General features: G+C 71.0%; 34 protein-coding genes and 3 pseudogenes. 13 read left to right on the top strand and 24 right to left on the bottom strand.

The window, feature by feature from the left end:
- Window positions 1-69: 69 nt before the first annotated feature.
- From ACFWP7_RS37280 to ACFWP7_RS37265, 4 genes are read right to left on the bottom strand one after another with little or no spacing between them, the layout of a single operon-like run.
- Complete coding sequence (locus tag ACFWP7_RS37280; protein ID WP_384391245.1) at window positions 70-819, bottom strand: glycosyltransferase; 750 nt, start codon at window positions 817-819, stop codon at window positions 70-72.
- Window positions 816-1430 (bottom strand): SAM-dependent methyltransferase, encoded by a 615-nt coding sequence (locus ACFWP7_RS37275; RefSeq protein WP_384391243.1) that lies wholly within the window; start codon window positions 1428-1430, stop codon window positions 816-818. Before ACFWP7_RS37275 ends, ACFWP7_RS37280 begins: the two co-directional genes overlap by 4 nt.
- Complete coding sequence (locus tag ACFWP7_RS37270) at window positions 1427-2206, bottom strand: PIG-L deacetylase family protein (RefSeq protein WP_384391240.1); 780 nt, start codon at window positions 2204-2206, stop codon at window positions 1427-1429. The genes ACFWP7_RS37275 and ACFWP7_RS37270 overlap by 4 nt, the downstream gene beginning before the upstream one ends.
- On the bottom strand, window positions 2203-3207 hold the full coding sequence (locus ACFWP7_RS37265) for an acyl-CoA dehydrogenase (protein WP_384391237.1): 1005 nt from the start codon (window positions 3205-3207) through the stop codon (window positions 2203-2205). Before ACFWP7_RS37265 ends, ACFWP7_RS37270 begins: the two co-directional genes overlap by 4 nt.
- A 247-nt stretch (window positions 3208-3454) precedes the next feature.
- Here ACFWP7_RS37265 and ACFWP7_RS37260 point away from each other — a divergent pair, with 247 nt between their 5' ends.
- Both ACFWP7_RS37260 and ACFWP7_RS37255 read left to right on the top strand, forming a co-directional pair.
- Window positions 3455-4753, top strand: a complete 1299-nt coding sequence (locus tag ACFWP7_RS37260) for an acetyl-CoA carboxylase biotin carboxylase subunit family protein (RefSeq protein WP_384391234.1) — start codon at window positions 3455-3457, stop codon at window positions 4751-4753.
- 7 nt (window positions 4754-4760) lie between these two features.
- Window positions 4761-6782, top strand: coding sequence for a CocE/NonD family hydrolase (locus ACFWP7_RS37255; protein ID WP_384391232.1), 2022 nt, complete (start codon window positions 4761-4763; stop codon window positions 6780-6782).
- Window positions 6783-7002: 220 nt separating this feature from the next.
- On the opposite strand, the gene ACFWP7_RS37250 is transcribed toward ACFWP7_RS37255, so the two are convergent.
- A complete protein-coding gene (locus ACFWP7_RS37250; protein WP_384391229.1) occupies window positions 7003-7830 on the bottom strand; it encodes a Rieske 2Fe-2S domain-containing protein in 828 nt (275 codons plus the stop codon).
- Between the two features lie 133 nt (window positions 7831-7963).
- Here ACFWP7_RS37250 and ACFWP7_RS37245 point away from each other — a divergent pair.
- A pseudogene (locus tag ACFWP7_RS37245) lies at window positions 7964-8558 on the top strand (isochorismatase family cysteine hydrolase).
- 86 nt (window positions 8559-8644) lie between these two features.
- Window positions 8645-8758: pseudogene (locus ACFWP7_RS37240) on the top strand (protease); the annotation flags it as partial.
- Here the strand turns inward: ACFWP7_RS37240 and ACFWP7_RS37235 are convergent.
- The 7 genes from ACFWP7_RS37235 to ACFWP7_RS37205 all read right to left on the bottom strand — a co-directional run bounded on the left by ACFWP7_RS37235 (window position 8759) and on the right by ACFWP7_RS37205 (window position 16809).
- Window positions 8759-9235 carry a hypothetical protein gene (locus ACFWP7_RS37235; protein WP_384391226.1) on the bottom strand — a complete coding sequence of 159 codons (477 nt, stop codon included), beginning with the start codon at window positions 9233-9235 and terminating at the stop codon, window positions 8759-8761.
- A 235-nt stretch (window positions 9236-9470) separates the two neighbouring features.
- Complete coding sequence (locus ACFWP7_RS37230; protein WP_384391223.1) at window positions 9471-10598, bottom strand: enolase C-terminal domain-like protein; 1128 nt, start codon at window positions 10596-10598, stop codon at window positions 9471-9473.
- Window positions 10598-12442: a thiamine pyrophosphate-requiring protein gene (locus ACFWP7_RS37225; RefSeq protein ID WP_384391220.1), complete on the bottom strand. Its 1845-nt coding sequence runs from the start codon at window positions 12440-12442 to the stop codon at window positions 10598-10600. Before ACFWP7_RS37225 ends, ACFWP7_RS37230 begins: the two co-directional genes overlap by 1 nt.
- A complete protein-coding gene (locus tag ACFWP7_RS37220; protein WP_384391218.1) occupies window positions 12439-15516 on the bottom strand; it encodes an FAD-binding and (Fe-S)-binding domain-containing protein in 3078 nt (1025 codons plus the stop codon). Before ACFWP7_RS37220 ends, ACFWP7_RS37225 begins: the two co-directional genes overlap by 4 nt.
- Before the next feature lie 108 nt (window positions 15517-15624).
- Window positions 15625-16176, bottom strand: coding sequence for a type 1 glutamine amidotransferase domain-containing protein (locus ACFWP7_RS37215; protein WP_384391215.1), 552 nt, complete (start codon window positions 16174-16176; stop codon window positions 15625-15627).
- Between the two features lie 250 nt (window positions 16177-16426).
- The gene (locus ACFWP7_RS37210; RefSeq protein ID WP_384391213.1) at window positions 16427-16639 is read right to left on the bottom strand and encodes a hypothetical protein; all 213 of its coding nucleotides are present in this window, start codon (window positions 16637-16639) and stop codon (window positions 16427-16429) included.
- Window positions 16636-16809, bottom strand: a complete 174-nt coding sequence (locus ACFWP7_RS37205) for a hypothetical protein (RefSeq protein ID WP_384391210.1) — start codon at window positions 16807-16809, stop codon at window positions 16636-16638. The genes ACFWP7_RS37210 and ACFWP7_RS37205 overlap by 4 nt, the downstream gene beginning before the upstream one ends.
- Before the next feature lie 436 nt (window positions 16810-17245).
- Here ACFWP7_RS37205 and ACFWP7_RS37200 point away from each other — a divergent pair.
- From ACFWP7_RS37200 to ACFWP7_RS37160, 9 genes and pseudogenes are all read left to right on the top strand, one after another.
- Window positions 17246-17377, top strand: a pseudogene (locus ACFWP7_RS37200) (sigma factor-like helix-turn-helix DNA-binding protein); the annotation flags it as partial.
- Between the two features lie 172 nt (window positions 17378-17549).
- Window positions 17550-17732, top strand: coding sequence for a hypothetical protein (locus ACFWP7_RS37195; protein ID WP_384391207.1), 183 nt, complete (start codon window positions 17550-17552; stop codon window positions 17730-17732).
- Window positions 17729-18181, top strand: coding sequence for an MrpF/PhaF family protein (locus ACFWP7_RS37190; protein WP_384391204.1), 453 nt, complete (start codon window positions 17729-17731; stop codon window positions 18179-18181). Before ACFWP7_RS37195 ends, ACFWP7_RS37190 begins: the two co-directional genes overlap by 4 nt.
- A complete protein-coding gene (locus tag ACFWP7_RS37185; RefSeq protein WP_384391201.1) occupies window positions 18174-18434 on the top strand; it encodes a Na(+)/H(+) antiporter subunit B in 261 nt (86 codons plus the stop codon). Before ACFWP7_RS37190 ends, ACFWP7_RS37185 begins: the two co-directional genes overlap by 8 nt.
- Window positions 18431-19168, top strand: coding sequence for an MnhB domain-containing protein (locus ACFWP7_RS37180; RefSeq protein WP_384391198.1), 738 nt, complete (start codon window positions 18431-18433; stop codon window positions 19166-19168). The genes ACFWP7_RS37185 and ACFWP7_RS37180 overlap by 4 nt, the downstream gene beginning before the upstream one ends.
- Window positions 19168-19515, top strand: coding sequence for a sodium:proton antiporter (locus tag ACFWP7_RS37175; RefSeq protein ID WP_384391195.1), 348 nt, complete (start codon window positions 19168-19170; stop codon window positions 19513-19515). The genes ACFWP7_RS37180 and ACFWP7_RS37175 overlap by 1 nt, the downstream gene beginning before the upstream one ends.
- Entirely contained in the window at window positions 19515-21263 is a 1749-nt protein-coding gene (locus ACFWP7_RS37170; protein WP_384391253.1) for a complex I subunit 5 family protein, read from the top strand. Before ACFWP7_RS37175 ends, ACFWP7_RS37170 begins: the two co-directional genes overlap by 1 nt.
- A gap of 151 nt (window positions 21264-21414) precedes the next feature.
- Window positions 21415-21546, top strand: a complete 132-nt coding sequence (locus tag ACFWP7_RS37165) for a hypothetical protein (protein WP_384391193.1) — start codon at window positions 21415-21417, stop codon at window positions 21544-21546.
- A gap of 16 nt (window positions 21547-21562) precedes the next feature.
- Entirely contained in the window at window positions 21563-21802 is a 240-nt protein-coding gene (locus ACFWP7_RS37160; protein ID WP_384391190.1) for a hypothetical protein, read from the top strand.
- 516 nt (window positions 21803-22318) lie between these two features.
- On the opposite strand, the gene ACFWP7_RS37155 is transcribed toward ACFWP7_RS37160, so the two are convergent.
- From ACFWP7_RS37155 to ACFWP7_RS37100, 12 genes are all read right to left on the bottom strand, one after another.
- The gene (locus ACFWP7_RS37155; RefSeq protein WP_384391187.1) at window positions 22319-22540 is read right to left on the bottom strand and encodes an integrase core domain-containing protein; all 222 of its coding nucleotides are present in this window, start codon (window positions 22538-22540) and stop codon (window positions 22319-22321) included.
- 330 nt (window positions 22541-22870) lie between these two features.
- Window positions 22871-23212, bottom strand: coding sequence for a transposase (locus ACFWP7_RS37150; RefSeq protein WP_384391184.1), 342 nt, complete (start codon window positions 23210-23212; stop codon window positions 22871-22873).
- A 41-nt stretch (window positions 23213-23253) separates the two neighbouring features.
- Window positions 23254-24348: a branched-chain amino acid aminotransferase gene (locus ACFWP7_RS37145; RefSeq protein ID WP_384391250.1), complete on the bottom strand. Its 1095-nt coding sequence runs from the start codon at window positions 24346-24348 to the stop codon at window positions 23254-23256.
- Window positions 24345-24698, bottom strand: a complete 354-nt coding sequence (locus ACFWP7_RS37140) for a nuclear transport factor 2 family protein (protein ID WP_384391181.1) — start codon at window positions 24696-24698, stop codon at window positions 24345-24347. Before ACFWP7_RS37140 ends, ACFWP7_RS37145 begins: the two co-directional genes overlap by 4 nt.
- An 86-nt stretch (window positions 24699-24784) precedes the next feature.
- Window positions 24785-25948, bottom strand: a complete 1164-nt coding sequence (gene ispG / locus ACFWP7_RS37135; RefSeq protein WP_384391178.1) for a flavodoxin-dependent (E)-4-hydroxy-3-methylbut-2-enyl-diphosphate synthase — start codon at window positions 25946-25948, stop codon at window positions 24785-24787.
- A gap of 48 nt (window positions 25949-25996) precedes the next feature.
- Entirely contained in the window at window positions 25997-27823 is a 1827-nt protein-coding gene (locus ACFWP7_RS37130) for a 1-deoxy-D-xylulose-5-phosphate synthase (RefSeq protein WP_384391175.1), read from the bottom strand.
- Between the two features lie 17 nt (window positions 27824-27840).
- Window positions 27841-28875: a 4-hydroxy-3-methylbut-2-enyl diphosphate reductase gene (gene ispH / locus ACFWP7_RS37125; protein ID WP_384391172.1), complete on the bottom strand. Its 1035-nt coding sequence runs from the start codon at window positions 28873-28875 to the stop codon at window positions 27841-27843.
- On the bottom strand, window positions 28872-32588 hold the full coding sequence (locus tag ACFWP7_RS37120) for an ABC transporter ATP-binding protein (protein ID WP_384391170.1): 3717 nt from the start codon (window positions 32586-32588) through the stop codon (window positions 28872-28874). The genes ispH and ACFWP7_RS37120 overlap by 4 nt, the downstream gene beginning before the upstream one ends.
- A 44-nt stretch (window positions 32589-32632) precedes the next feature.
- Window positions 32633-33259, bottom strand: a complete 627-nt coding sequence (locus ACFWP7_RS37115) for a 4'-phosphopantetheinyl transferase family protein (RefSeq protein WP_384391167.1) — start codon at window positions 33257-33259, stop codon at window positions 32633-32635.
- A gap of 5 nt (window positions 33260-33264) precedes the next feature.
- The gene (locus ACFWP7_RS37110; protein ID WP_384391164.1) at window positions 33265-33474 is read right to left on the bottom strand and encodes an MbtH family protein; all 210 of its coding nucleotides are present in this window, start codon (window positions 33472-33474) and stop codon (window positions 33265-33267) included.
- 82 nt (window positions 33475-33556) lie between these two features.
- The gene (gene ccrA, locus ACFWP7_RS37105; protein ID WP_384391161.1) at window positions 33557-34801 is read right to left on the bottom strand and encodes a crotonyl-CoA carboxylase/reductase; all 1245 of its coding nucleotides are present in this window, start codon (window positions 34799-34801) and stop codon (window positions 33557-33559) included.
- The gene (locus ACFWP7_RS37100) at window positions 34801-41835 is read right to left on the bottom strand and encodes an amino acid adenylation domain-containing protein (RefSeq protein WP_384391248.1); all 7035 of its coding nucleotides are present in this window, start codon (window positions 41833-41835) and stop codon (window positions 34801-34803) included. The genes ccrA and ACFWP7_RS37100 overlap by 1 nt, the downstream gene beginning before the upstream one ends.
- Between the last annotated feature and the right edge of the window lie 10 nt (window positions 41836-41845).

Raw genomic sequence — 41845 nt, 5'->3', positions numbered from 1 at the left:
GTCCTGTCGTCACATTCCCGTCTGCCTCGCGACGCCATCCGGGCGACGACGGGAAGGTGAGGACAGGACCTAGGGAAGCTGAGCCGGCGCGGAACCAGGCGTCGCGGCGGGCCTGTTCCGTGCGGAGGAACGGAGGGCGGCGAGCAGGTCCGCGAGGCCACCGGGTGCCCGTCCGCGCAGTCGCGCCGCGGTACGGACGGGGTGCCGATCGGTACGGGCGATGCGATGGCCCTGCGAAGTCAGCCGGGCTACGAGGTCACGGTCCTCACCAGTGGGTAGCGCGGCGAAACCGCCCGCCCGCAGGTAGGCGGCGGCCGAGAGCCCCAGGTTCGCCCCGTGGACGTGCGGGTGGTCCCACGGCTCCCCCGCCTCGGCGGGCCGGGTTCGGAAGTAGTCGGCGTCATGCAGGGCGGCCAGTCGTCGCGATGCCCTGGCCAGCAGGATGATGCCCAGCACAACGTCGTACCCTTGCCGCGCCCAACTGATCTGGTCGGTGAGCCAGGTGTCGGGCACGGTCGTGTCGGCGTCCGTCATCGCCAGCCAGACACGCGGGCCGCTGTCCGCAAGAAGGTGCAGTGCGTAGGCGGTTGCGGCGGCGCGCGCGGCTCCGACGCTGCGGCTTTCGATCTGCACCACATGGGCTCCGGCACGCGCGGCGATGACCGCTGTGGCGTCCGTGCAGGCGTCCGCTGCCACCACCGTCACGACGGGGAGTGGCGCTGCTTGTGCCGCCGCGCGCCGCACGCTACGCAGACAGGCGCCGATACGGTGCTCTTCGTTGTGCGCGGGCACGACGACGGCGACTGCCGCGGGAATCACGCCAGGCCCTCCGCCCGGGCCGGGGAGAGAACAGGGCCGCCTTCCCGACTGTGCTCGTGGACGGTGAGAGTGAAGTCGGGGTCGTCGTAGCGGGCCAGTCGGTTCAGGTCCGCCAGGGCGTCGAGGTGGTCCGCGATGTCCCGGCCCGTGCAGGTGTGTTCGGCAACGGGATGGTTCCAGTGCACCGTGACCAGATGGCCACCCGCACTCAAGGTCTCGATGCTCCGGCGCAGCAGCCGCGTACGCGTGCTTTCGTCGAAGTAGTAGAGCAGTTCCGAGAGGACAACGAGCTCGAACCGCTCCTCGGGCCACTGCTCGGGAACGGCCATCTGCCGGACTGTGACATGGTCCATCCCGCGCGTGCGCCGGGCGGTCGTCGCCACGGCCGAGGCGATGCGGTCGGTGGAGAGCAACTGGTCGCAGCGTGTGGCCAGCAGGTTGGTCAGCACGCCCACCGAGCAGCCCGGTTCGAAGGCCTGCTGATAGCGCGGACGAGGCAGAGCGGCGACGGTCAGGTCGTACTTCCGGCGGTCGTACCAGCGATCCGCCAGGTGCCAGGGGTCGGCGGCGTCGGCGTACTGGCCCTCGAAGTAGGTGGCGGGTGTGTTCAACGGATCACCGTTTCGAATGTGCGGGTGTGGTGGGCCATCTCCCCTGGCGGCAGGACGGGCGCGATTCCGGGGCCGCGCGCTTCGAGCTGGCTGGCGAATCGCGCCAGAGCCGCCTTCTTGCGTTCCAGTGCCGCTGGGGAGAGCGGCAGGACGCCGACCCGCCGCCAGGGCACCCGAGGGTCTTGAGGGCGCGCCCAGTGCCACATCCACACCGGGAAGGACCACAGCGCGGTGTTCGTCGTTCGGCAGGCGCGGCGAGCCGCGCGTCCGGCGGCCTCGTGGTCGCTGTGCAGGTCGCCGTCCCACGGCGCCAAGCACACGTTCGCCTCCACCTCGGACAGGAGGTCGGCGATCGCTGTGGCCGCTGCGTCCTCGTGCTGGTCCAGCGCCGTGTCCGGCAGGCCGGTGTGCAGGGGTGCGCGGAGCGAACCGAGTTCGCTCAGCGCCGCGGCGAGTTCGCAGCGGCGCAGAGCGGCCAACGCGTCGCGCGCCGACGCGTCGTTGTCGCCGTGCGAGGCCTCCCCATCGGTCAGGCAGACCGTATGCACAGCGGCACCTGTGCTCACGAGGGCTGCCATGGTGCCTCCGAAGCCCAGGACCTCATCGTCGGGATGGGCCGCCACGACCACGACGGGTCCCACGGGAAGATCCAGATGAGGAAGGCGTTCGGGCAGCCGTGCTGCGAGCCAGCGTTCCTCCGCGGTGCCCGGTGCGTCGATCTCCGCAGCGGCGGCGTCCCGCTCCTCCGCGGAGAGGGAACCGCGCGACGACCTCATCGCGCGGTCTCCTGGGCACCCTTACGGATCGCGTGCCCCAGCTCCGCGAGGTTGCCCTCGGCATGGTGCTGCCGGATGTAGACGGTCAGATCCGCCACCGCGCGAGCATGTCGTTCGTCATGGCAGAGTGGGCCGGCACCCATGGCCCGCCCGGTGTGGCCGAGGACCTCGGTACACACCTTCTCGACCAATGCCCTGACCCGCAGACCACGCACCCGGGCCTGCGTGTGCTTGTCGAGGGGATCGGCGTCGATGTCCTCGGCAGCCTGGCGCACCACCGTGTCCGCGGTGCTGAGCAGCACGTCCACCGCACCCAGGTGGGCGGCCGCATGGTCGTTCAGGCGCCCCGCGTCGGAGCGCTCGTACAGCGGTGCGGCGACCGCGTGGGCGCCGCCGAGCCAGCATGCCGCCACCCCCACCCCGCCGTGCAGAAAACCGGGCCGCTCCACATAGGCCCCGGGCTCGCCCACGGCGCGGGCGGGCACATCGGTGAAGGACACGTCCAGGCTGTCGCTGTCGGCCATGCCGACCGCCGGCCATGTCCCGGGCACCGGCGCCACGCCGGGGTGGTCCAGTGCCACAGCGAAGAGGCGATACCCGTCGTCCGCCTCCGCGGTCACGAGAGCGTGGGTACAACTGCGGGCTCCGGAGCAGTACGGCTTGACGCCGCTCAGCCTCCATCCTTCCCCGGTGCGCGTTGCGTTCACGACAGGGCTCGGCGGCCGTGCCGCCCACACTCCCCAGCGCGCGCCCCGCTCAGGCGGGGAGCCGTCGACTTCGTGGAGGATCGCAACGGCGTCCAGATGTCCCTCGGCCAGACGCGCGAGCGACAGGTCGCGGCGTCCCAGAGCTGCGAGAACGGCGAATCTGCGGCTCGTCGACCGGCCCGGCAGAGGTACGGCGGGGGCCTCCCGTTCGACGAATCCGGCGAACAGCTCGGACGTTCTCCCTGCACCGTCGGACGAGACGCCTGAATCGGCGACATCGGTAGACGTGATCACCTCTGGCTCCTTCGGCTGCGACAGATCCAAACACGCGCCCGTGTGTCCCATGACGGCCACCGCAAACTCTGCGCACGCGGTATCCAGCGTCACCCGGGCAGTCTCTGCGCGCATCTTCGTCCCCAGGGCTGCTGTCACCACGCTCTGCGTCCCGCACGCACAGGTGACGCCGTTGCGTCACTCGTCGTGTGCCTCATCGTCTTGTGGGTACACGCCCGGCTCCACACACCGAACCCAGGAGCCGCCCGTGAGCCCGCGCCCCCGCAACGTTTTCGTCGTCGGTCTCGACGAGGCCAATCTGCGGACCCTGCAGGCTGTCCCCCGCGCCGAAGAGCTGCGTTTCCATCGCCTCCTGACCATCCAGCAACTCCAGCACGGCGAGGTGGCCGTACCGGACCTGATCGACCGGGCCCGGCGCGTACTGGACGGCTTCGACGGACCGATCGACGCGATCGTCGGCTACTGGGACTTCCCGGTGAGCACGCTCGTCGCGCTGCTCGGAAAGGAATACGGGACGCGTGCCACCAGTCTGGAGTCGGTGGTCAAGTGCGAACACAAGTACTGGAGCCGTCTCGTGCAGCAGGAGGTCGCCACGGAGCATCCACGCTTCGGCCGGGTGGATCTCGACGCGGCCGACCCGCGGCCGCCGGAGGGTGTGCGCTTCCCGATGTGGCTCAAGCCCGCGCTGTCGTACTCCTCCGAACTCGCCTACGGGGTGGGGGACATGGAGGAGTTCCACACGGCCGTGGAGCACATCGGCCAAGGCATCCAGCGCGTCGGCCGCCCCTTCGAGTTCATCCTGAACCAGCTCGACCTGCCGCAGGAGATGGCCGGGGTCGGCGGCCAGGTCTGCCTCGCCGAAGAGACGCTCAACGGTGTCCAGGTCGCGGTCGAAGGGTACGAGCACGACGGCGAGATCACCGTGTACGGCGTCCTCGACTCGATCAACTACCCGGATTCCACCAGCTTCCTGCGCCACCAGTACCCCTCGGCCCTGCCGGATCCGGTGCAGCAGCGCCTGCGCGAGGTGTCGAGCCGGGTCATGCGACGCATCGGCTGGCGGCAGGCGACCTTCAGCATCGAGTTCTTCTACGATCCGGCCACCGACGCGATCGCGATCCTGGAGATCAACCCCCGCCACTCCCAGGCGCACGCGGAACTCTTCGCCTACGTCGACGGCGTGCCCAACCACCACTGCATGCTCGCCCTCGCCCTGGGCCAGGATCCGGCCATGCCGTTCCGGCAGGGCCCGTACGCCCTGGCCGCCAAGTGGTACTACCGCTGGTTCACCGACGGGGTCGTGCGCGAGGTGCCGCCGCCCGAGGAACTGGCCCGCATCGAGAAGGAGATACCCGGCGTCCGGATCGATGTCGTGCCCGACGAGGGACAACGCCTGTCGGACATCGACCAGCAGGACAGTTACAGCTACGAGGTGGCGCACATCTTCACCGGCGGTGCCGACGAGCAGGAACTGCGCGAGAAGTACGACCGCTGCGTCGCCGCACTACGACTCGCCTTCGACCACACGACCGACCGTACGGCCTGAGAGACGCATGCGATACATCGAGAACCTCCCCCACACCATCAAGCAGGAGGACCACGTCAGGATCCCGATGCCGGACGGCGTCCACCTCTCGGCACGCATCTGGCGCCCGGTGTCCTGCGACGACTCCCCCGTCCCGGCGATCCTGGAATACATCCCCTACCGCAAGGGCGATCTGAGTTCGGTCCGCGACTCCATCCACCACCCCTACATCGCCGGGCACGGCTACGCGTGTGTCCGCGTCGACCTGCGCGGTACCGGTGACTCCGAGGGCGTACTCACCGACGAGTATCTGGAAATCGAGCAGAGCGACGCCGAGGCGGTACTCGACTGGCTGGCCGCGCAGCCCTGGTGCGACGGCACGACCGGGATGATGGGCATTTCCTGGGGCGCGTTCGCGGCGCTGCAGGTGGCCGCTCGGCACCCCGCGAGTCTGCGGGCCATCGTCATCTCCTCGTTCACCGACGACCGCTACGCCGACGACATGCACTACATGGGTGGCGCGATGCTGTCCGACAACCTCGCCGAAGCGGGCACCATGTTCGCCTACGCCACGTGCCCGCCGGACCCGTCCGCCGTCGGCGACCGCTGGCGCGAGATGTGGCACGAGCGTCTGGACGCCGTCGAACCGTGGGTCCTGAACTGGCTGCGCCACCAGCGCCGCGACAGCTACTGGCGGCGCGCGTCGGTGTGCGAGGACTACACCGCCCTGCGTTGCCCCGTCCTTGCCTCCAGCGGCTGGGCCGACGGCTACTCCAACGCGGTGACCCGCCTGCTCGCCCACCTGGACGTGCCGCGCAAGGGGCTGATCGGCCCCTGGTCCCACAAGTACCCGCACCTGGGCGAGCCCGGACCCGCCATCGGCTATCTCCAAGAGGTGGTGCGCTGGTGGGACCACTGGCTGAAGGGCGCGGACAACGGGGCGATGGAGGGTCCGATGCTCCGGGCCTGGATGCAGGAGAGCGTGCCGCCCTCCACCTCGTACGAGGATCGCCCCGGCCGCTGGGTCGGCGAGCTCACGTGGCCCTCGCGGCACGTTCACGACACCGCGTACGCGCTGCGCTCCCGCCACCTCACCGCCGAGAACGGGGCCTCCTACGACGCGGGGAGCCAGACGGTACGGTCGCCGCTGTCCGTGGGCCAGTTCGCCGGAAAGTGGGCCTCCTACAACGCCCCGCCGGACCTGCCCTATGACCAGCGTGAGGAGGACGGCGGCTCCCTGGTCTACGAGACCGAGCCGCTGACGGACCGGCTGGAGATCCTCGGGGCCCCGCGCGTGGAACTGGAGGTGAGCGCTGACCAGCCCGTGGCCATGGTGGCTGCCCGTCTGTCGGACGTGGCCCCGGACGGCAGCGCCACCCGGGTCACGTACGGCGTCCTCAACCTCACCCGCCGGGACAGCACGGACGAGCCCGCCCCCTTGGAACCGGGCCGTCGCCACCGGGCCACGCTCCACCTGAACGGCGTGGCGCAGGCCTTCCCGCCGGGCCACCGCATAAGGCTTTCCCTGTCCACGTCGTATTGGCCGTTGGCCTGGCCACCTCCGCGGCCCACGCTCCTGACCGTGCACGAACAGCCGTGCCGCCTCCTCCTGCCGGTCCGCCCTGCGGCCGAGCCGGACACCTCGGCCCCCTTCGAGGCTCCCGAGGGCACAGCCCCCATCACCACGACACAAATGACGCCGCCCGAGCAGCGCTGGGAGGTCACCCGCGACCTGATCGACTACGGCGCGGCGTTGAACATCGTCAAGGACCGCGGCACGGTCCACTTCGACGCGATGGACCTGGACGTCGGCTGCCGCGCCCACGAGCGGTACACCTCGGTCGCCGACGACTTCACCTCACCGGCCGGTGAGGTGACGTGGACCATGGGTTTTCGGCGCAAGGACTGGGACGTACAGGTCCGTACGAGCACGACGTTGACCTGCGACGCCGAGGAATTCCACGTCAACGCCACCCTGGACGCCTACGAGGGCGGTCAACGCGTCGCCTCCCGCACCTGGAACGAGTCGATCCCCAGGGACGCGCTGTAGACCGTGCATGCGCAGCCGCTCGGACACGACGCAGCTCGCTCAAGGGAACAGCGCCACCGAGCCTGATCGGGCAACGCGGCCGACATCGCCAGCGGGTGAGCCGACGACGCGGGGGCTTCGACGGCGGGCCGCCCGCGGAGCCGCCTCGGCCGAGGGACGGCAGGCTGCCCGCGGAGCTCTCTCGGCCGAGGGACGGCGGCCTCCCGCCGGGGACGCCGTCTCAGCCCGCGCCCGGCAGCCGGACGGCGAGGATGCCGTCCGCGTCGGTCCTGGTTTCGAAGCATGGCTGCGGCGCGATCGCGGGACCGCGCACCACGGTGCCGTCGGACAGCCGGAACACACTGCCGTGCCAGGGGCACGACACACAGCCGTCGGCGATGTCGCCCTCGGACAGCGGTCCCGACAGGTGGCTGCACCGGTCGGCGAGCACGTTGACCGTACCGTCCTCATCGCGAACCAACAGCAGGGGCACTTCCCCGAGCAGGTGCCGCTCGGGCTTTCCGGGCTTCAGGTCGCTCACCGGACCCAGCCGGTGCCAGCCGGGCTCCACCAAGTGAGGAACGGGCTCCGTCTTGTTGGCTCCCGCGGCTTGCCGGTAGGCGAGATGGCCACCGACGAACCCGCCGACGCCCGCACAGGCCAAACCGCCGAGCCCAAGCACCCGGCCGGCCATCGGGCGTCGCCCGCGCACGGCGAACGACGCGCCGAACAGCGAAACGGCTCCGGCGTTGGCAGCGGCGTGCACAAGGCCGGTGCGCAGCTGCTGTTCATGCTGCTCTGCCCAATCCGTCCAGCCGGCCAACGCGGCGGGAAGCGCCGTCAGCGTGCCCAGGCCGACAAGGACACGAGCCGGCCGGCCCGCGCCGGGCACGAAATCCAGGACGGCAGACGACAGCCAGGCGCCCATCGGCACCTGCACCAGTGCCGGATGGAGCGGATGGCCGAGCTGGCGGCCATGGAGCACATCGCGAAGCGAGGCGAGTGGGAGGGCCCGCACGGCCTTCTGCAGGGGCGTCACGACACGGTCGAGGGCCTCGGCGTTCTCCACCCGCTCAAGCGCACCGAGGCAGGAACGCAACAGACGGGGTACGAAAGCGGCCGCGCGGGTGGTCGGCGTCGGGGAGCTCGGGCCAGTTGTCATGGCTGACGATTCTCCCGGTCCGCGCGCGGCAAACCCGAACATCTCGGGTACGGGAGCCGGCGGGTTCCCCACAACGGCCCGCACGCCTTCGGCCTACCGCCACTTCGGCACTGCCGCGCGGCCTCCTTGCGCGACACGGACCTGCGCGGCGTGCACCCGCGTTCCCGGACCCCCGCGATGCCGTACGCCCCTGACCGGTTCACGCGGGCTCGACCGCGCGCGCCGGCTCGACATTCCGGTCATCTACGTCAACGACAACTTCGGGCAGTGGCGGTCCCATCACGGCGAGATCCTGGAGACCGCCCTGCAGGGACCGCACGCCGACCTCGTACGGTCCTTCGCACCCGACGACGCCTCGCTCTTCGTCGTCAAGGCACGGCACTCCGCCCTTCTACGAGACTCCGCTCAGCTATCTGCTGGCCCAGCAGGGTGTCGAACACGTCGTGCTGTGCGGGCAGGTCACCGAGCAGTGTGTGCTGTACTCGGCCCTCGACGCGCACATCCGCCATCTGAGGGTGCCGGTGGCCCGCGACGCAGTGGCCCACATCCATCCGGACCTGGCCGAGGCCGCCCTGCGGATGAGGGAACGCAACATGGGAGCGCGTATCTCGACCGCGGACGACGTTCGGTTCTGAGCACCGGCGCCTCGTCCCGGGCTTACCCGTCGGCGGTCGTCGGCTCCGGCACGGGTGCGATCCGGGCGGTGAACCCGCCCTCGTGCGAGGCAGACGTCCGCTCCGGCCGGGTGCTCACCTCGTGGCCGGGCCTGCGCACCGACATCCGCAACGCGGGCGGCACCCGGGTCGACGAGCAGGTACAGGTCTGCGACCACGGCCTACAACCCTGACCGGCGGCCGCAAGCCGAGCGTTCGGTGCGGGACCATGGGTCGGACGGCGCGCAGAGACCGGCGGCCGACACTTGACGCTCACCGAGTTCGAGCACCAGGTCGTGCCGCTGTCCCGCGTCCAGCACAAGGTCGAAGGTGAACTGCGCTCCCGTGGAGCCGACCTCGGAGCACGAGACGTCGCCGCCGCCAGTCCAGCGCGGGTGCAGGTCGCCCACTCGCGCGGTCCACACGCCGCAATCGTCGCGTCGTGCCTCGCGCAGGGACTGCGTGCCGTACGCGCCAAGTGGGGGGAGGACCACGCGGACCCGGGCCGGTCCCTCCGCCGCCCGCCCGCGCCGCAGCAGGACGGCCCGGCCCCGATCCCCCGGAAAGGCCGGTGCTTCCCGGCTCTCCACGATCCCGTCCTCTGTGGCCCAGCGGCTGCGCCGGATCAGGGAGCCCTCCTCGTCGTGTCCGCCGGGCACGAAGCGGCCCCTCGGTGTGACGGCGCAGAGGCCGGCTCCGGCGATGAGGGGGTGGAAAAGACCGCGTCACCGTGCCGGCGGGGTGCGCGCGGCCGGCAGGTCTCTCCGCGCGGGCCGGCCAGTGCCCCGCGCTCGCCGTCCGCGAGGAAGGCGTAGTCGTGCAGCGCCTGCGGCGGGCAGGCGTCGTGCTCGGCGGTTTCCGGCGTGTTCATCCTGGCTCCGTTGCTGTCCGTGCCTACCCGGTCCGGTACTTCTCCGCCTGTTCGGCGCGGAGGGTCAAACCGTGGCCGGGTTCGCCGTCGGCACCTGGGCGGATGCTGCCGCCCTGCGGGGCGAGGGTTCCATCGAAGAAGAGGTCCTCGATGCGCACGTGATCGTGGAACCACTCCAGATGGCGCAGGTTGGGGATCGCGGCCGCCGCGTGCGCGTGAACGTGCGGGGCGCAGTGGCCGGAGAGTTCCAGTCCGGCGGCTTCCGCGAGGGCTGCCGCGCGCAGCCAGACGGTGATTCCGCCGCAGCGGGTGGCGTCGGCCTGCAGACAGTCCACCGCTCCGGCGCCGAGCATGTGCCCGAAGTAGGCGAGGGTGTAGCCGTACTCTCCGGCGGTCACCTCTGGTGCGACGGCTGCCCGGATCTGTGCCAGCCCGGCCACATCGTCCGAGGAAACGGGCTCCTCGAACCACGTCACACCGTGCGCGTCGAGGTGTCGGCCCATCCGGATCGCCTGTTTGCGGGTGTATGCGCCGTTGGCGTCGACGTAGAGGTCCGACACGTCGCCGATGCTCCGGCGGGCCTGGGTGATCCGTTCGCGATCTCGCTGCTCGGCCCGGCCCCAGGACTCCCCGATCTTGATCTTCACCCGGGGAATGCCCTGTTCTTCGGCCCAGCGGCGTAGTTGACGATCCAGCTGGTGCTCGTCGTACGTCGTGAAGCCGCCGCTTCCGTACACGGGCACGTGGGTGCGGCTCGCGCCGAACAGCCGTGTCAGGGGCAGGTCGAGCAAGCGGGCCTTCAGGTCCCACAGGGCGATGTCGACGGCCGAGACGGCGCCGGCGACCAGTCCGGGCCGGCCGACGTTGCGGACCGCCCTGTTCATCGCCTCGTTGGCGGCGGGGACGTCCCAGGCGCACCGGCCGGTCACGACGTCGGCAAGTTGCTGCTCGACGACATGGGCGGTCGCCGCCGCGCCGTAGTTGTACCCGAGTCCTGTGGCGCCGCCCCCGCGGACCTGGACCACGATCATGGTGGTCGAGTCCCAGGCCAGCGTGCCGTCGCCCTCAGGTGCGTCGGTGGGGACCGTGTACACGGCGGTCTCGATCCCGTCGACGAGCGGTTCGCTTCCCCGTGCGGTGCGCGGGGCCATCAGTTCTCCCGGCTCTCCTCGGTACCGGGCTTGTCCTGGCGCTGCTTGCTCCCGGGGAGCATTTCCTGCACCTTTGCCTTCAGTCCCTGCCGGATCATGCCGACCCGGTCGCTGTCGCCCTTGGCGACGGCGGAGGCCGCGGCCTCGATCTGGTCGAGACTGGCGTGCGGCGGGATCGGCGGCACGGCGGGGTCGGTCCGGAAGTCGATGACGAACGGCCGGTCGGCGCCGAGCGCCCGCTGCCACGCGTCCTCCACCTCTCCCGGCTTCTCCACCCGCACCCCGCCGAGGCCGATCGAGCGGGCGAAGTCGGCGTACGGCACGTCCGGGAGCGCCTGGGAGGGCAGGAACTGCGGCGCGCCGGACATGGCGCGCATCTCCCAGGTGACCTGGTTGAGGTCCTGGTTGTTCAGGACGGCGATGACCAGCCGCGGGTCCTGCCACTCGGGCCAGTACTTCGCGGCGGTGATGAGTTCGGCCATGCCGTTCATCTGCATGGCTCCGTCGCCGACGATCGCGAGAGCCGGCCGGTCGGGGTGGGCGAACTTGGCGCCGATGACGTACGGCACGCCGGGACCCATGGTGGCGAGCGTGCCGGAGAGGGAGCCGCGCATGTTTCCGCGCATGCGCAGGTGCCGTGCATACCAGTTGGCCGCGGAGCCGGAGTCGGCGGCCAGGATCACGTCGTCCGGCAGGAGAGCGTCCAGGCTGTGTACGACGTACTCGGGGTTGACCGGGTCCGCGTCAACGGCCGCACGGCGCTCCATGACCTCCCACCAGCGAGCCGTGTCCTTCTCGATCTTCTTGCGCCACTTGCCGTGCTTCTTCCGCTTCAGCTGCGGCAGCAGGGCCCTGAGCGTCTCCTGCGCGTCACCGACGAGGTTGACCTCGAAGGGGTAACGCAGCCCGACCATGAAGGGGTCGATGTCGATCTGCACGGCGCGGGCCTGGCCGAACTCCGGCAGAAACTGCGTGTACGGGAAGCTTGAGCCGATGACGAGCAGGGTGTCGCAGTCCTGCATCAGCTCGTAGGAGGGACGGGTGCCGAGCAGGCCGATCGAACCGGTCACGTACGGCAGATCGTCCGACAGGGCGTCCTTGCCCAGCAGGGCCTTGGCCACCCCGGCGCCGAGCACGTCGGCGATCTCCTCCACCTCGGCCCGTGCACCGCGCGCGCCCTGTCCGATCAGGATCGCGACCTTCTCGCCCGCATCCAGCACCTCGGCGGCGCGCGCGAGGTCCACCCCGGCCGGGACCGGCGCGGAGTGTGTCAGGCCGAGGCTGGACGGCACCATCTTGAAGGCGTGGGTCGGCGCGGAGTAGTCCAGTTCCTGCACGTCGGCGGGGATGATGACCGCGGTCACCGTGCGCTTGGCGTACGCGGTGCGCATGGCGCGGTCGATGACGTTGGGCAGCTGTTCAGGGACGGTCACCATCTCGCAGTACTCGGAGGCGACGTCCTTGTACAGGCTCAGCAGGTCGACTTCCTGCTGGTAGGAGCCGCCCATGGCGCTGCGGTTGGTCTGTCCGACGATCGCGACGACCGGAACGTGGTCGAGCTTCGCGTCGTAGAGACCGTTGAGGAGGTGGATCGCCCCGGGGCCCGAAGTCGCGGCGCAGACGCCGACCTTGCCGGAGAACTTCGCGTATCCGACGGCCTCGAATGCGGACATCTCCTCGTGCCGCGACTGGACGAACTTCGGCTTGTTGTCGGATCGCCCCCAGGCGGCGAGGAGGCCGTTGATGCCGTCGCCGGCGTAGGCGAAGACGTGGTCGACGTCCCATTCACGGAGCCGCTGGAGAACGTAGTCGGACACCTTGATGGACACGGGAATTCCTTTCATCGCGCTGATTGTCGATTGCGGAGCCGAGAGGCCCCGGCCGCCACCGCTCCGAGGAGAGCGGCTGCTGCGCCCGCGGCCAGCAGGCGACCGTCACGGGCGGAACCCTCGGGCCGGTCCGCGAGCTTCTCGGGGTGGTCGGCGGGCAGGTGTTGTTCGTCCGTGGCGAGTGCCAGGGCCTCGGCCAGGTGCAGCGCGCGTCGGCCGACGTCGCCCTGTTCGATCTGGGTGCGGCAGCTGAAACCGTCCGCGAGGACCAGCGCACTGGGGGCGGTCTCCCGCACGGCGGGCAGCACCCCTTGCTCCGCCACCGCCATGGACAGGCCGTAATGGCCCCGTTCGAAGCCGAAGTTGCCGGCCAGGCCGCAGCAGCCGGCGTCCAGAACGCGGGCGTCGATCCCGGCGCGCCGCATCAGTTCGCGGTCGGCGTCGTCCTTCGTCACCGCGTGCTGGTGGCAGTGGGTCTGCACGGTCGCCGACCTGGTGAGCGACGGGGGCCGCCAGCCTTCCGGAGCGTGGTTGAGGAGTTGCTCGGCGAAAGTCCGAAACTGCCCGGCCAGTCGTTGGACGTCCTGGTCGTCGGGCATCAACTCGGGTGCGTCGGCGCGGAAGACGGCCGTACAGGACGGTTCGAGGCCCACGACGGGTGTGCCGGCCTCCAGCCAGGGCCGCAGCACGTCGAGCGCACGGCGCAACACCCGTTCGGCTGTGGCGAGTTGGCCGGTAGAGATCCAGGTGAGACCGCAGCACACGGCCCGGGTCGGCACGGCGACATTGAATCCGGCGGACTCCAGGACCCGGACCGCGGACTTGGCGACGTTGGGGTGGAAGTAGGTACTGAAGGTGTCCGGCCACAGCAGGACGGTGCGCGGGTCCGCCGGATCGGGTTCCGCGCTCCTCCGCGCCTGCCACCACTGAATGAAGGACTCCTCGGCGAAGACCGGCGCATCGCGCTCCGCGGCCACGCCGGCGAGGCGCTTGCCCAGGCCGGCGACGCCTGGAGCGGCGAGCGCGGCGTTGACCAGTCGTGGTACCGGCCGGGACAGCCGCGCCCACACCGGCAGCCAGCCCATGGAGTAGTGCGCCGCCGGCCGCAGCCGTCCCTCGTAGTGGTGGGAGAGGAACTCGGCCTTGTAGGTCGCCATGTCCACGCCGACGGGGCAGTCGGACTTGCAGCCCTTGCAGGCCAGGCAGAGGTCCAGGGCGTCGCGGACCTCGGTGGAGCGCCAGCCGTCGGTGATGGCGGAGTCCGCGTGCCCGTCGAGCATCTCGAACAGCAGGCGGGCCCGCCCGCGGGTGGAGTGTTCCTCCTCGCCGGTCGCCCGGTAGGAGGGACACATCACGCCACCCTCGTGCGTACGGCAGTTGCCGATGCCGACGCAGCGCAGCACCGCCCGGTCGAAGGAGTGGTCGTCGTCCGGATAACTGAAGTGCGTGTCGTGGCTGTGCGGGCGCCACAGGGGTCCCAGGCGCAGGTTCTCGTCCACGCGGTAGGGGGCCACGACCTTGCCGGGATTCATCCGGTTGTCCGGGTCGAACAGGGCTTTCACCTGCCCGAAGGCGGCCACCACGTCCTCCCCGAACATCCGGGGCAGCAGCTCGCCGCGTGCCTGCCCGTCGCCGTGCTCACCGGAGAGCGAACCTCCGTAGGAGGCCACCAGGTCCGCGGCCCGGAAGAGGAACTCCCGGAAGTTCGCGACGCCTTCGGCGGTGGTGAGTTCGAAGGGGATACGGGTGTGTACGCAGCCCTGTCCGAAGTGCCCGTACAGGGAGGGGTGTTCGTAGCCGAAGGCGGCGAAGAGCTTCTTCAGGTCGCGCAGATAGTCGCCGAGCACCTCGGGCGCAACGGCCGAGTCCTCCCAACCTTCCCAGGTCTCCCGGCCGTCGGGCGGCCGTGCGGTGACCCCGAGGCCGGCCTCGCGGGCCTTGAGCATCTGGTGTTCGCGCGCCGGGTCCTCGGAGAACGCCACAGTCGGATCGTCTTCGCCGCGTCCGAGCGCCCGGATCAACTGGTGTCCCTGCTCGTCGACTTCGTCCTGGCTGTCCCCGGTGAACTGGACCAGGAGCCAGCTCTCGCCTTCCGGGAGCTCGTGCAGCGAGTCGAGATAGGCGCCTTCCTCGCGCATCAACTGGGCCATCCGCCCGTCGAGGGCCTCCAGTTGCGTCGGGCTGCTGTGTTTCAGCAGCCGTGGCACGTCGTCGGCGGCCGTGCAGATGTCGTCGTAGCCGAGGACGAGGAGGGCTTCGTGCGGCGGGAGCGGCACCACGTCCAGTTCGGCGCGCAGGACGGTCACGAGGGTGCCCTCGCTGCCCACGAGTGCCCGGGCGACGTCGAATCCGTTCTCGGGCAGCAGCGAGTCCAGGTTGTATCCGGAGACCCTCCGCGGGATACGGGGGAACCCGCGCCGTACGTCTGCCATGGTGCGGTCGATGATCTGCCGCAGCCCCTGATGGATCTCGGCCCGCCGGCCGCCGTCGGCGAGGATCTCGTCGTACTCGTCGTCGGAGGTGGGACCGACCCAGCACCTCGTGCCGTCGTAGGTCAGGATCTCCAGGCGCCGGACGTTGTCCACGGTCTTGCCGTACGCCTGGGCTGATCCGCCGCACGAGTTGTTGCCGATCATGCCGCCGAGGGAGCAGTGGCTGTGGGTGGACGGTTTGGGTCCGAACTGGAGCCCATGGTCGGACAGTTGGCGGTTGAGTTCGTCCAGCACGATGCCCGGTTCCACCACGCACGTGCGCTGGGCGGCGTCGATCGACAGCACCTTGTTGCAGTATTTCGTCCAGTCGATGACCACAGCGGTGTTGGTGCACTGGCCGCCCAGGCTCGTCCCGCCCCCTCGGGAGAGCACCGGCGCCCCGAAATCGGCGCACACCGCCACCGCGTCGGCGCCGGCCTCGATCGTGCGCGGGACCACCACCCCGATCGGCACCTGCCGGTAGTTCGAGCCGTCCGTCGCATAGGCGCCCCGGCTGCCCGCGTCGAACCGCACCTCGGCGTCGGCCCGCGCGCGGAGCGCCTTCTCCAGGGCACGCGTGTCCAGCACCGTCTCCGATCCATGTGCCTCGACCACCATCGACTCCCCTCTACGGACGCCCCGACGCCGCTCGGATGCCGTGCGACGGGTTCCCGGTGATCGTGGGGGCTAACGTGCGGTCGCGGTGGATCGGATGGGTTGCACGAGTCACCGCGCCGGCTTCCTGGCCTTGGCGAACTCGATGAGGAAGGCTTCGCAGAACGCCTTCAGGTCGTCGGGCCTGCGACTGGTGATCAGCGTGTTGGGACCGTGGCCGCAGATACGTACCTGTTCGTCGACCCAGGTCCCGCCCGCGTTGCGGATGTCCGTGCGCAGACTCGGCCACGAGGTCAGCGTGCGGCCCGAGACCACGTCCGCCTCGACCAGCGTCCACGGAGCGTGGCAGATCGCGGCGACCGGACGGCCCAGGTCGAAGAAGGCACGTACGAACGACACGGCGTCCTCGTCGGTGCGCAGCAGGTCGGGATTGGCGACCCCGCCCGGGAGGACAAGGCCGTCGAACGTCTCGGCCGACGCCTCGCGCACCACCAGCTGCACGGGAAACACGTCTGCCTTGTCCAGATGGTCGAACGCCTGGATCTGCCCCGGCTCCGTCGACACGAGGACCGGCTCGTGTCCCTGTTCGGTGGCCGCCTGCCACGGCTCGGTCAGTTCGATCTGCTCGACGCCTTCGGGCGCCATCAGGAATGCGATGCGCATGGTGATCGATCTCCTTGTGCGGTTTGCCCTGTGGTCTGGTCCTGGGCCGGTTTTCCACCTGTTCCGGCCGCCCGGCGGCAGCGCAGCAGCTCCTCCCCGTACGGCAGCAGCACACACACGCCGATCCCGGCGGCGATGACCGCGAGATGTCCGCGCGACAGTGGTCGTCGGCGCGGCACGAACCGCCAGCCACTCGGGTCCGAACGCCCGCCGTTCAGAAGGCACTCGACCTGATCGCTGTGCGGGCACATCAGGGTGGTGAGCGCGCGAAGGGCAGGGATTCGAGAAAGCTGTGGATGTGCTGCTCGATCCGGGTGCGCCGGTGCATCACCCCGTCGGCCAGGCCCGGCATGAACCAGCCGGGAAGGGGCCCGTACAGGAGGTAGTGGGTCGTCGCGTCGCCGACGTCGGTTCCCGAACGCGGGACGGCGATCCCTGCGACCCGGCTGCGTTGGCCACTCATGCCTTCGCCTCCCAGTAGAGGATCTGTTCGGCCGGTCCCGTGAAGGTGTGGAGCGAGGTCACACGGTTCTCCCCGGCGTTCGAGCGTTCGAACGTGCGAGTCGGGCGAAGGCTGGACGGCGCGGCGATCTCGATCTCCCGCACCACGTCCACGTGAGTACCCAAGGTCACCAGGCCGTCACCGCCAGCAGCGGCGGCACCAGCCCGCGGCGCTTGGCCCGGATCTTCAGGCATGGCTATCGCGTACCCGAGGACGGGACGCCGACACAGAGGTTTGTCCCCTCACGCCGAGGACACCCGTATTCCGCCACCGTGCACCTTTCCGGAGAAGGACATGCCATGGCAGTGCTCGCCGTGCTCATCCCGCCCCTGATGCTCGGCCTGCTGCTGGCACTGGGCAGATACGAGGAACTGCTGCTCCCGGAGCAGGACACCGCCCGACCGGCACCGGCCGTCGCCCCGACCGAGCCCGTCCCGACAGGGAGTCCCGCACCCTCACCCCGAATCCCTGCCCCGTCGATCGCACACGGCTCTCCCCAGCTTCTCGACGCCAGCTCCCCCCAGCTTCTCGACACCGGCTCTCCCCAGCTTCTCGACACCGGCCCGCCTCAGGTTCTTCGGCGACATGACACAGAGCAGCACCGCCGAGCAGCCCGGCATCTCGCAGAGGCGCGTCGCCCGTCCGATCAGCCGCTGCTGCGACCGACTGCGTGATCAGGTGATGCAGAGCGCGACCTGAGACCCCCTGCGCGCCACCCGCCATCTCGTGACCGGTTTCCTTTCGCCCTCTCAGGGCACTTCGGATGCCAGGTCATCGCGCGCCGCCACCCGGTGGAGGAGTAGCGATGCTTGGATGACGAAACGGAAATAACCAGCCAAATGCGGTGAGTTGGTCTCGGCGGAGGTGCCATGTGAACCGGCGTAAGGCACTCTTCGGCGCGGGCGAGATCCTGGCATGGTGGGCCGTCCTCGCCCTGCTGTGGCTGGTCTTCATCAGCGCGGTGGACACACTGGAGCTCGTGGTGGGCGCGTCCGCCGCGCTGGTCGGCGCGTTCGCCGCGTGGGGTGCGCGTCGGGCGGTGAGCCAGTGGTGAACGGCTGGACCGTCGCCGCGACGGCCGCGCTCGCCGCGGGAGTCGGGGCCACGGTCTGGGGCGTCGCCACGGGCCCACTGCGGCGCCGGGTCGTGGCCCAGAACCTGTCCACATCGCTGGCCTGCCCCGCCCTGCTACTCCTGTCCCAGGGCTACGACCGTCCGTCGTACGTCGATGTCGCCCTGCTCCTGGCCCTGCTGGGCCCCGTCGGCACCCTCGTCTTCGCGCGGCTGCTCGCGGAGGATCTGGCGAAGGATCCCCCGCAGGCGTGGGGGCTCACGTACACGGTCGCGGCATTCGGTGCCGCCGTCGTGGTCGCCGTGTGCGTAGCCACGGGCCCGGGCCGTGCGCTGGTGAAACTCCTGGTCGTCGGCGCCCTGTTGATCGGCGGGAACCTCACCGCGTCCCGTGCCCTGTCCGGCGGCTTCGCGGGGAGCCGACGTGAATGATCCGCTGATCGTCGTGGCGCTGCTGCTGGTCGCCGCGTCCGCGACCGGCGCCGTGGCTACCCGCGACCCCTCGCGGCAGGCCCTCGTCCTGGCCGTCCTCGGAACGGTCCTGGCCGTTCTGTTCACCGTGCTCCAGGCCCCCGACGTGGCACTCTCCCAGCTGGCCGTGGGCTCCGCTCTCACTCCCCTGCTGCTGATGCTGTCCGTACGCAAGGTCCGACGGCCGAAACGGCGGAAGGAAACGCAGCGATGACCCGGCAGGTGCGGCTGATCGTCATGGCCATCGGCGGTACGGGCCTCGCAGCGCTGCTGGTCGCCGCCTGCTTCGATCTGCCGGGCTTCGGCGGGGACCGACACCCGTACGGGGACCGGGTGGTACGTGCCTCCCTCGCCCGGCACACCGCGAACACGATCGCCTCCGTCAACTTCGACCAGCGCGCCTTCGACACCCTCGGCGAGATGAGCATCCTCTTCGCGTCCGTCCTCGGCACCGTCGTCCTGCTGCGCCAGACCCGCGACGAACACCGCGCCGCGCCCGAACCCGAGGAGGTCGCGCTCCCCGTACGCCGGTACGCGCTCCTCGTCCTCCCCGTCGCCGTCCTCACCGGCCTGTACGTGATCGCGCACGGCCAGCTCAGCCCGGGCGGCGGCTTCCAGGGCGGCGTCGTCGTGGCGACCGCCCTGCACCTGCTCTACCTGGGCGCCGACTACCGCGCCCTGGAGCGCATCCGACCGGTCGGCTCCTACCAGGTCGTCGACGCCCTGGCGGCCTCCGCCTACCTCGTGCTGGGCCTCTCCGGACTCGTCGCCGGCACCGCCTTCCTCGCCAACTTCCTCCCGTACGGCACCTTCAACACCCTGTCCTCGGGCGGCACCGTCCCGCTGCTGAACGCGGCCATCGGCATGGAGGTCACCTGCGCGGTCGTCGTACTGCTCGCCCGTTTCCTGGATCAGGCCGTGGAAATCGAGAAGGGAGACGGGAACTGATGCCGGTGCTGCCGTACCTCGTCGCCGCCTGGGTGTTCCTCGTCGGCTGCTACGGGCTGGTGACCAGCCGGAACCTCATCCACGCCGTGGGCTGCCTGGCGGTCTGCCAGTCCGCCACCTATGTCCTGCTGCTGGCCGTCGGCTACCGCGACGGCGGCACCGCACCCGTCTTCTCCGACCTGAAGCCCGGCTCCCGCCCTGTGGTCGACCCGGTGGTCCAAGCTCTCGCCCTCACCGACGTGGTCGTGGGCGCCACGGTGACCGCCGTGCTGCTCGCCCTCGTCCTGCAGATCGCCAAACTCCACGGCACGGTCGACCCCGACGAACTCTCGGAGCTGTGCGGCTGATGCACCACGTCCTGCCGGTACTCGTCACCGCCCCTCTACTCGGAGCCACTCTCCTCGTCGCCGGCGGGCGCCATCTGTCCCGCGTCGCCGCCGAGACGGTGGGCTGTGTCTTCGCCGGGGGCACGGCAGGACTCGCGATCCTGCTGCTCCTCAACTCCTCGCCGCCCATGACCGAATGGGTGGGCGGCTGGACTCCCGAAGGCGGCGAGAGCGTCGGGATCGTTCTCGTCGGGGACGGACCGGGGCTGGGCATGGCCACGCTCGCCTCGCTGCTGACCGTAGCGGCGCTGGCGTACTCCTGGCACTACTTCGACGAACCACCCCGTCGCCACGCGGGCTCCTTCCCCGCCCTGATGCTGCTCTTCCAGGGCGGCATGTGCGGTTTCTCGATCGCGGGGGACCTGTTCGACGCCTTCGTGTTCTTCGAGTTGATGAGCGTGGTGGCGTACGCACTGACCGGTCATCGCGTCGAGGAAGCGAAGGCCGTACAGGGCGCGTTGTCCTTCGGGGTCCTCAACTCCCTTGGCGCGTATGCCATGTTGATGGGCATCGGCCTGCTGTACGCGCGTACCGGCGAACTCGCCATGGTGAGGATCGGCCAGGGACTCGACCGGCACGGCGGTCCCGACGCCCTCACCCTCGCCGCCTTTGTACTGGTCCTGACCGGCCTGCTGGTGAAGGCCGCGGCCGTGCCGTTCCACTTCTGGCTACCAGACGCACACGCGGTCGCGCCCACACCCGTATGCATGCTGCTGTCCGGGGTCATGGTCGAACTCGGCGCCTACGGCGTCTGGCGGGTCTACCGGACCGTCTTCTCCGGTCCGGGTGGCATCCCGGCGTCCGACCTGGAGCGTGGCCTCGTCGTCCTCGGTGTGCTGACCGCCGTGGTCGGCGCGGTCATGTGCTGGCACCAGCGGCACATCAAACGGCTGCTGGCGTACTCCACCGTCGCCCACACGGGGCTCTTCCTCATCGGGATCGGTAGCCTCAGCCCCGAGGCCGACGACGGGGTCGCGCTGTACATCCTGGGCCACGCAAGCGTGAAGGCCGCCCTCTTCGCCTGCACCGGCGTCCTCCTCGACCGGTACGGCTCGGTGGACGAACACACCCTGCACGGGCGCGCCCACAAGCTGCGCGGAGTCGCCGTGCTCTACGTCGTCGGCGCACTGAGCCTCGCCGGCCTGCCGCCCCTCGGCATCGGGCTCGGGAAAGCCGTGATCGAGGAGACACTCAGCGGCCCGATGACCGCGCTGTTCGTCGCCGTGTCGGCGGTGACCGCGGGCGCGGTGCTCCGGGTCGCCGCGCGGGTGTTCTTCGGACTCGGCCCCCAGGCCGACGACGATTCCTCGGACGAGACCACCGGCACGGGGGAGGAACCGGAGACCCGGCACCGGCTGAACCGGGTGCCGGACACCATGACCGCGGTCCCCGCCGTGCTGCTCGTCGCGTCCCTCGCCGTGGGAGCGGTACCCGGCTTCGCCGCCGAGGTCGGACACGCGGTATCCGGCGGGGCCGCCCCCTCGCCGCACTGGACCCCCGCCGGGACACTCCTCGGCCTCACCTCGACGCTGCTGGCCCTCGGCCTTGCCACGCTCGCCGTGACACGCCCGAAGCTGCGCGGCGCCCGGTCATGGACGGCTCCGCTACGACGCCTGCAGTCCGGCCACATCGGCGACTACGTGGCCTGGCTGCTGGTGGGCACGACCCTCCTGGCATCGCTGACCCTGCCGGGCATCCTCAACGGCTGAACGGATCGCGGAAGCGGTAGGGGCGTTGCCGACGCATGGCCGAGCCGGGTCGTGTTACCCCAGTGGTATCGCCCGGACATCGAAATCCGATCACCAAGGCGATGGACCATCGGCGTCCGGGCCACTGCGCACACCGGGACCGGGTGAGCAGGTGGAGCGCCGGACGCCGGACCGGCCCTGCAAACTGCCGAAGCTGTCCTGGTGGGCGGTACCCAAGGACACGAGGGGCACGATCAAGGAGTTCCAGGACGACGAGCTCGCCGACCGGGCCGCGGGGCACTGACGTACTGCGTGGTGCTGTGCTGTTCCCGGCACGGCTGCTCCTGGTCTCGCTGCTCGGTATCGCCGACAGTTCGGCGACACAGCAGGTCCTGGACAACATCGAGAAACTGACGCCGAGTTCGACCCAGGACATCATCAGCGACGCGGTGCAGCAGCTTCGGGCACCCTGCGGCATCGTCCAGCACCGCCCGGCCGGCGCGCGCAGCAGGTCGCCAGCCGCGTCCAGCGCCGGCAGCCGGTCGAAGTACGTGGCGTAGAAGGCGTGGTGGGCCGCGACGAACTACTCGTCGGCCTCAGGATCACGGTCCTCGCCGAGCAGGTGCTCGATCAGGTCGCCGCTGCCTGGCCGGCTCGAAACACCGCCCACTTGATAGCCGCGGGGCTACCGAACAACCCGATCTCCTCACCCGATGGGACGGCCAGGTCGGCTGGACCGGCACCGACTTCCACGACCAGGACTCGACCATGATCTCCTTCACGTACTGGCCGGGCCTTCCCCGGCAGGAGAAGCGGCACGTCTCCGGGCACGTCACGGCAGGTCACTTTCCCGTCCGGGGCAGGATGCCAAAACCGCAGTTGGCTGGCGGCCTCGGCCATCGGACCGGTCAGGATGCGTCCTTGTTGCTCTCCTCTGCTGCCTCGGTCTCGAAGCCGACACCGCGGTACTCAGGGTGGTTGAGGTTGAACCGCCCCGGATCGAATGGAGGCTCCGGACTGTCCCGAGTTGGGCGGAGTCGAGTTGCTTGGTTTCAGGCTGGCGGGGTGCGGAGTTCCTACTCCACCGGGCTGAGCATGTCCAGCGCGGAGTGCCTGCGCTGTCGGTTATGGAAGATTTCCAGGTACTCGAACAGGGCGGTGGACAGCTCCAGCCGCGTCCGCCACCGTCTGCGGTTGAGCAGTTCGACCTGGACACGGGCCCAGAAGGACTCCATCATCGCGTTGTCCACGCAGTCCCCGAGGGAGCCCATCGAGGGCAGCAGGCCGGAGGCCCTCACCCGCCCAGGCCTGACGGGTGAAGTTCCGCTCCACCAGGTGGGCGACCGAGGGCGTCACGCACCTGGCGCGGGGGCTCCGGTTGCCGGGCAGACCGTGCAGGCCGACGCGCTGCATCAGCAGCTCCACAGTGCCGTGGCTGACATGGATGCGCAGGGCTCAGACGGAGTTCCGCGTCGACCCGGCGGGAGCCGTAGGTGCCGCGGGAGGCGGTGTGGATGCCCACGATGACCTCGGTCAGCCAGGCGGTTCGACGGCGGTCGGTTGTGCCAGCGTAGTACCCGGACTCGGCGACATGCAGCACCCGGCAGGCCAGCTGCACCGGCAGGTGTTCACCAGCCATCACGCGGATGGCTTCGAACAGCCTTTGGGGACGTCATCTCCCCCAGCAGTTCGGCGGCTCGGCGGTGGATGGCCAACTCGGCCTCCAGCTCGGCAATGTGTTTGCGGGCCGAAGCCGGTTCGGACGGGTCGCTGCTGGTCGTGCTGGGCAACTGGCCTGTTTCGATGAGGTCCTGGCGGTGCCAGACATAGATCGTCTGGTCGCTGACGCCGAGGAGCTGGACGACCTCGGTAACTCTCCTCCCGGATGCGACGAGATCGAGAACCTTGCGGCGGAACTCGGGCGGATAGCTGCGGGGCATCACGGCCACCGAAGACTGCTGGATCGTCAATTGTCCAGCAATCCGATTCCATCAGAACCGGGTCATACCAATCAGACCCGGAGCGGTTCAGACACCGCACAAGTCCGCAGCCATCCGTGAGTGTCCGCAGCACGTCCCTCGTGCAGATCCCTGAGCGCGTCACGCAACTCCATCGTCACCTGCCCCGGTTTCGCGTTCCCGATCAACCATCGGTCCTCGCCGTCGCGCACCTCACCGACCGGTGTCACGAGCGCCGCCGTTCCGCACGCGAACGTCTCCGTGATGACGCCCGACTCGCTCTGCGATCGCCACTGATCGACGGAGATCCGCTCCTCGCGGACGGTGTACCCGCGCTGTGCTCCCAGCGTGAGCAGCGTGTCGCGGGTGACACCGGGAAGCAGCGTTCCGGTGAGCGGCGGGGTCACGACTTCAACCGCCCGGCCCGTTCCGCGTACGAAGAAGAGGTTCATACCGCCCATCTCCTCGATCCAGCGGCGCTCCACCGGGTCGAGCCACACCGCCTGGTGGCACCCTGCCTCGGCCGCCGCCTGCTGGGCCAGGAACGCTCCGGCGTAGTTCCCCGCGCACTTGGCCTGACCGGTACCGCCGGGCGCGGCCCGAGAGAAGTCCCGGGTGATCAGCACCGACACCGGGTCCGGCCGGTCGGAGAAGAAGCCTCCGGTGACGAAGCCCATCAGCAGGAACGTGTACTGGCGCGCGGGCCGCAGCGCCAGACAGGGCTCGCTGGCGAACAGTACGGGCCGCAGGTACAGGCTCAGGGCCGGGTCGTCGGCGGGCAGCAGGTCGCCGTCGCGGCCGACGAACGCGTCCACGGCCTCCAGGAACAGCTCCTCGGGCAGTTCCGGCATGGCGAGCCGGCGGGCCGACTGCCGGAAGCGCCGTGCGTGCGCGTCCGGCCGGAACGTGGCGAGCGTTCCGTCCTGCCGCCGGTGGGCCTTCAGGCCCTCGAACACCACCTGGCCGTAGTGCAGCCCCGCCATCGCCGGGCTGAAGGTCAGGTCGCCGTAGGGCAGCAGCCGCGGACGGTCCACCCAGCCCTGGTCGGCGGTCCACTCCAGCATCACCATGTGGTCGGTGAAGCGCTCCCCGAAGCTGTGCCTCGTCGTCACTGCGCGTTCCTTTCGCCGGTTCTGCGGATCCGTCAGACCAACGGGGCGTAGAAGAAGGTGTCCCGGCTGCGGAACGTGCCGGTTTCGGAGAAGGTGAAGAAGTCCGCGAACCGGAGCGAGACCGACCGGCCGTCGTGCAGGGTCCCCTCGAACGTGCCGTGCACGGCCGCGTCGTCCTCGTGCACCAAGAGGGTGGACAGCGTGTGCCGCCCTTCCTTGATCACACGCTCCTCGCGGTAGAAGCGCTCCAGCTCCGCCCTGCCGACCAACGGGTCGTAGCCCGGACGGCAGTAGACGGCTTCGTGATCGAAGAGCTCGACGAGGGCGGGCAGGTCCCCCGCGTCCACCAACTCGTAGTAACGGCGAATGCGCTGTGCGGTGTTCACCGGCGGCCTCCCTGGGATCATGACGTCAGCGGACGGGGATCCGTGTGCGCGGTTCCGTGGAACAGCTGCGAGCTCCACCGGCCGGTTCAGTCGGCGACGAGCACCTCGACCCGCGGGCCGCCTTGGCCGGCTCCCGCCGGGTCATACGCCTCGGCCAGGCGCAGTGCCTCCTCGATCAGCGTTTCGACGATCTTCGATTCCGCTACGGTGCGGACCACTTCGCCCTTGACGAAGATCTGGCCCTTGCCGTTTCCGGAGGCCACGCCGAGGTCGGCTTCCCGGGCCTCGCCGGGACCGTTGACCACGCAGCCCATCACGGCGACGCGCAGCGGGACCTCCATCCCCTCCAGACCGGCGCTGACCTCGTCCGCGAGCTTGTAGACGTCCACCTGGGCGCGTCCGCAGGAAGGGCAGGAGACGATGTCGAGCTTGCGCGGGCGCAGATTGAGCGACTGGAGGATCTGGTCGGCGACCTTGATCTCCTCCGGCGGAGGAGCGGACAGCGACACCCGGACGGTGTCGCCGATGCCCTGGCGCAGCAGCGCCCCGAAGGCGACCGCGGACTTGACCGTGCCCTGGAAAGCCGGGCCGGCCTCGGTGACGCCCAGATGGAGGGGGTAGTCGCAGGACTCGGCGAGCAACTCGTAGGCGCGGACCATGACGACCGGGTCGTTGTGCTTCACGGAGATCTTGATGTCGTGGAAGTCGTGCTCGGCGAAGAGGCTCGCCTCCCAGAGGGCCGACTCCACCAAGGCCTCCGGGGTGGCCTTCCCGTGCTTGGCCAGCAGCCGGGCGTCCAGCGAGCCAGCGTTGACACCGATCCGGATGGGCGTGCCGTGGTCCTTGGCGGCACGGGCGATGTCCTTGACTCGGTCGTCGAACTTCTTGATGTTGCCGGGATTGACCCGGACCGCGGCGCAGCCCGCCTCGATCGCGGCGAACACATAGCGCGGCTGGAAGTGGATGTCGGCGATCACCGGGATCCGTGACTTGGCGGCGATCAGCGGGAGGGCGTCCGCGTCGTCCTGCGAGGGGCAGGCCACCCGCACGATGTCGCAGCCGGCCGTCGTCAGTTCGGCGATCTGCTGGAGGGTGGCGTCGACGTCGGCGGTGCGGGTCGTCGTCATGGACTGGATGGAGATCGGGGATTCGCTGCCCACCCCCACCTTGCCGACCCGTAGCTGACGCGTCGGACGGCGCGGCGCGAGGACTGGCGCGGGTACGGACGGTATTCCGAGCGAGACCGTCATAGTCGTTCTCCTGGTCTGTGTCGAGGGGCGGGATCCGGGTTGTGCGGGCTACTGGTCCGCCCCGATAGGCTGGGGGGCCAGCTCGTCGATGCGGACGGCGTCGTCGCGCCGGGCGAGCGCCTCGACGACGGCCCGGGTGAGGTTGCGTCCCGTGAGCCCGCACTCGGCGAGGATGTCGGCGCGCCGGCCGTGGGCGAGGAAGCGCTGGGGAAGTCCGAACGTGCGCACCGGGTTCCGGGCGCCGGCGTCGGCGAGGGCCTGGGCGACGGCGGATCCGGCTCCCCCGGCGCGTCCGCTGTCCTCGACGGTGGCGACCAGGCCGTGGTCGAGTCCCATGTCCACGAGGGCGACGGGCACCGGGGTGATCCAGCGCGGGTCGACGACGGTGACGCCGTAGCCGTGCTCGGCCAGCCGATCGGCCGCTTCCAGGCAGACCCCGGCCATCGTGCCGACGGACACGAGCAGCACGTCGCGTGCGCCGGTCTCGGCGCGGCGCAGTACGTCCATGCCGGCGATCGTGTCGACCGCGGGGATGTCGCCCCCCGTGGCGCCCTTGGGGAAGCGCAGCGCGGTGGGCCCGTCCTGGACGGCGACGGCCTCGCGCAGCGCACGGCGCAGGGTGGCGGCGTCACGCGGTACCGCCACCCGCAGTCCGGGCACCAGCTGGAACAGCGACAGGTCCCACATGCCGTTGTGGGATGCGCCGTCGTCCCCGGTCACACCTGCCCGGTCCAGCACGAAGGTGACCGGGGCGCGGTGCAGGGCGACGTCGAGCAGCAGCTGGTCGAAGGCACGGTTGAGGAAGGTGGAGTAGAGCGCCACCACGGGGTGCAGGCCACCGAGGGCGAGGCCCGCCGCCGAGGTGACGGCGTGCTGTTCGGCGATGCCCACGTCGAAAGTGCGGTCGGGGAAGCGGTCGGCGAAGCGGGACAGGCCGGTGGGCGCGAGCATGGCCGCGGTGATGGCCACGAGGTCGGGGCGTCGGGCGCCGAGGTCGGCCAGTTCCGCGCCGAACACGTCGGTCCAGGCGGGCGAGGCGGGACCGTCGGTCCGTGCGGCGGCCGGAGCGGCGGGCCGAGGGCGCACCGCGTGGAAGCGGTCGGCCTCGTCCTGTTCGGCGGGGGCGTGGCCGCGACCCTTCTCGGTCAGGCAGTGCACGACGACCGGCCCGCCGAGACGTGCCGCGTGGTGCAGGGCCTGCTCCAGGACGGCGATGTCATGTCCGTCGACGGGGCCCACATAGGCCAGCCCCAGATTCTCGAACACGTTGTGCGGGGGGCGTTCCTCGGTGCGCAGCAGGGCCAGGTGCTCGGGGATGCCGCCGATCGTGGGGTCGTAGGAACGGGTGTTGTCGTTGAGGACGACGACCACAGGGCGGTGGGGCGCCGCCGCCAGGTTGTTCAGGCCCTCCCAGGCCATGCCTCCGGTCAGTGCGCCGTCGCCGATGACCGCCACGACCGCGCGGTCGGCGACGCCCCGGAGTTCGTACGCCTTGGCCAGTCCGTCGGCGTAGGACAGGACCGTGGAGGCGTGGGAGTTCTCGATGACGTCGTGCTCGGACTCGGTCCGGGAGGGGTATCCGGAGAGGCCGCCCGGCTGCCGGAGCGTCCCGAAGGCCCCGGCTCGGCCGGTGATGATCTTGTGGGGGTAGGTCTGGTGCCCGGTGTCCCACAGGAGCCGGTCGCGCGGGGACTCGAAGACGCGGTGCAGGGCGAGGGTCAGCTCGACGACTCCGAGGCTCGGTCCGAGGTGCCCGCCGGTGCGGGTCACCTCCTCCACCAGCAGCCGCCGGATGTCGGCGGCGAGTTCCTCGGTCTGCCGGGGGGAGAGGGTGCGCAGGTCGTCCGGTCCGTGGACCGACTCAATCGACGTCATGACGGATCCCGTTCTGGTCACAGGGCTTCATCGGCCAGTGCGGTGCGCGGTACGCGACCGGTATCCGGGACGGCGAGCCGGGCAGGCATGGAGAAGACGACGTCCTCGGGGGTTCCCTCGGCCACCTCGACATCGGTGTAGCCGAGGGAGGCCAGCCGGTCGACGAGTCCGCGGACGAGGACTTCGGGGGCGCTGGCGCCGGAGCTGACGCCGATGCGCGCCACCGAGGTGAGCCAGGACTCGTCCAGGCAGCCGGCGTCCGGGACGAGGTGTGCGGCGGCGCCGTGCTGCCGGGCGACCTCCACCATGCGGATGGAGTTGCTGGAGTTGCGCGAGCCGACGACGAGGACGAGGTCGTTGTCGCGGGCCAGCGCCTTGACGGCGTTCTGGCGGTTCTGGCTGGCGTAGCAGATGTCGCTGCCGACCGGGCCGACGAGGTCGGTGAACCTGCGGCGCAGGGCCTCGACGACTCGTGTGGTCTCGTCGAACGACAGGGTGGTCTGGGTGAGGTACGCCACCGGCGCGTCGTCCGGGAGGTCGAGCAGTGCCACGTCCTCCTCGGTCTCAACGACCAGAGTCCTCTCGGGGGCCTCGCCACGGACGCCCTCGACCTCCTCGTGGTCGGCGTGGCCGACCAGCAGGATGGTCCGTCGGTCGCGGGCGTACCGCAGGGCCGCCTGGTGCACCTTGGCGACCAGCGGGCAGGTCGCGTCGATCACGTCGAGCCGGCGTTTCGCCGCTCCGGTCCGTACCATCGGCGACACTCCGTGGGCGGAGAACACGCAGACCGCGCCCTCAGGCACCTCTTCCTCGCTGTCGACGAAGCGGGCGCCGCGCTTTTCCAGTTCGGCGACGACGTGGTGGTTGTGCACGATCTCCTTGCGGACGTACACGGGTGCGCCGTGCAGGTCGAGAGCGCGCTCCACGATGCCGATGGCGCGGCGCACACCGGCGCAGAAGCCGCGTGGCTGGGCCAGGGCGATGCGCTTGGCCGAGTCGTCGAGCACGCCGTCGGCGGCTGTCCCTGGGATGGGCGGGCTGGTGGTGCTCATGGCGCGCTCCGTTCGGGGGAGAGGGAGAGGGGTCTGGGGGCGGCGGCCGCAGGCGAGTGTCCGCGGGACGCGCGCCAGAGTCCGGCGTACTTCCCGCCCAGGGCGAGCAGTTCCTCGTGCGTTCCGTCCTCGTGGACCCGGCCCTGGTCGATGACGACGATCCGGTCGGCTCGGGAGGCGACGGAGAGGCGATGGGCGACGATGAGGGTCGTACGGCCGGCGCTGAGCCGCTCGGTGGCCCGGTTCACCAATGCCTCGGTGGCGAGATCGAGGGACGAGGTGGCCTCGTCGAGCAGGAGGACGTCCGGTCGGACGAGCCCGGCCCTGGCCAGTGAGATCAACTGCCGTTGTCCGGCTGAGAGGTTGCGTCCGCTTTCGCTGACGGGGTGGTCGTAGCCGCCGTCGAGTGCGGTGATCGTGTCGTGGGCGCCGACCCGTCGCGCCGTCTCGACCACCTCGGCCTCGGTCGCGTCCGGCCGTCCGTAGGCGATGGCCTCGCGGACGGTTCCGGCGAACAGGTACGGGTCCTGCGGGACGAAGCCGAGCCGCTGCCGGAAGGACGTGAGGTCCAGGTCACGCAGGTCGATGCCGTCGAGGCGGACGGCGCCGTGCGTCGGATCGTAGAACCGGGCGACAAGCTTGACCAGCGTCGACTTGCCCGCCCCTGTCTCGCCGACGAACGCGACCGTCTGTCCCTGCGGGATGCGCAGCCGGACGCCCGTCAGCGCCGCGCCGCCGCCACGGTAGTGGAAATGCACGTCGTCGAACACGAGTTCGCCGCGCAGGGACCGGACGGGCCTCGACCCCTCGGCGACGGGAGTGGAGCTGGGCAGTCGCAGCAGGTCCCGGATACGCAGCAGGGACACCCGGGCCTGCTGGTAGCCGTCGAAGAGCTGGGAGAGCTGCTGGACCGGGACGAAGAACAGGTCGAGGTAGAGCAGGTACGCCACGAGGGTGCCGACCGTCATCGTGCCGGCGACAACGCGGGTCGCGCCGATCCACAGGATCACGGCGGTGGCGCAGGTGGCGAGGAACTGGATGAACGGGAAGTAGACGGCCATCAGGAGCTGTCCGCGCACGCGGACGGACCGGTAGTCGTCGCTGAGCCCGGCGAAGCGGCGCACGGCGGACTCTTCGCGGCGAAACGCCTGGGTGGTCCGCATGCCCGCGGCGGCCTCCTGGAACTCGCTGTTGACGAGGGCCACCCGCTCCCGTGCCCGGGTGTAGGACCGGGCCGACTCTCTGCGGAACACCGCGGTGGCGAGGAGCAGCACCGGCATGACCGCCAGGACGACGAGCATCATCCCCGCGTCGGCGAGACAGAGCGCCACCAGGACGCCCACCAGGGTCAGCGCGCTGACCAGCACGCCGACCAGGCCGGTCTGGAGGAACGAGGACAACGAGTCGACATCGGTCGTCATCCGCGTCATGGTGCGACCGGCCGCCTCCTTCTCGAAGTGGTCGAGCCCGAGTCTGTGCACATGGGCGAAGACGCGCAGGCGCAGCGCGTACAGGAGCCGCTCCCCGGTGCGGCCTGTGACCCTGATGGCGGCCCACTGGACGACGTACTGCGTCACGACGAGGGCGAGGCACACGAGAGAGGCCGTCCACACGGTGTCGACGGCGAGACGGCGTGTTCCGCCGTCGATCCCGTTCCGCATGACGAAGGGCATGACCAGACCGGCGAGCGCGTCGGCCACGACCAGCGCCAGCCCGAGGACGATCGGCGGGCGGAATCCGCGCAGCAGATGACGCAGACCGAACGCGCGCCCTGCCGTGCGCGTGAGATCCCGTACGGCCGCGTCCTCGTCGACGCCAGGCGTGTCCATGGCCGGCGGGAGCGCCGCGAGCCGGCCCCGCATCCGGGCGGCCGACGCGGACTCCGGGGCGGGGGCGGACCGCCTGGCGGGCAGGGCGGCGGGGCGGTCCGCGCGGACGGGGCCGGCCGCAGGGACGCGGGACTGTGCCGCGGGTTTTGCGGGGTGGTCCTGGAGGACGGTGCGGTAGTGGGCGCAGCGTGCCCGGAGTTCGTCGTGGGTGCCGATGTCGACGATGCGGCCGCCGTCCAGGACGGCGATGCGGTCGGCCAGCGCCACGGTCGATCTGCGGCGGGCGACGAGGAGCGTCGTGCACCGCCCGGCATGGCGGCGCAGCGCGTCGTGGATGTCCTGCTCGACCTGTGCGTCCACGGCGGAGGTGGCGTCGTCGAGGACGAGGATCCGGGGCGCGGTGACGAGGGCCCTCGCGAGTGCGAGGCGCTGCCGCTGTCCCCCGGACAGGGCACTGCCGCCTTCGCCGACCTCGGTGTCGTAGCCGTCCGGGAGTGCCGTCACGAAGTCGTGGGCTCGGGCTGTGCGGGCCGCGGCGTGGATCTCCGCCTGTGTGGCGTCGGGCCTGCCGTAGCCGATGTTGTCGCGCACGCTGCCGGTGAAGAGGACCGTGTCCTCGGGCACGGTGGCCACGGCGCCGCGCAGGGAGTCGAATTCCAGCTCGCGTAGGTCGATGCCGCCGACGCGGACCGCTCCGGCCGACACATCGTGGAACCGTGACAGCAGCCGGCCGAGCGTGGACTTGCCCGCTCCGGGGGCGCCGACGACGGCGACCGTCTCGCCGGGGGCGATGCGCAGGGAGACGTCGGTGAGCACCGGCCCTCCCGTGCCGTAGGCGAAGGTGACCCGGTCGAACTCGACCCCGAGGGGCGTCTGGCGGGGCAGACGTTCGGAGCCCTCCGTCAGCACCGGCCGGAGGTCGATCACTTCGAGCACCCGGGCGACGCCCGACCCGGCCTGCCGGCCCATGGTCAGCAGCGCGGCCAGGGTCTTCACCGGGCCGACGAGCTGGGCGAGGCAGGCCGAGAAGGCGAGGAAGGTCCCGAGGGTCAGCTGGCCGCGGACGGCCAGCCAGCCGCCGAGGGCCAGCACCCCGACCTGCCCGAGGGAGGGCACGGCCTGGAGGGCGGGGGCGTAGCGCGCGTTGAGCCGTACGGCCCGCATCCGGCCCGCGAACAGCCGCCGGGCGGCAGCCGACAGCCGGGTCATCTCCTGGTGTTCCTGGCCGAAGCCCTTGACGACGCGGATGCCCGCGGTGGAGCTGGCGACGACGCCGGCCAGGGCGGCTGCCTCGTTCTGGGCGTACCACGTCGCGGGGTAGAGCCAGGTGGTGCTGCGCCGGCCGATGAACCACAGCGCCGGTATCAGTGCGAGCGCGACGAGCGCGAGCAGGGGGGACAGCACGGCCATCAGGGCCAGGGAGACCAGGAGCGTGCCGGCGCTGGCGATCGCCGTGGGAACGGTCGACACAAGGCCGAAGACCATGTTGAGGTCACCGGAGGCGCGGCCGAGCAGTTGCCCGGTGTTCAGCTCGTCCTGGCGGACGCCGTCGAGCGCCGCCAGCGAGCGCAGGAGATCGACGCGCAGCTCGTGCTGGACGTCGGCGGCGAGCCGGCCGGCGTACAGACGCCTGAGGAAGGCGGCGAGGTATCCGGCGGCGGCGGCCGCCAGGAGCAGTCCCGTCCACAGCGTGGCCGAGCGGGCGGGTCGGATGACGACGTCGTCGACGAGCACCTTCGTGACGAGGGGGACGAGCGCGCTCACCGCCGTTCCCGCGCCGGCGGCAAGGACCGACACCAGCACGCTGCGGCGGTGGCGCAGACAGCGGCGGGTCAGCCGACGGGCCCAGGAGCCCTGGTGCGTGCGGTCGTGCTCGGTGGTCATCCCGGGCCTCCTTATCGTGGTGTCGGTCGGGTGGGGTGCCGCGGTCAGCGCGCGCACAGCCGGAGGTCGATCCGGAGGTCGGCGCCGTCGAGGCAGGCGACCGCCAGGACGTGGGGGCGAGGCCCGGTCGGCAGTACCGCGCAGGCGGCGCCCGTCCCGTCCGGCAGGGGGGCGAGTGCGGGCGGCTCGCCGGGGCGAGGACGCGGCGGCCAGTGCGCGGGGGCCTGCAGACACTGGGTGAGCCCGCCGGCGGCCAGCCCGTGGCCGCGGGCCTTGCCGACCGCTTCCTTCTGGGTCCAGAGCCAATAGAAGGCCCGGACCCGTTCCGGCCGTGGCAGCCCGGCCAGCCAGTCGGCGTCCGCCGGGGCGAACCAGCGCCGCGCCATCCGCAGTGCCGGAAGCGGCCGTACCGTCTCGACGTCCACCCCCACCGGCGCGTGGGGACTGAGCGCCACCGCTCGTGCGCCCGGACTGTGGCTCACGCTCACGTGGAGATCCGAGGCCGGTCCTGTCAGCCGGGGCCGGCCCCCGGCGTCGTAGTCGATGCCGATGCTGCGCCGGGGGCTGCCGGACAGCTCCGCGGCGGCGCGCAACAGGGTGGCGTGGGCCGCGCCCCGTTCGCCCGAGGCGACCGGGCCCCAGAGCACCGTGACGGCACCGGGGCCGGTCACAGCGGTCAGACCGCCATCTGGCGGATCAGGCTGTTGGGCCGCATGTCGGTCCAGTTGGCCTCGATGTAGTCGAGGCAGGACTGGCGGTCGCTCTCGGGGAGCACGACGTCCCAGCCTGCCGGGACCTCGGCGAAGTCGGGCCACAGGGAGTGCTGCCCCTCGTCGTTGACCAGCACGACGTAACGCCCCTCGGCGTTCTCGAACGGGTTCGTCATCTCTTTGCCCTTCCGTTTTTCTTTTCCACTGCCGCTATTTCTAGTCAACCGACAGAAGGGTCGGCAACCTTTTTTGAAGATTTCAGGGAATATCCCTGAGTCCCCGCTCGGGAGAATTGACGAGAACCGCCACATTGCCCGGCGGCTGCTTTCCTTCGTAGACGATCTGGTGCGCCTGTCCGAGGTCCGCGAAAGGCATGGTCAGACCCAGGCACGGATCGACGTGCCCCGCCGCGACGAGATCGATGATCGCCGCGGTCTGGCGCACGTTCGCCGCGTGGGAACCCTGGAGCCGCTTCTGGAACATCCAGAGGAACCGCAGGTCAAAAGCCCCGTCGTAACCGCTGGTGCCAGCACAGGTGACGACCATCCCGGCTCGGTCGCAGACATACACCGACGTCGGCAGAGTGGCCCGGCCCGGATGCTCAAGGACGATGCTCGGGGATCTGCGCTCACCGATCGCATCCCAGCAGGCGCGGCCGAATTCACGAACGCCGGACATCCATTCCCGATAGGAGACGGAATCGTCCGGATCCGGCAGTCGACCCCAGTGGTCGAAATCGTTCCGATTGATGACCCCGCGGGCCCCCAAGCGCTTACAATAGTCGAATTTCTCGTCGTCCGAAACCACGGCGACTGGAATTCCACCGAAATACTTTGCGATCTGGATCGCCATCGAACCCAACCCGCCGGCGCCGCCCCAGACGAGCACGGGGTCTCCCGGCCGCACGGTGTGCGGGTGCCAGCCGAGCAGCATGCGGTAGGACGTGGAGCCGCCGCCCAGGAAGCAGCCGGCTTCCTCCCACGTCAGATTCGGGGGCTTGCGGTGGCACTGGTACTCGTCGGCCACGGTGAACTGCGCGAACGAACCGAAGTTCAGCTCGTACCCCCAAGCCCGCTGGGACCGGGAGGCGGTCGGGTCGACGCCGAGTCGGATGTCCGGGGCCGACTCGTCCCAGGCGACGCCGCCGACGATGACGTGGTCGCCCACCCGCAGCTGCTTGACCCCCTCCCCCACGGCCCAGACCACTCCCGCGCCCTCGGATCCGGCGATGTGGAAGTCGTGCGGGTCCCCCGCTCGCTGCCGGTCCGCGATGACGTCAGCCGGGGTGCCGAGTCCCGCCCAGATGCCGTTGTAGTTGATCCCCGCCGCCATCACCATGATGAGCACCTGGCCGCGCCCGACCTCGGGCGCCTCGACCGTCTCGATCCGCATGGACCGGGCGGGCGGGCCGTACCGCTCCCGCCGGATCACTCCGGCGTACATGTAGCGCGGCACCTCACCGAGCGGCGGTATCTCCCCCAGCTCGTACAACTCCCGTGCCATCAGCCGTCCTTCCGTGTCCCAGGGACCTTCAGATGCGCCGTGATCGCCGCGCCGATCACGGTCAGCGGACCGTGCCGCAGCATGTCCTCATGGCGGCAGTCGACCGTGTGGACCTCGATCTCGCCGCGTACATAAGGGAGCCACCGCCGCGCCTTCCCGTCGGCCGCATCCGCGTCGCCGTCGCCCGCCACGAACAGCAGCAGGTCCCCGCGGAGTGCGCGTGGCGCATACCGCGAGCGCAGTTCGATCCCGGAGCGGTAGGAGTCCACGACCGTCTCCACGCGGTCGGCCAGCAACTCGGCGAGCGGTCCGCCGCGGTCGTGCAGCAGTGCGGCGCCCGCTTCCACGGTCAGCTCGGAGTCGCCCCGGTCGTGACCGACGCCGGCCGCGTCGAGCAGTGCGCCCAGGACCTGCCCGGTCGGCGGGACCAAGGCACGCTCGCCCGGCGCCGCGGGGTAGGAGTCGAGGACCGCGACCATGGCGACCTCTTCACCGGCCTCCTCCAGCAGCACGGTGGCCGCCTGGGCGACTAGCCCGCCGAACGACCAGCCCACCAGGTGGTAGGGGCCGGAGGGCTGCACGCCCCGGATCTGCTCGACGTAGTCGGCTGCCATCTCCTCCACGCTCGTGGGCCGATGGCCGGGCGAGCCGAAGGCGCGGGCCTGCAGTCCGTAGACCGGGTGACCTGTCGGCAGATGGGGCAGCAGGGCTGTGTACCGCCAGCTGAGGCCGCCCGCGGCATGGACGCAGAACACCGGCGGCAGATCGCCCTGGGGACGCAGCGGCACCAGGACGCCCAGGCCGTCGTGGGCGCCCGGTCCGGCGCCCTCGCCGACGGCGGCGACGACTCCGGCGACCGTCGGGGCCAGGAACAGCGCCTGGACGCCCAGTTCGACGCCGAGGACCTTGCGGACCCGGCTGACCAACCCGGCCGCGAGCAGCGAATTCCCGCCCAGGGCGAAGAAGTCGTCGTCGATCCCGACCTCGGGGACCCCGAGGGCCTCCGCGAACAGCGTTCCGACCAGCTCCTCGTGCGGAGTGCGTGGGCTCCGGGACGAGCCGGTCGCCCCCGCTGCGGGACCGGGCAGCGCCGCCCGGTCCACCTTGCCGTTCGAAGTCAGCGGCAGGGCGTCGAGCACCACGAGCGCGGACGGCACCAGGTGGTCCGGGAGGGCGCCGGCCAGCAGACCGCGTAACTCCCGCGCCTCCGGCACGGGACGGCCCGGCGTCGGCACCACGTAGCCGACGAGCCGCTTGTCGCCCGGCCGGTCCTCCCTGATGAGAGTGACGGCGTGGGCCACGTCCGGCAGGGCCATGAGCGCGGCGTCGGCCTCGCCCAGCTCGATCCGGAAGCCGCGCAGCTTCACCTGGTCGTCCGCACGGCCGACGAATTCCAGTGTGCCGTCGGGGAGTCGGCGGGCGAAGTCTCCCGAACGGTACATCCGGGAACCGGCTGGGCCGAAGGGGTCGGCGACGAACGCGGCCGCCGTCGTCTCCGGAGCGCTCTCGTAGCCGCGGGCCAGCCCGGAACCCGCCAGGTACAGCTCGCCGACGACGCCGGGCCCGACCGGCGCCAGCCACGGAGACAGGACGTACGCCGTACTGCCCGCGAGAGGAACGCCGATCGGCACGTTGTCCGGCACCGGGTCGCCCGCCCGCATCGCGTGGTGCAGGGCGAACACGGTGGCCTCCGTGGGACCGTAGCCGTTGGTCACCAGCGTGTCGGGGCAGGCCGCCAGCACCTTGCGCACGGCGTCGGCCGGCACGACGTCGCCGCCCGTCCGCACCTCCCGCAGTCCCGCGAAACAGCCGGGCTCCTCCTCCGCCAGCCAGCGGAACAGGCCCGCCGACAGCCACAGTCCGGTGATGTCTTCCTCCACCAGGAGCCGCGCCATCGCCCTGAGATCCACCTCGCCCGGCGGCGCGACGATCACGCTGCCGTGGTTGAGCAGGGGGACCCACAACTCCAGCGTCGAGGCGTCCCAGGCGTGCGGCGAGTGGAACAGCACCCGTTCCTGGCTGCCGCCGGTCCAGCACGGCTCGGCGGCCAGCTCCAACACGTCGCGATGGGTCACCCCGACGCCCTTCGGCAGACCGGTGGACCCGGAGGTGAACATCACGTACGCCAGCCGGTCCGGCTGCACGGCCACGTCGGGCGCCGTCGGCTTCTGCCGCGCCAGACGTGGATCGGCGTCCACGGCGACGGTCCTCCAGGCGTCGCCCGGCGCCGCCGGCCGGACGGCCGTCCGGGCCGCGTCGGTGAGCAGTGCTTTCGCGCCCGCCATTGCGAGGACGGTCCGCTGCCGCTGCTCGGGGTGCCCAGGCTCCAGCGGCACGTACACCGCACCGGCCTTCAGCACGGCCAGGAAGGAGACGACCAGGTCGAAGGACCGGTCGAGCAGAAGGCCTACCCGGTCCTCCGGGCCGACTCCGAGTTCCAGCAGGAGCCGGGCGAGCCGGTTCGCCCGCTCGTCCAGCTCCCGCCAGGTCAGCCGCTCGCTGCCGAGACCGAGCGCCACGGCGTCCGGGGTACGCGCGCACAGAGCCGCGATCCGGCCGTGCACGGTGGACGGCGTCGTCGTGCCGCCCGGGGCGGCCTCGGGCAGCGCCGTCCGCACACCGCCGTCCGCCAGTTCCGCCGACTGCGCGCCGGCCGGCAGCCGGATGCGTCCCATCGGCTGGGCCGGGTCGGCCACGACCGACTCGAGGAGCCCGGTCAGGCGCTGCAGCAGAACCGCGGCGAGCTGTCCGCCGAGCACATCGGGCCGGTGGTCCAGCCGGAAGCGCAGCCCCCGGTCGCGCAGCGACGCGACGAGGACCACCGGATAGTGCGCCGCGTCCCGGCCGTGTACCGCCGTCGCACGCAACTGCGAGGGAGCCCGCTCGGTGCTCTCGGGCAGCGGGTAGTTCTCGTACACGAAGGCCGTGTCGAAGAGCGTCCTATGGCCGGCGATCCGCTGCAGGTCCGCCAGCCCCAGGTACGGGTGCTCCTGGAGTGCGGCCTGTTCCCCCTGGACCCTGGTCAGGGCGGCGCTCCACTCCTCCGCGGGGTCGAGCCGCACCCTGACCGGCAGGGTGTTGATGAACAGCCCGATCATGCTCTCCGCACCCGGAAGCTCCGGCGGGCGTCCCGACACCGTGGTGCCGAACAGCACGTCGTCGCGGCCGAGGTGACGACCCAGCACCCATGCCCAGGCCGTCTCGACCACGGTGTTCATGGTGACGCCGGCGCGCGCCGCGTGACGCCGGAGGTCCGCGGTGAGTTCGGGTGACAGGTCGTGGACGATCTGCTCGGGCAGGACAGGGCCGGTCGGCGCGCGGCCCGGAGCCAGCAGAGTGGGCTCCTCCACCCCTGCGAGCGCCTCCCGCCAGACCGCCTCGCCCACCGCGCGGTCCTGCTCGGCCAGCCAGGACGTATAGGACCGGAACGGAACGGGTTCGGGCAGCGCCGAAGTGTCGCCGCCGTTCTCGTACAGGGTCACCAGCTCGCGCAGGAACAACGGCATCGACCAGCCGTCGAGCAGAATGTGGTGCATCGTGATGACCAGCCGCTGTCGCTGCTCGCCCAGCCGGAGCAACAGAAACCGGAGCAGTGGGGGCCGGCCCAGGTCGAACCGCTCCGCCCGGGCCGCCTCCGTGAGCGAGGCCAGGCGCTCCTGCCTCGTGTCCTCGGGCAGTCCGCTCAGGTCGGTCTCGTCCCAGGGCAGCGTCACGGCGACCGGCACGATCTGGACGGCCGTTCCAGCGGCCCGGTGGCGGAAGCCCGCCCGCAGATTGGGGTGACGCTCCAGCACGGCTCGGCCGGCCCGGCGCAGGGCGTCGGCGTCCAGCGGTCCTTCGAGGTCGACGACCAGCTGGACCGTGTACACGTCGGGCCCGTCGTCCGCCAGCAGCGCGTGGAAGAACAGGCCTTGCTGGAGCGGGGTCAGCGCGAACGCGTCCGCCAGCCCCTCCGGAGCCGCGGCCAGCTCGTCGATCTCCGGTTGCGTCAGCCCCGACGACGGCAGGTCGTCCGGCGTTAGCGCGGAGCCCACCCCGCCCTCGCCCGGGTCGGCCAGCGCGCGCAGCGCCTCGAACCACAGGTCGGCGAGCTCCTGGACGTCGGCGCGGCCGAAGAGACCGGCCGGCCAGGAGTACGTCACGTTCAGGCTCGGGCCGTCGGCCTGCTCCCGGGTGACCGCGTTCATCTCCAGGGAGTGCCCGAAGGGCATGCCCGGGTCGGCGGGGAGCAGCGGGATCCGGAGGTCGGACGCGCTCGACCAGCCCGAGGACGATCCGCGGTCCCCGAGGTCCCCGGCCCCCGTGCCGACGCGCCCCAGATAGTTGAAGCCGATCTGCGGGGCGGCCGCGCCGGCCAGAGCCATGGCGGTGTCGGCGTTGAGGTGCCGCAGCAGGCCGTAGCCGAGTCCGTTGTCGGGCAGTGCCCGCAGCTGCTCCTTGATCCTCCCGAGGGCGGCGACGGTCGCGGCGCCGCCGGTGAACGCGTCGTCCAGGTCCACCGGGCCCGGGTCGAGCCGGACCGGGAAGCGGCTGGTGAACCAGCCGACGGTCCGGGACAGGTCGAGGTTCTCGTCGAACTCCTCACGGCCGTGGCCTTCCAGGTCCACGAGGAAGGCGTGCGCGCCATGCCGCTCACCGCCGCGACGCTCGCGCCAACGGGCGACGGCGAGCGCCAGACCGGTGAGCAGCACGTCGTTGATCTGCGCATGATGCCGTGCCGGGACGGCGGTCAACAGGGCCGAGGTCAGGTCTGCCGGGAGCACCGCCGTGAGGTGCTCCGCCGTCTCCCGGGTATCGACCGTGGGGTCGAGCCGACGGGCGCCGAGCAGCGGGTCGGCCCACTGCGTCTGCGCCCGCCAGAGCGGGAGTTCGGCGATGCGGTCGGGGTTCTGGGCCTCCATGACGAGTGCCTGGCTCCAGCGGCGGAACGACGTGCCGACCGGCGCCGGCGCCGGCTCGCGCCCGGCGCGGATCGCCTGCCAGGCCGACACGAGATCGGGCAGCATGATCCGCCATGACACGCCGTCCACCACGAGGTGGTGGAGCAGGACCAGCAGCAGACCCTGCTCGTCCGATCCCGCGTCGAACCACACGACCTGAAGCATTACGCCGTTGTGCGGGTCCAGACGGCGTCTGGCCGCCTCGCCGTGTTCCGCCACCGTGGCAGCCGCGTCGGCGTCGGCCGGCAGCTCCACCCGGGTGATCAGGCCGGTCGCGGCCACGCTGCCGGGGGCGGTCGTCTCCAGGTTCCAGGGCAGCCCCAGCTCGGCGCCCGTCAGCCGGGCTCGCAGCACGTCATGGCAGTCGATCACGGACTGGACGGCGCGGGTCAGCGTCGTCCCGCCGAGGCCGCCGGGAACCCGTAGCAGCACCGACTGGTTGAGTCCCTCGAAGGGGCCGCCCAGCTGGTGGAGCCAGCGGACCACGGGGGTGCCGGGAACGGCTCCCACGCCGTCGGCGGCGGACCGGTCGGCGCCGACGGCCGGCATCGGCCGGATCGCGGCGACCAGTTCCGCGACCGTCTGGTTCCGGAAGATGTCCCGAGGCGTGAGGACGAGCCCGGCCTGCCGGGCACGACTCGCCACCTGGATCGCGTTGATGCTGTCACCGCCCAGGCCGAAGAAGTCGTCGCCCGCGGCGACCTCGGCGAGGTCCAGCACATCGGCGACGATCCGGCACAGCAGCGTCTGCGGATCCTCCTCGGCGGACGGGACGGCGGTCGGCGCGCCGACGCCGGTCCCCCGACCGACCGCCGAGATGCTCTCCTGCTGCTTCGGCGCGGGCAGCGCGGCCTTGTCGACCTTGCCGTTGACGGTCAGCGGAACGCGATCGAGCTCCATGAGCACCGACGGCAGCATGTGCGCCGGAAGTGTGGCGCCGAGGTGCCTCCGGACGGCGACGAGATCCAGCTCCGTGCCGGCCTCCGGCACCAGGTAGCCCACGAGCTGCCGTACGCCGGGGCGGTCCTCCCGCACGGTCGCCACCGCGTGGCCGACACCGGGCGCCGCGGTCAGGGCCGCCTCGACCTCGCCGGGTTCGATCCGGAATCCGCGCATCTTCACCTGTCCGTCGGCGCGGCCGACGAACCGCAGCCGGCCGTCTTGGAGACGGCTGACCACATCGCCGGTGCGATACATCCGGGAGCCGTCGGGGCCGAAGGGGTCGGCGACGAACCGCTCGGCGGTCAGGCCGTGCCTGCCGAGGTAGCCGCGGGCCACGCCGATGCCGGCGACGTACAGTTCGCCCGGGACGCCGACCGGGACCGGCCGCAGCCGCTCGTCCAGCACATAGGCGCGCATGTTGGGCAGCGGACCGCCGATGGGGGGCACACCCGCGTCGGGCGTCAGCGGGCCCGCCATGGTGCAGGAGACCGTGGTCTCGGTGGGGCCGTAGGCGTTGAACATCCGGCGTCCCCCGGCCCACCTGGCGACCAGACCCGCCGGGGCCGCCTCACCGGCCGTCACCAGGGTGCGTATCGTGCGCAGGCTCCCCTGCGGGAGCCGAGCCAGTACGGCGGGCGGCAGCGTCGCGTGCGTCACCCCTCGCTCGCGCAGCAGCTCGGGCAGTTCGGCGACCTGGAGCAGCATGTCGGCCGGGCCGAGGACCAGGCACGCACCGGCGGACAGCGGGGTGCAGATCTCGGACATCGCGGCGTCGAAGCTGAGCGAGGCGAACTGGAGCGCACGGCTCCCGGGGCCCATCGCGTACGGTCCGATCCTGGCCAGGACCAGGTTCGCGACGCCCGCGTGCTCGACCACCACGCCCTTGGGACGACCGGTCGAGCCGGAGGTGTAGATGACATACGCGGGCGCGCGTGGCGTCAGCGGACTCGTGCGGTCCGCGTCGGTCAGGTCAGCGGCCGACACAGCGGCCAGATCGGCCGCCGTCGCGGAAGCGTCCAGGACGATCCGGCCCGCGGTCACCGCGTCGGGGAGGCCCGCCTCGGCCGCGCTGGTCGTCACGATGAGCCGCGGACCGGCATCCTCGAACATGTAGGCGATGCGGTGGGCGGGGTACTCGGTGTCGACCGGCAGATAGGCGGCG

The sequence above is a fragment of the Streptomyces sp. NPDC058470 genome (assembly GCF_042721055.1).
In the GTDB taxonomy this organism is placed as follows: domain Bacteria; phylum Actinomycetota; class Actinomycetes; order Streptomycetales; family Streptomycetaceae; genus Streptomyces.
The sequence above is the reverse complement of the archived record's forward strand: the minus strand, read 5'-3'. Positions and strand labels throughout refer to the sequence as shown.

What these genes read in the sequence shown, in the direction of transcription:
- ACFWP7_RS37180 (WP_384391198.1), top strand. Translation starts at nt 18,431, where the DNA reads ATGACCCGGCAGGTGCGGCTGATCGTCATGGCCATCGGCGGTACGGGC.
- ACFWP7_RS37110 (WP_384391164.1), bottom strand. Translation starts at nt 33,474, where the DNA reads ATGACGAACCCGTTCGAGAACGCCGAGGGGCGTTACGTCGTGCTGGTC.
- ACFWP7_RS37270 (WP_384391240.1), bottom strand. Translation starts at nt 2,206, where the DNA reads ATGAGGTCGTCGCGCGGTTCCCTCTCCGCGGAGGAGCGGGACGCCGCC.
- ACFWP7_RS37175 (WP_384391195.1), top strand. Translation starts at nt 19,168, where the DNA reads ATGCCGGTGCTGCCGTACCTCGTCGCCGCCTGGGTGTTCCTCGTCGGC.
- ACFWP7_RS37215 (WP_384391215.1), bottom strand. Translation starts at nt 16,176, where the DNA reads ATGCGCATCGCATTCCTGATGGCGCCCGAAGGCGTCGAGCAGATCGAA.
- ACFWP7_RS37255 (WP_384391232.1), top strand. Translation starts at nt 4,761, where the DNA reads ATGCGATACATCGAGAACCTCCCCCACACCATCAAGCAGGAGGACCAC.
- ACFWP7_RS37210 (WP_384391213.1), bottom strand. Translation starts at nt 16,639, where the DNA reads ATGAGTGGCCAACGCAGCCGGGTCGCAGGGATCGCCGTCCCGCGTTCG.
- ACFWP7_RS37225 (WP_384391220.1), bottom strand. Translation starts at nt 12,442, where the DNA reads ATGAAAGGAATTCCCGTGTCCATCAAGGTGTCCGACTACGTTCTCCAG.
- ccrA (WP_384391161.1), bottom strand. Translation starts at nt 34,801, where the DNA reads ATGGCACGGGAGTTGTACGAGCTGGGGGAGATACCGCCGCTCGGTGAG.
- ACFWP7_RS37130 (WP_384391175.1), bottom strand. Translation starts at nt 27,823, where the DNA reads ATGACGTCGATTGAGTCGGTCCACGGACCGGACGACCTGCGCACCCTC.
- ACFWP7_RS37220 (WP_384391218.1), bottom strand. Translation starts at nt 15,516, where the DNA reads ATGGTGGTCGAGGCACATGGATCGGAGACGGTGCTGGACACGCGTGCC.
- ACFWP7_RS37230 (WP_384391223.1), bottom strand. Translation starts at nt 10,598, where the DNA reads ATGGCCCCGCGCACCGCACGGGGAAGCGAACCGCTCGTCGACGGGATC.
- ispG (WP_384391178.1), bottom strand. Translation starts at nt 25,948, where the DNA reads ATGACGGTCTCGCTCGGAATACCGTCCGTACCCGCGCCAGTCCTCGCG.
- ispH (WP_384391172.1), bottom strand. Translation starts at nt 28,875, where the DNA reads ATGAGCACCACCAGCCCGCCCATCCCAGGGACAGCCGCCGACGGCGTG.
- ACFWP7_RS37120 (WP_384391170.1), bottom strand. Translation starts at nt 32,588, where the DNA reads ATGACCACCGAGCACGACCGCACGCACCAGGGCTCCTGGGCCCGTCGG.
- ACFWP7_RS37170 (WP_384391253.1), top strand. Translation starts at nt 19,515, where the DNA reads ATGCACCACGTCCTGCCGGTACTCGTCACCGCCCCTCTACTCGGAGCC.